Origin of the sequence: Bacillus sp. NMCC4, from assembly GCF_002998555.1 — a bacterium.
In the GTDB taxonomy this organism is placed as follows: Bacteria; Bacillota; Bacilli; order Bacillales; family Bacillaceae; genus Bacillus.
In genome coordinates this window covers 57,672-105,660 of sequence record NZ_PVRA01000010.1, presented here as the reverse complement: position 1 = coordinate 105,660, position 47,989 = coordinate 57,672, and the positions used below count along the sequence as shown (strand labels likewise).

At 39.7% G+C, this 47,989-nt stretch carries 47 protein-coding genes, 4 tRNA genes, 1 pseudogene and 1 other annotated feature (1 of these 53 running past the window's edge); of the genes and pseudogenes, 10 read left to right on the top strand and 42 right to left on the bottom strand.

Going from position 1 to position 47,989, the window contains the following annotated elements; genetic code table 11:
- Together C6Y02_RS16790 and C6Y02_RS16785 are read right to left on the bottom strand one after the other, a co-directional pair.
- Window positions 1–244: T7SS effector LXG polymorphic toxin (locus tag C6Y02_RS16790; protein WP_317615146.1), on the bottom strand; the 244-nt coding region annotated here is incomplete at its 3' end.
- Between the two features lie 151 nt (window positions 245–395).
- On the bottom strand, window positions 396–1,631 hold the full coding sequence (locus C6Y02_RS16785) for a TerD family protein (protein ID WP_106031749.1): 1,236 nt from the start codon (window positions 1,629–1,631) through the stop codon (window positions 396–398).
- 161 nt (window positions 1,632–1,792) lie between these two features.
- Between C6Y02_RS16785 and C6Y02_RS19555 the strand changes: the two genes are divergently transcribed.
- Window positions 1,793–1,954, top strand: a complete 162-nt coding sequence (locus C6Y02_RS19555; protein WP_223256601.1) for a hypothetical protein — start codon at window positions 1,793–1,795, stop codon at window positions 1,952–1,954.
- A gap of 51 nt (window positions 1,955–2,005) precedes the next feature.
- Here the strand turns inward: C6Y02_RS19555 and bglA are convergent, their stop codons facing one another.
- On the bottom strand, window positions 2,006–3,445 hold the full coding sequence (gene bglA / locus C6Y02_RS16780; protein WP_106031748.1) for a 6-phospho-beta-glucosidase BglA: 1,440 nt from the start codon (window positions 3,443–3,445) through the stop codon (window positions 2,006–2,008).
- Window positions 3,446–3,454: 9 nt separating this feature from the next.
- A complete protein-coding gene (locus C6Y02_RS16775; RefSeq protein WP_106031747.1) occupies window positions 3,455–5,353 on the bottom strand; it encodes a beta-glucoside-specific PTS transporter subunit IIABC in 1,899 nt (632 codons plus the stop codon).
- Between the two features lie 154 nt (window positions 5,354–5,507).
- Between C6Y02_RS16775 and C6Y02_RS16770 the strand changes: the two genes are divergently transcribed.
- Entirely contained in the window at window positions 5,508–6,218 is a 711-nt protein-coding gene (locus tag C6Y02_RS16770; protein WP_106031746.1) for a GntR family transcriptional regulator, read from the top strand.
- Window positions 6,219–6,308: 90 nt separating this feature from the next.
- On the opposite strand, the gene C6Y02_RS19550 is transcribed toward C6Y02_RS16770, so the two are convergent.
- From C6Y02_RS19550 to C6Y02_RS16710, 11 genes and pseudogenes are all read right to left on the bottom strand, one after another.
- Entirely contained in the window at window positions 6,309–6,392 is an 84-nt protein-coding gene (locus tag C6Y02_RS19550) for a hypothetical protein (protein WP_231135477.1), read from the bottom strand.
- A gap of 129 nt (window positions 6,393–6,521) precedes the next feature.
- Window positions 6,522–6,983, bottom strand: a complete 462-nt coding sequence (locus C6Y02_RS16760) for a hypothetical protein (protein WP_106031745.1) — start codon at window positions 6,981–6,983, stop codon at window positions 6,522–6,524.
- 93 nt (window positions 6,984–7,076) lie between these two features.
- Window positions 7,077–7,583: an LURP-one-related/scramblase family protein gene (locus C6Y02_RS16755; RefSeq protein WP_106031744.1), complete on the bottom strand. Its 507-nt coding sequence runs from the start codon at window positions 7,581–7,583 to the stop codon at window positions 7,077–7,079.
- Window positions 7,584–7,685: 102 nt separating this feature from the next.
- Window positions 7,686–8,423, bottom strand: a complete 738-nt coding sequence (locus tag C6Y02_RS16750; RefSeq protein ID WP_106031743.1) for an ABC transporter permease — start codon at window positions 8,421–8,423, stop codon at window positions 7,686–7,688.
- Entirely contained in the window at window positions 8,420–9,154 is a 735-nt protein-coding gene (locus C6Y02_RS16745) for an ABC transporter ATP-binding protein (RefSeq protein ID WP_060597665.1), read from the bottom strand. Before C6Y02_RS16745 ends, C6Y02_RS16750 begins: the two co-directional genes overlap by 4 nt.
- Window positions 9,151–9,591 carry a helix-turn-helix transcriptional regulator gene (locus C6Y02_RS16740; RefSeq protein WP_223256600.1) on the bottom strand — a complete coding sequence of 147 codons (441 nt, stop codon included), beginning with the start codon at window positions 9,589–9,591 and terminating at the stop codon, window positions 9,151–9,153. Before C6Y02_RS16740 ends, C6Y02_RS16745 begins: the two co-directional genes overlap by 4 nt.
- 465 nt (window positions 9,592–10,056) lie before the next feature.
- Entirely contained in the window at window positions 10,057–10,905 is an 849-nt protein-coding gene (locus C6Y02_RS16735) for an MBL fold metallo-hydrolase (protein WP_106031741.1), read from the bottom strand.
- A 90-nt stretch (window positions 10,906–10,995) separates the two neighbouring features.
- On the bottom strand, window positions 10,996–14,088 hold the full coding sequence (locus C6Y02_RS16730; protein WP_060597667.1) for an AAA domain-containing protein: 3,093 nt from the start codon (window positions 14,086–14,088) through the stop codon (window positions 10,996–10,998).
- A gap of 252 nt (window positions 14,089–14,340) precedes the next feature.
- Window positions 14,341–14,922: an Imm64 family immunity protein gene (locus C6Y02_RS16725; RefSeq protein WP_066031487.1), complete on the bottom strand. Its 582-nt coding sequence runs from the start codon at window positions 14,920–14,922 to the stop codon at window positions 14,341–14,343.
- A 6-nt stretch (window positions 14,923–14,928) separates the two neighbouring features.
- A pseudogene (locus C6Y02_RS19545) lies at window positions 14,929–15,787 on the bottom strand (SAR2788 family putative toxin).
- Between the two features lies 1 nt (window position 15,788).
- Window positions 15,789–16,712 (bottom strand): S8 family peptidase, encoded by a 924-nt coding sequence (locus C6Y02_RS16710; RefSeq protein WP_106031738.1) that lies wholly within the window; start codon window positions 16,710–16,712, stop codon window positions 15,789–15,791.
- Between the two features lie 243 nt (window positions 16,713–16,955).
- Between C6Y02_RS16710 and C6Y02_RS16705 the strand changes: the two genes are divergently transcribed.
- Window positions 16,956–17,564, top strand: a complete 609-nt coding sequence (locus tag C6Y02_RS16705; protein ID WP_066031485.1) for a restriction endonuclease — start codon at window positions 16,956–16,958, stop codon at window positions 17,562–17,564.
- A 271-nt stretch (window positions 17,565–17,835) separates the two neighbouring features.
- On the opposite strand, the gene C6Y02_RS16700 is transcribed toward C6Y02_RS16705, so the two are convergent.
- The 9 genes from C6Y02_RS16700 to C6Y02_RS16660 form a co-directional block, all read right to left on the bottom strand.
- Window positions 17,836–18,318: a TIR domain-containing protein gene (locus tag C6Y02_RS16700; protein WP_106031737.1), complete on the bottom strand. Its 483-nt coding sequence runs from the start codon at window positions 18,316–18,318 to the stop codon at window positions 17,836–17,838.
- Window positions 18,318–19,763 (bottom strand): SIR2 family protein, encoded by a 1,446-nt coding sequence (locus tag C6Y02_RS16695; protein WP_223256599.1) that lies wholly within the window; start codon window positions 19,761–19,763, stop codon window positions 18,318–18,320. The genes C6Y02_RS16700 and C6Y02_RS16695 overlap by 1 nt, the downstream gene beginning before the upstream one ends.
- A gap of 98 nt (window positions 19,764–19,861) precedes the next feature.
- Window positions 19,862–20,851 carry a toll/interleukin-1 receptor domain-containing protein gene (locus C6Y02_RS16690; protein ID WP_106031736.1) on the bottom strand — a complete coding sequence of 330 codons (990 nt, stop codon included), beginning with the start codon at window positions 20,849–20,851 and terminating at the stop codon, window positions 19,862–19,864.
- 68 nt (window positions 20,852–20,919) lie between these two features.
- Complete coding sequence (rlmH, locus tag C6Y02_RS16685; RefSeq protein ID WP_034660583.1) at window positions 20,920–21,399, bottom strand: 23S rRNA (pseudouridine(1915)-N(3))-methyltransferase RlmH; 480 nt, start codon at window positions 21,397–21,399, stop codon at window positions 20,920–20,922.
- An 80-nt stretch (window positions 21,400–21,479) separates the two neighbouring features.
- Window positions 21,480–21,650: a CxxH/CxxC protein gene (locus C6Y02_RS16680; RefSeq protein ID WP_066031484.1), complete on the bottom strand. Its 171-nt coding sequence runs from the start codon at window positions 21,648–21,650 to the stop codon at window positions 21,480–21,482.
- A 161-nt stretch (window positions 21,651–21,811) separates the two neighbouring features.
- Window positions 21,812–22,642: an energy-coupling factor transporter transmembrane component T family protein gene (locus C6Y02_RS16675; protein ID WP_034660585.1), complete on the bottom strand. Its 831-nt coding sequence runs from the start codon at window positions 22,640–22,642 to the stop codon at window positions 21,812–21,814.
- On the bottom strand, window positions 22,633–24,348 hold the full coding sequence (locus C6Y02_RS16670) for an ABC transporter ATP-binding protein (RefSeq protein ID WP_106031735.1): 1,716 nt from the start codon (window positions 24,346–24,348) through the stop codon (window positions 22,633–22,635). Before C6Y02_RS16670 ends, C6Y02_RS16675 begins: the two co-directional genes overlap by 10 nt.
- A 19-nt stretch (window positions 24,349–24,367) precedes the next feature.
- Complete coding sequence (locus C6Y02_RS16665) at window positions 24,368–24,925, bottom strand: ECF-type riboflavin transporter substrate-binding protein (protein ID WP_012011871.1); 558 nt, start codon at window positions 24,923–24,925, stop codon at window positions 24,368–24,370.
- A gap of 14 nt (window positions 24,926–24,939) precedes the next feature.
- Window positions 24,940–25,800, bottom strand: coding sequence for an SAM hydrolase/SAM-dependent halogenase family protein (locus C6Y02_RS16660; protein WP_034660590.1), 861 nt, complete (start codon window positions 25,798–25,800; stop codon window positions 24,940–24,942).
- A gap of 110 nt (window positions 25,801–25,910) precedes the next feature.
- Window positions 25,911–26,181, bottom strand: a binding site (T-box leader).
- A 192-nt stretch (window positions 26,182–26,373) separates the two neighbouring features.
- Here C6Y02_RS16660 and C6Y02_RS16655 point away from each other — a divergent pair.
- Together C6Y02_RS16655 and C6Y02_RS16650 are read left to right on the top strand one after the other, a co-directional pair.
- Window positions 26,374–27,063 (top strand): ABC transporter permease subunit, encoded by a 690-nt coding sequence (locus C6Y02_RS16655; RefSeq protein WP_060597675.1) that lies wholly within the window; start codon window positions 26,374–26,376, stop codon window positions 27,061–27,063.
- Window positions 27,064–27,945, top strand: a complete 882-nt coding sequence (locus C6Y02_RS16650) for an ABC transporter ATP-binding protein (RefSeq protein WP_066031483.1) — start codon at window positions 27,064–27,066, stop codon at window positions 27,943–27,945.
- Window positions 27,946–27,984: 39 nt separating this feature from the next.
- Here the strand turns inward: C6Y02_RS16650 and C6Y02_RS16645 are convergent, their stop codons facing one another.
- The 11 genes from C6Y02_RS16645 to C6Y02_RS16595 all read right to left on the bottom strand — a co-directional run bounded on the left by C6Y02_RS16645 (window position 27,985) and on the right by C6Y02_RS16595 (window position 36,120).
- On the bottom strand, window positions 27,985–28,449 hold the full coding sequence (locus tag C6Y02_RS16645; RefSeq protein WP_081311462.1) for a GNAT family N-acetyltransferase: 465 nt from the start codon (window positions 28,447–28,449) through the stop codon (window positions 27,985–27,987).
- A 69-nt stretch (window positions 28,450–28,518) separates the two neighbouring features.
- On the bottom strand, window positions 28,519–29,709 hold the full coding sequence (locus C6Y02_RS16640; RefSeq protein WP_375567742.1) for a S1C family serine protease: 1,191 nt from the start codon (window positions 29,707–29,709) through the stop codon (window positions 28,519–28,521).
- A gap of 78 nt (window positions 29,710–29,787) precedes the next feature.
- The gene (locus C6Y02_RS16635; RefSeq protein ID WP_034660602.1) at window positions 29,788–30,582 is read right to left on the bottom strand and encodes an MBL fold metallo-hydrolase; all 795 of its coding nucleotides are present in this window, start codon (window positions 30,580–30,582) and stop codon (window positions 29,788–29,790) included.
- Window positions 30,583–30,588: 6 nt separating this feature from the next.
- Entirely contained in the window at window positions 30,589–31,452 is an 864-nt protein-coding gene (locus C6Y02_RS16630; RefSeq protein WP_060597679.1) for a two-component system regulatory protein YycI, read from the bottom strand.
- A complete protein-coding gene (gene yycH / locus C6Y02_RS16625) occupies window positions 31,439–32,818 on the bottom strand; it encodes a two-component system activity regulator YycH (RefSeq protein ID WP_106031734.1) in 1,380 nt (459 codons plus the stop codon). The genes C6Y02_RS16630 and yycH overlap by 14 nt, the downstream gene beginning before the upstream one ends.
- On the bottom strand, window positions 32,808–34,646 hold the full coding sequence (walK, locus tag C6Y02_RS16620; RefSeq protein WP_034660608.1) for a cell wall metabolism sensor histidine kinase WalK: 1,839 nt from the start codon (window positions 34,644–34,646) through the stop codon (window positions 32,808–32,810). The genes yycH and walK overlap by 11 nt, the downstream gene beginning before the upstream one ends.
- A gap of 7 nt (window positions 34,647–34,653) precedes the next feature.
- On the bottom strand, window positions 34,654–35,361 hold the full coding sequence (gene yycF, locus C6Y02_RS16615) for a response regulator YycF (RefSeq protein WP_034660610.1): 708 nt from the start codon (window positions 35,359–35,361) through the stop codon (window positions 34,654–34,656).
- A gap of 348 nt (window positions 35,362–35,709) precedes the next feature.
- Window positions 35,710–35,782, bottom strand: a tRNA-Phe gene (locus tag C6Y02_RS16610).
- Between the two features lie 26 nt (window positions 35,783–35,808).
- Window positions 35,809–35,885: transfer RNA gene (locus C6Y02_RS16605), tRNA-Asp, on the bottom strand.
- Between the two features lie 81 nt (window positions 35,886–35,966).
- Window positions 35,967–36,038, bottom strand: a tRNA-Glu gene (locus tag C6Y02_RS16600).
- 6 nt (window positions 36,039–36,044) lie between these two features.
- Window positions 36,045–36,120: transfer RNA gene (locus C6Y02_RS16595), tRNA-Lys, on the bottom strand.
- A 343-nt stretch (window positions 36,121–36,463) separates the two neighbouring features.
- Between C6Y02_RS16595 and C6Y02_RS16590 the strand changes: the two genes are divergently transcribed.
- Window positions 36,464–36,988, top strand: coding sequence for a peroxiredoxin family protein (locus C6Y02_RS16590; RefSeq protein WP_106031733.1), 525 nt, complete (start codon window positions 36,464–36,466; stop codon window positions 36,986–36,988).
- A gap of 30 nt (window positions 36,989–37,018) precedes the next feature.
- On the opposite strand, the gene C6Y02_RS16585 is transcribed toward C6Y02_RS16590, so the two are convergent.
- From C6Y02_RS16585 to C6Y02_RS16570, 4 genes are all read right to left on the bottom strand, one after another.
- On the bottom strand, window positions 37,019–37,228 hold the full coding sequence (locus tag C6Y02_RS16585; RefSeq protein WP_034660614.1) for a hypothetical protein: 210 nt from the start codon (window positions 37,226–37,228) through the stop codon (window positions 37,019–37,021).
- Between the two features lie 15 nt (window positions 37,229–37,243).
- Window positions 37,244–38,377: a DUF418 domain-containing protein gene (locus C6Y02_RS16580; protein WP_106031732.1), complete on the bottom strand. Its 1,134-nt coding sequence runs from the start codon at window positions 38,375–38,377 to the stop codon at window positions 37,244–37,246.
- Window positions 38,378–38,513: 136 nt separating this feature from the next.
- Entirely contained in the window at window positions 38,514–39,803 is a 1,290-nt protein-coding gene (locus C6Y02_RS16575; protein WP_034660617.1) for an adenylosuccinate synthase, read from the bottom strand.
- Window positions 39,804–40,019: 216 nt separating this feature from the next.
- Complete coding sequence (locus C6Y02_RS16570) at window positions 40,020–40,601, bottom strand: TetR/AcrR family transcriptional regulator (protein ID WP_034660619.1); 582 nt, start codon at window positions 40,599–40,601, stop codon at window positions 40,020–40,022.
- 136 nt (window positions 40,602–40,737) lie between these two features.
- Here C6Y02_RS16570 and C6Y02_RS16565 point away from each other — a divergent pair, with 136 nt between their 5' ends.
- Entirely contained in the window at window positions 40,738–41,943 is a 1,206-nt protein-coding gene (locus C6Y02_RS16565) for a cytochrome P450 (RefSeq protein WP_106031731.1), read from the top strand.
- Between the two features lie 34 nt (window positions 41,944–41,977).
- On the opposite strand, the gene C6Y02_RS16560 is transcribed toward C6Y02_RS16565, so the two are convergent.
- The 3 genes from C6Y02_RS16560 to C6Y02_RS16550 form a co-directional block, all read right to left on the bottom strand.
- The gene (locus tag C6Y02_RS16560) at window positions 41,978–42,391 is read right to left on the bottom strand and encodes a VOC family protein (RefSeq protein ID WP_106031730.1); all 414 of its coding nucleotides are present in this window, start codon (window positions 42,389–42,391) and stop codon (window positions 41,978–41,980) included.
- 130 nt (window positions 42,392–42,521) lie between these two features.
- Window positions 42,522–43,886, bottom strand: a complete 1,365-nt coding sequence (gene dnaB, locus C6Y02_RS16555) for a replicative DNA helicase (RefSeq protein WP_003214779.1) — start codon at window positions 43,884–43,886, stop codon at window positions 42,522–42,524.
- A 251-nt stretch (window positions 43,887–44,137) separates the two neighbouring features.
- Window positions 44,138–45,094 carry a DUF4885 family protein gene (locus C6Y02_RS16550; protein WP_106031729.1) on the bottom strand — a complete coding sequence of 319 codons (957 nt, stop codon included), beginning with the start codon at window positions 45,092–45,094 and terminating at the stop codon, window positions 44,138–44,140.
- A 108-nt stretch (window positions 45,095–45,202) separates the two neighbouring features.
- Between C6Y02_RS16550 and C6Y02_RS16545 the strand changes: the two genes are divergently transcribed.
- The 3 genes from C6Y02_RS16545 to C6Y02_RS16535 all read left to right on the top strand — a co-directional run.
- Window positions 45,203–46,060, top strand: coding sequence for a hypothetical protein (locus C6Y02_RS16545; protein WP_106031728.1), 858 nt, complete (start codon window positions 45,203–45,205; stop codon window positions 46,058–46,060).
- Window positions 46,061–46,654: 594 nt separating this feature from the next.
- Window positions 46,655–47,536 carry an alpha/beta hydrolase gene (locus tag C6Y02_RS16540; RefSeq protein ID WP_106031727.1) on the top strand — a complete coding sequence of 294 codons (882 nt, stop codon included), beginning with the start codon at window positions 46,655–46,657 and terminating at the stop codon, window positions 47,534–47,536.
- A gap of 7 nt (window positions 47,537–47,543) precedes the next feature.
- A protein-coding gene (locus C6Y02_RS16535; RefSeq protein WP_106031726.1) for a 2,3-dihydro-2,3-dihydroxybenzoate dehydrogenase crosses the window boundary here: on the top strand, window positions 47,544–47,989 show its 5' portion. It continues 340 nt past the right edge of the window; 446 of the gene's 786 nt are visible here — the first part of the coding sequence; its start codon is at window positions 47,544–47,546; the stop codon falls past the right edge of the window.

The following is a 47,989-nucleotide window of genomic DNA, read 5'->3' as shown; positions in this document are numbered from 1 at the left end:
AAACACCTTCATGAAAGGCTTTTTGCTTATCAATGAAGCTGATAAACATGTCTACATTTCCAGCCAGCTCTTTATAAAAGCTTTTAATGTTGTCGGCGCCTTTTCCAGTGAAATCATCACCGAGATTTGCCACACCTTGTAGTGCCTTTTTTAAATCTACCATTTGTTCACGGAGTTCCTGATAGTGTTTTGCCCTTGTGTCCGTGGCACTTGTTAGTGCTTTTGTATCAAGTATCTTGCCCAGAAGAAGTCACTCCCTCCATTATTGATCATAAAGTCTATTTTACCGTGTCCACCAAAACGGAAAAATAGGCTAATTGACATAAAAAATGGAATAGACTCACTATTTAACGGGCTAAAAAATAAGCTAAACAATGTCTAGCCATACATTCGTTTTATTTATAATCATTGACAGGTCCTTTATCCATCAAAACCTCAATTTCATTAGAAGACTTCAATTTTAATTTAGGTCTGCGCTCAGAGTTTGGTTTGCTGTAAAGCTCAAGTGGGCGGATGATCACACCATCATTTGTATTTTGAAGTATACCTGGCACACAAGAATAAATACGATCATTGTCATTGGCATGTTTGGCATGAATCGTCACAGACGTTCCTTGGTGATTATCGATACTCATAGATACTCTATATCTATAAAAGGAACCTGTTCCGTTTGATTGGGCAGAATAAACAACCGGAACGACAGCAAGGATATCGTCATTTAACCGTAGTTTAATAACTTCTGTTTTCATTGATTCATGGTCTCTACCGACATCTCCCATATGCTCAACAGCTCCGCTGCCGTAACTTTTGAGAGCAGGAATTCCTTTCGCACCAAACATAGCCACATCTACTTGCTTTCCTGACTTTGTGTAGACCAATGCATAAATATCATAATCGGTGCCGGACTCCCAAGATACTGTAGCTGTGATCTCAGGCGTTTTCTCGATTATGATCGGTTTATGACCTTTGTCTAGACTAATTTTACCCTGAACTTTCTCTAAACTGATAGGTGCAGCGACTTTCTCTTTAGCAGTTGTCTTCGTTTGAGCAGGGTCTTTAATTGGTTGTTTTTCAAGAGCCATTTGATGTGTAGAAATATCCTGTTCATCAGGTTCAACCTCTACACCATAAAGCTTGCATAGACCTTCCAGTCCAGAATCGAAACCACGCCAAATTGAGCGTGCTTTCGTGTCACCATTTCTTATATATAGCTCTACTACGACAATGCCCTTTTCATTTGTAAAGTTTACTGGTGTTAGATAAAACACCTCGTCACCTGTTCGAATTTCTGCTTGCAAATTCTTCACTTGAGAAAAGCCCGTTTCTTGATCTTCTGTTAATGTAATAGCCATCTTTGTGATTCCAGCAGGCACTTTGCTCATATCAAAATTCAATTGATGCCTTTTCAACTGACCTGATACCTCTGCTGGTAAAAGTGACGCTGCACCCGAAGCACTCTCTGGTTGATTGTAAAAAATAATGCCATGATCTCCTTCAACCTGATCTGAATCTGTTAAAAGAAACGCCGTTAAAGAAATATCAATTGCAGATGACACTCCATAGCTGATGGATACATGCCCCTTTGGAGAACTTAGTACGGTATTGGCTCCCATTTGCAGTGTTTGATTCATTTCAACAACTCCTATACTTTATCTACCATTTATCGTTTTTATAGATCAATTATACCAAATCATGTAATAGAACCTATTAATATCTTTATCTCTTTTCAACCTCTGCAATGATATGAGACAATGCTAACTAAAAACAAACCACTCCCGAAAGGAAAATCAATGTGTATAAAAGAATCATTCCTGCAGTTATGGTGATATTCGGCCTTTGGATTCTTCTTCAAATATCCTTGAACATCAAGATCTTTCACAATCCAATGAACTATTTTGTCGCCATTACTCTCTTTTTTCTTTGTATTCAGGCCCTATTAAAACATAAACGATGAAAAACCCGAACAAGCACATACTTCGCTCATCCGGGCTTCTCTTTTCCTTTGTTACACTTCTTCACCGTTCGTGGCAATGACGTTTTGGTACCAAGTAAAAGAATCTTTTTTGAGTCTCTTCATCGAGCCGTTGCCTTCATTGTCGCGGTCAACGTAGATCATGCCGTAGCGTTTTTTCATTTCACCTGTTGTGAATGACACGATATCAATGATGCCCCAAGGTGTGTAGCCAATAAGGTCAACACCGTCGTATTCAATGGCTTTTTTCAGTGCTTCGATATGAGAAGCGAGATATTGAATACGTTCTGGATCGTGAATAGAACCGTCATCTTCCACTTGATCTATGGCACCAAATCCATTTTCTACAATGAATAGCGGGATTTGATAGCGATCATAAAAACGATTCAAAGTATATCTTAGGCCTGTCGGGTCAATGGACCAGCCCCAGTCGCTTGATTTGATATAAGGATTGTCTACACCATGCGGCAGGGCTCCGTTGACAATATCTCCGTTGTTATCAGACACTGCATCACTTTTAACCGTTGTCGACATGTAGTAGCTAAAGCCAAGATAATCTACTTTCCCTTTTCTTAAGCTTTCTTCATCGCCTTCTTCAAACGGAATATGATAGCCTTCGCGTTCGAATTCTTTAAGTGCATAGTTCGGATAGTAGCCCCGAACTTGTACATCTGGGAAGAAATAGCGTTGTCTCATATACTCTTCAGCAAGCATGACATCCTCTGGATTTGAGGAATATGGATAGATTGGTACGTGAGAAACCATTGCTCCAATTTGAAAAGCAGGATTGATTTCTTTGCCTTTTGCTACTGCCCACGCACTTGCAAGTAATTCATGATGTCCTGCTTGATACATGATTTCTTTGGCATTTTCGCCTTCTTTGACTGATACCCCTGAATTTGTCCAAAGGAACAGTGGGTTGTTGACATCCATTTTGTTATTGATTTCATTAAATGTCATCCAGTATGTGACTTTGTCCTTGTATCGATTGAAGCACACTTCTGCGAATTTCGCGAAATACTCAGCGACTTTTCGGCTTCGGAACCCGCCGTATTCTCTTGCCAAATGAAGCGGCATCTCAAAGTGAGACAGTGTAATCACAGGCTCGATGCCATGCTTGAGCAGTTCATCAAATACATCATCATAGAATTGTAAACCAGCTTCATTCGGTTCAGCTTCATCTCCCTTTGGGAAAATTCGGCTCCAGCCGATGGATGTACGCAGGCATTTCAAACCCATTTCGGCAAACATCGCGATATCTTCCTTGTAACGATGGTAGAAATCGATCGCTTCATGGTTCGGATAAAATTTGTTGTCTTCTATCGTCTCAGTAATTTGTCTCGGTACTCCGTGAGCACCAGCTGTCATTACATCCACAACACTTGGGCCTTTTCCTCCTTCATTCCATCCACCTTCGAATTGATGTGCAGCTAATGCTCCGCCCCATAGAAAATCTTTTGGTAATGTCATTATTTATTCCTCCTATTTTACAATTGTAATCATGACGTCCGTTGGCTGACATGTCGATTGTGCTTCTACCATCACATCTTCATACGCTTGTGTATTGGTGATGATAACCGGTGTGACTGTTTTTAATCCTTTGCTTTCAATGGCTTCTTGATCAAATGTCATCAACAAGTCACCCTTCTTCACCTTGTCACCTTCTTTGATGTTAAGTGTAAATGCTGAACCATCTAAGGAAACCGTATCAATTCCTACGTGAACAAGTAACTCCACACCAAATTCTGAACGAAGTCCAATGGCATGCTTTGTTGGTGCAAGCATGACAACACTGCCGTCAAACGGTGCATACAGCTTATTGTCTGTCGGTTCAATGGCAAAGCCTTTGCCCATCGCCCCGGAGCTAAATACGGCATCCGGTACTTCAGATAATGTGAGCACTTTTCCTGCAAGTGGTGCAGTGATTGTTTCTTCATTGTTCATCGAAGCATTCTTTTTTTCTTTATCTTGATCTTTGACAGTTGTTGTTCCGGCTGTCTGCTCCACTGTATCTTCCCCATAACCAAACATTTGAATGAGCACAACTGGTAAGATCAGCGCAATTGTGACACCAATTAAGATACCGATGATCGATGTTGGATAATCTGCACTAATTCCGTTCACAATTGTCAGCGGACCAGGCAAACCTGCATACGCAAAGTAATAAGGCGTGAAGAAGCTGGCAACGATGGCACCGGCTGCTCCAGAAATACATCCGAAAATAAACGGCTTTTTAAAACGTAAGGTAACACCGTAAATCGCAGGCTCCGTAATTCCGAAGAGTCCCGTGATTCCGGCTGAGACTCCGACTTTCCGAGTTTCGCGGTTTCTTGCTTTTAAAATAACTCCTAACACTGCGCCGACCTGAGCGATAACAGCGATGGTTTGATATGCCTGGAAGGAGTCACGTCCATATTGTTCAAAGTTGGCGAGCACCATTGGCGTAATGCCCCAGTGAACGCCGAATATGACAAGCACTTGCCAGAACCCACCGATAATAGCGCCTGCTAAAGCTGGTACATTTTCTGCTAAGATGTTGTATCCGTTTGCAATCCCATTTGCACCCGCTGTTGAAAGTGGACCAATTAATAGAATGGTTAACGGAACCATGACGACCATACAGAGAAATGGTACAAATAACGGTTTGACCACCTCGTGAATCCGTTTGTTTAAAAATCTCTCTACATATGAAAGAATCCACACGAGGAACAGCGGAGGCAAAACGGATGACGTATAAACAGTTTCAGATAACGCAATGCCTAAAAAGGTAACGCCTTCACCTGAAGCCACACGCCCAGCAATTTCTGTCCAAGCTGGACTGACAAGCGCTGCTGTACACGCTACTGCGATATACATATTCGTTTTAAAATGCTTAGCTGCTGTGATGGCAATAAAGATTGGCAAAAACGTAAACGGTGCCCATGAAATGAAACTAAAGACTTCATATGTTCCCGTTTTCGAAAAGCTTGGAAATAACAAATTAATGAGGATAAGTGCACCTTGTAAAATACCAGCTGCAGCCAAAATATACACAAAAGGCGCAAACACAGCGGACATGGTCGCAATGACACGGTTCAGTACCGTTCCCTTGTTTTCATTAGGCTGGTCATCATCCGACGATTGGAGCTGAACAAGGTTGGAAAAATGCTCGTATACTTCACCAACATGCTGGCCGATGACGACCTGAAATTGACCGCCGTTTTCCACCACGGTAATAACACCAGGCATGGCGTTGACTGCTTCCTTGGCCTTTGGATTCGAACGTTTCAGTACCAAACGCAGACGCGTGGCGCATCTTGCGGCACTCACCACATTTTCTTCTCCGCCAACTGCCTCTAAGATGTCTTCTGCAAGCTTTTGATAATCCCTCACTTTTGACATATAACCCCCCCTTTATCACTACTAGTATATGTATATTATAATTATACCGGTACAATATATCAATACATATATAATTTTGATTAGCATATCAAAGGAAAATCGGTATGTGCTATAATACAAAGACAATAAATCGTGAAAACAAAGAGGAATGGCTATGTTAAAGTATCAACAAATTGCGAGCGATATTGAAAAATATATTGTCACCCATGAGCTGCAGCAAGGGGACAAGCTTCCTGTACTCGAAACCCTCATGAGCCAATTTGCTGTGAGCAAAAGCACCATTATCAAATCATTAGACTTACTCGAAAGAAAAGGAATTATCTATCAAGTGAGGGGCAGCGGCATCTTTGTTCGAAGACACAGGCGCAAAGGCTACATCAGCCTTTTATCCAACCAAGGGTTTAAAAAAGATTTAGAGGAATTTCAACTGACTTCAGAGGTTTTAATGCTAGACACCATCAAACCGTCCGAAGAAGCTGCGCTTAATTTGAATATTGAAGAAGATGAGGATGTTTTTTACCTCAAACGCATCCGTTACATCAATGGACAAACCTTATGTCTAGAAGAATCCTATTACCGAAAAACCATCATTCCCTATCTCAACAAAGAAATTGCTGCCGATTCTGTTTTTAAATTTATCAGTGAAGGCCTTGGACTCAAGGTCGGCTTTTCCGATATGTACTTACAAGTAGGAAAACTGAATGAAACCGAAGCAAAGCACCTCGGCCTTAAACAAGATGATCCCGCTCTCCGCGTCGAGACCGTCTTTCATCTCACAAACGGCCAGCCTTTCGACTTCTCGAAAATCACTTATAACTACATGCAGTCCCAATTTTTTATTCAAGCGAATAATTATTATGGGTGATGGATGGAAAAATCTTCCTGAGACAATCAGGAAGCTTTTTTGTCGTATGAAGAAATGTCGCATGATGAATGTTTTGCCGAATATGAGGCATCACCCGCTCACCTCATCAATTAATGAAAGACCGTTTCGATTCCGCCGCAGCAATACAATCCCTAATTCGGATACGAGCTTCACAATGTTATGACTCACGCCAGACTGTGTCAGCCCAAGTTTCTCCTCGGCTTTTAAAACTGCCGGATTCGACGACTGTTAGAAATATTTTGTATTGGAATGTGATCAGTTTGCTTATCTCATATGTTAATCTCACATTAAATCTTGGCAAAACCTACTGCTCGATATATCTTTGATCTTTCGATTTAAATGGCTTTCTACCAACTGAAAACATTTTTCCTGAATCAATGACCGTTTATGCGTGTCTAGTTGTTCTTTTTCATCACCATGCACATCTTCATCTTCCTCTAACTGAAAATCAGTTAAGTCCATTTTGTCATGAACATGAGTTTTAATAAAAACATGAGCATTGTGAAAATCGTGCATATGCTCTACTAAAGAAGAGATCGTGGTGATAAAATCATCGAATGTTTCTTCTTCAAACGTTTTTTTGAGATCGAGATTACTATGGACATCAATTGAAATGTAATTATATCTTTCATCCAGTTCTTCTTGGGTAGCTAGAGGATTATCGTGAGTCGTTGCTTTTCGATTTAAATCTGTAATGGAGAAATAAATGGTGATTTCTTTTTTATCGAGAAATTCATCTCCCATATTTCTGCGTCTCTTAATCTTAATATGCGGGTTAGGTTGTCCAACTTTTTAAACCCTCCATTGTTATTCATCTATTTCTAAAAAATGATGATCTTAATTCGTCGGTGTCGACGAAGAAGACCTAGACGCTGCCTCATCAGCCTTCACACAATCAATCGCAACAACCAGTGCAATCATTACAGGCTCCATCTCTTCTTTCAAAATATCAACCTTATAGCTGTCACCCCAAGTAAACCATTCCTTCTTCACCTGACCAATCACTTCGCCGTTCTGCAGCACTTGGAAATTCATATCCCACCAGTTGCCTTGTACTTCTACACCAGCAGCATCAATTGAATATTTTGCTTTAAAGAACGTAAACTCTTTTTTGATCGTCAATACCTCTTGCCCACCAACTTCTACTAAAAACTTTGGTAAAAAGCTAAACATTTTCTTCGTAATCACGGCGATTTCTTCTCGTTCTGTATTCAGAATGGTGAACGTCTTCGGCATCTTCATAAAGCTGCCCTCGACCACATACACATCGTTCTCCTGCTGATCCTTTACCGTAAACCTGCCGCTCAGACTAAATACTTTCTGCTTCATGTAAAGCTGTTTCATATGTACCTCCCTCTACTAAATGACAACTTCATTAAAGTTTATCATACAGAAAAAGGCCCAGATAACCCAGCTGTAAATTTCTTCACCAAAAACTGTATCAAACTAAGCGTTTTCCCCATTCATTTTCTTTTTAAAAGCAAAAATGGCGATAGCTACAATAACACCTGTATATCCAATTACCCACCAAAGATGCAGTAAAATTGATGCATAGTCTCCAGAAAGTGCGGCTCTGCTAGCGTCTACTGCGTGAGCAAATGGAAGTGCGTACGCAATATCTTTGAACCAGCCTCCAACTAAATTCAAATCGAACCATGTACCACTTAACCATGCGCTCATATTCGTTAGTAGCGCTCCACAAATACCACCAACCTGCTTGTCGTTAAATATACTCCCCACTAAGAGCCCTATGCCGATAAATAGTAAAGATGTTGGCAAAAGGACAAGAATGGATAACAAAAAATTGGAATTAAAAGGTAATCTTAAGAAAAGTGCTGCGATAAAGCTAATGATAACTTGAACAATTGCTATCGGTATGAGTGGGACAATATATCCTACAATGTAGTCTGAGGCAGAAAGAGGTGTAGTAAACAATCGCATCAAAAATGATGTACTTCGATCTTTAGCTATTAACATTCCAGAGAATAGTGAGATAAAAGAAAGCCCGAAGACGGCTATGCCAGGAATTAGTTTATCAATGACAAATAAATCAGTTGGAACATTCGCTTGAATAGCATGAAGCAAAAATAAGATAACTAACGGGAAGCCTATACCAAATGCTAAGTTTAAAGGATCTCTCAAAATCTCTTTACGATTACGTGCAGCAAAGGCTAGTGACTTCATCTGGTGACCTCCTCATTGGTAGCTAACGAAATAAAGGCATCCTCAAGTGATTTGGTGTTGGTACTTTCCATCAATTCAGCTGCTGTTCCAACTGCCTTTAATTTTCCTTTCGCCATCGTCCCTATTCGATCCGAAAGGGCTGCTGCTTCCTCCATATAATGTGTCGTGAGAATGATGGTCATGCTCCCCTTTAATTTCTCAATAGTACTCCATAGCTCACGCCTTGCGATGACATCGAGACCGAGAGTAGGTTCATCAAGAAAAAGGATTTTGGGGTCTGTAATGAGTGCCATTGCAATACTAAGTCTTCTTTGCATTCCTCCAGATAAGGTTTTAGCCTTCATTTTAGATACCTCCGTCAGACTAAACGTACCAAGCATTTCCTCGACTTTTATATCAACCGTTTTCTTGTGGAATCCGTATATTTGAGCGATTAATTCAAGATTTTCTTTAACGGATAAATTAGGAGCTATTGCCGTTTCCTGTGGTGAAACATTAATCTGTTCTTTTACTGCATAGGGATTAGAAACAATACTGTTACCAAGGATCGTTGCATCACCGGTAGTAGGGATGCTAAGACAGGTCAACATCTTGATCGTTGTCGTTTTACCTGCACCATTCACTCCAAGTAAAGTAAAAAGCTCGCCTTGTTCAATTGAAAGATTAAGAGAATCGACTGCAATCTTTTCTTCGAATTTCTTAGTTAGATTCTTTGTTTGAATAGCAATCATTCCTCATCATCCTCCTGATCTTCCTGTGCCTTATATATATCGTCAGCAAACTGCAGGAAGGCCTCATTTTTTACAATGGCGATTCCTTGAGCTTCATCGCCCAAAATCAACAGGCTGTCTCCAGGACTGATGCTGAATATCTCCCTCGCTTTTTTAGGAATGACAATTTGCCCGCGTTCACCAACCTTTACAAGTCCAAATATGTGTTTTCCTTTTGGTTTCACCCCTACCTCTTCTGTACCATCCACATTATTCACGAGATCATCCAAAGCAACGCCATATATTTCAGCCAAAGCCTTACAATTGTTGATATCCGGCACAGTTTCTCCCGATTCCCATTTCGCAACAGCTTGCCTTGAAACACCAATTTTCTCAGCCACTTCTTCTTGTGTAAACCTGTGTATTTTTCGCATTTTTTTCAAATTCATATTGATCATGTTTTTCACACCCTTCAATATCATTATATAAGACTTATTCCGATCATCTACCAACTGAACATGACATCAGAAGTTATCTTCAATTTACATTTGGCTAAATGCCTAAGTTTAACCCAAAAAAGCCACCTCGAAATTAAGTGGAGGGGACTTTTTTGGTGTGTAATCGAATAAAGGAACTGAGATTCATATGTTTAATCACATATACTAATTTTTAATTCTGCTACAACACCTTTTGCTAAAGCTAATAAGGGAAGTAAGAATGGCTTGGAAAATCGGTATTCCCCCACGCAAAGCATCACTAGATAAGTATAGTAATGTTATCAGTGAATAAAAAGAGGAACTATGAAAAATGTCTGTCACAGTTTGTGATGCAGAATATGTTGTAGGTTTGCCATAGAAAATAAAAAAGTCTCGTTTGAGGGAAATCACTCAAATGAGACTTTTTTGTTTAGTTTCAGCAATTATTTAATAACCATTTACAAAGTAAGCAATGGTTTCTAATTCATCTTCTTTCAGTTCTCTGTTCACGTAATTTTGATATTCTATCGTGATTTTCTGCTTATCTCCACCACAAAGATCGGTATATTTCGCAATCATCCTAAGCTTGTTTGTTTCCTGACGAAACTCCTCTTTTGTCCACGGTCTTTGATGTGAAGGAATATACATATCAGCATCAAAACCATCTAATTCATTTAAAAGTCGCAATGTTTCCTTCATCGTATAATGTACTTTTTCGGCATACATTTTCGGATAAATGCAATCACCAAGAAAAAGGATTTTCTCTTCTTTCACATACACGATGACTGAATCTGCGGCATGATCGCCTCCAACAAGTTGCACGACACACGTGACCCCGCCAAGATCGATCTCCATCCGACGGTCAAATGTCACATCCGGTAAAACCACTTTAATATCTCGATGATCCTGATATTCTTCCTTGATGGCCTTCGCACAGAACTCAATCTCCGTTCCTTCCCTCACCCGCTCATCAATCGCCTCATCTGACCACGAAAACGGAAGCAGCTTCTCCATTTCACTTCTTGTCTTTGCAGAAGCAATCGAAAGCGAATCAGGCAGCGCTGGCAGACCAAAGATATGATCCCAATGCCAATGCGTGAGGACAACCATATCAGGAGTCAAGTTCTCATGTTTTAACGTTTCTTTGATAAAGTACTTGGCATGTTCTTTCGAGTTACCAGCATCAATCATTAATGTCTTGTTACTGCCCACAACCATACCTAGAATGGGGCGGTCGGTGAGTGATATTGGTGTGATGTAGGAGAAGGTTTGGCCTATTTTTTTGATTGTGTGCATGGTGTGCCTGCTTTCTTAGATTGTATATTGAAGTACTACTTACGCAGCTGGTTACAAGCCAGTTGTACGTATATGTTATAAGTTTGAAATTCACTTATTATTATAGTCATTAATAATTGAAATAGTCTTGTTTGCAACGTCACTTCCAAGAGATGCATACAATTTCTTATCACCAATAATATAAAATTCTTCTTTAGCTCGAGTGGCCGCAACATTCATTATATTGGGCTCTGAAACAGCCCATTTTGCTGCTCCACTGCTATTTGAATCTGTTCCTAGGACAAAATAGACAATTTTCGCTTCTTTTCCTTGAAAAGTATGAACAGTACCTACATTTGTTGGTTTACCGTCTTTTCGTTTAGTAAAGCAAATTTCATCTAAAACTCTTGTAATTTGATAAGCAACATTTCTAAAGGGAGATATTACATAGATATCATCAGCTAAATCTGTATTTGCTTGTAATTGCTTAGTAATTTGGTTTTTTAGTAACTCAGCTTGTTCTTTAACATATTTGTCATTCGCCTTTCCAACACAATGAAGCCACTCTGATGTCCCTTGCACCTCATCTTCATTTTTACCTTGTACCATTAAACCATCATAAGAAATTTCATTAGAAATCGTGAACATTGGATAGTTTGAACGTCTATGTACCCACAGTGGAATACCAATCCATTCGTCTTCGTTTTTTTGGAATCCATACTGACTAGTATCATCTACTATTGTTTGAGTGGATGCATTAGCAGATACAAATTTTTCGTCTACATTATAGTGTCTTCCAATCAAAGTTAAAACATTTGGATCTAAATTTAATACAGGCTTTATTTGTGAGGGGTCCCCTACAACCATTACTTTTTTACTTCTAAAAATTGCTCCTACACTAGCCTGCGGTAATGCTTGACCAGCCTCGTCAATGAATAAGTTGCCTATTGAATTTTCCTTGAGGTTTTTAAACATTCGACCAAAACTTGCAAAAGTAGTACTAATAACTGGCACAGCGAAATTGATCCATTGCCATGCTTCTGAAATTAACTCATGGCCATTCTCTTTCGCAATGTAATTTGATTGTTTATTCCAGATAATCCTTGCTGCCCTTAAATTTCTTACATTCTCAGAGAGGAATTGCTTTCTCACTTTTAATGCCGAAATAAATAATTCTGATTGTAAAATACGAAACTCCTTTGTAAACCAAGGATTAGACTTTTGGAGTTCTTCGTATGATAGAGAAAAGTCTATTTCCTTAATTTCACTTTGTGATTTGTTCTTTTCAAATGCATCAATTTCTTTTTTCATTTTTCCCAGATCATTATCCTTAGCATTCACCCATCGTTCAAAGGTAGATTTTCTTTCCATCATTTGTTTTTGAGTATGCTCTTTTTTAACAGCATTTTTCGCTAGATGATTTTCAAGCTGTCTATAATCATTTGTAAGTGTTGTTTTTTGTTGAGTTAGATCATTTAAGTGTTCATTCACGCTGCTTAGCTTTTTGAAATAATGTTCGACTTTAGATTTATTAAATATTTTCTGAAACCATAAAAAACTAGGCTTTTGTGAAGTAAGAACATGATAATTTCGTTCAGCTTGTACTTCTGCCCTTGATAAATTTTCAAGTTCAACAGAAACATTAGATAAAACTTTTTGAAATTTTAATTCCTCTTCTCTAAGTCTCTCTAATTCAACTTTTGCTTCTTTTTCATTACTAGTCAAAACTTTATGTTTTTCTTTTTTCTCATTTTCAAATTCTTTAACTTGATTTATATAATTGATATTTAGTTTTCGTATTTTATATAATTTTTGGCTATATTTTTCTACTTTATCTCTTTCAACTTTTAATTTATTATAAAGCCGTTTGAATTCCTGATATACTCCAGTATTCGATTGATCATCTTCCTCTAAATCTTTTTCAATTGCCTCTATATTGAGAAGCAATTTATTCATGTTGATTGAATTTCCACCTTCTAATGAAAAAACACCCCAATTTTTATCATTGAGCAGTTCACTTATAATGTATCGATCTTTCCCAAATCCTTCTCCTGTTAATTGAGAATTAGAAATATCTTTGAAATAATTTGCTTTCTCTAATTGATCTTGAAAACATTTTGGAATCTCTTCTTTCACCGGTAATTCATTAACGATATTTTGGACTGCTCCATTATTTGAACTTGCCACAATAATATTTTTATCAGAAATAGATCGTGGTAAAACGCCAAGTTTAGCATTTTGCCAATAGGTCAGACTGCCTTGAATCACTTTATTAGAAAGATTTGAAATAGCTAGTGCCTGTTGTACGACTAAATCAGCAAAAATATCCTTCAACAATGTTGTCTTGCCTGTTCCTGGTGGGCCGTTAATACTTCGGATATCGTTTTTGTCGTTTAAAGCTAAATTGACAGCTGCTTGTTGCATAAAATAGAGTGCATAATCAGGGTTTGATGGAAAACGTCCTAACGGATAATATTTTGGTTTTAAAGCAATTTCCTCAAAAATATAAGCGTTAAAATGTTCAGACTCTTTATGACTGTCTAGATTTCTTCTATTTCCAGTAAACCCGTTAAAATATCTGTTTATATTTTCAGTATCAATTAACTTTGCCATTTTTAAATCTTCAATAAAGAAGGAATGTAGATTAATATCCTCATTATCCAGATGTCGTATGAATTTATAACGGAAATTATCTATTGACACATGATACTTTTGTATAAGTTCAGAAAACACATTATGAAAACCCTCTTCAAATTTTCGATCTAATTCTTCTCTAAATAAAGTTTCAACTTTTAAGAAATCATCAGGTAAATGGCCATGTTCGCGGATATAACCGCTCATTGTTAAAAATAATTTATCAGCCACTAGGTTGAGTTGATGATCAAAATATAAAGCGAAAGTAAATTTTTCCGAATTACTTATTTCCTCATAAGTTTTCTCAATATTATATTTTTCTCTCAAAATATCAACAACTTCTTGGAAATTGAAAATACCAAAGTAAAATACGATTCCAGACTTTTTAAAGGCTTTATCTAACATATTATTTTGTTGTTTTTGATGAGATAAAAAATTCATAAAGAATTGTTGCCAATCTTTTTCAATACGATGAAATGTCTTTAATAATTTGCCACTTTTATTAATTGAACCTTCTGCTAACTGCTCTATTGTAATCCATGCATTTAGAATATCTTCCTTTTTATTCATGCTATATCTCCTGTTATCGAGCATATTTAAATATCGACAATTATACTTTTGAATAGTCTTTGAGTCTTTAATATTAAATAATAACATACTTTTCCAGTGTAACTCAATTCCATATTGTAGTTAATATGAAGCAGCAAAATATCAACTAAACATATTTCAAAATTTTTTTATAATAGCCTTTCTTAGATGGTTTTATTACGCCATTAAATAAATAAAGCGCCATTCAATAGAATTGAATGACGCTTGCTTGATCTATAAATTAACTAATTCTGTTCTCTTTTTTTGAGCAGATAAACCATCCATTCCAACAGAACCATAATAAATAGCTAATCTATGTCCTTTACCAATAATCCCAACTGGATAATCAGCTTCTCCAATGAAACCTTCAAAGTCATCTGGATGGACATCAACTTCAATTTCATGGCCAATGAACGCATGATGATAAGAGAGATCCTGATAAAGTTCGATTAAAAACTGTAGCATTTGATTTTGAAGAATAAATACTTCTTGAGAGGCTACTTCTTCCCAGTTAAAATCTAGTAAGAAACCAAAGTATCCATCTTCTATATGAATTGTTAATCTTACTGGTTTAGAGCTATTTAATAGATTTAATACTTCAAATTCTGTATAGTGACCAGACAAATATGAATCTTCGATGATATTTTTACTTATACTTTGTTCAATCCAATTTTCTCCATCTGTATCTATACTATACTTTACTTTTTTAAAGGACACGTCCCTTTTTTTTAAGGAATTTACGAAAGACTGAAACATTTGAATATGATCATTTTCACGAAAAACAACACCAACATTTACAGATCCACCTATACCCATTATTAATCACCTCTTAACTATTAACTCACCGATTCTAATATAGTTATTTTTTTGTTTCGTTGAGAGCTTATAACCAGTAATAAATTCACCGTTCTGCTTGAAAAATGCAGCTTTATTCCCCCTTAAATGCATCATAACGTAACCTGATTGTCCACTATGCTTTGTTCTATATACATGACTTGAACGACTTACGTGGTTTCTTAGAGCTGTTTCAAATTTTTTTGCATTTGCCTTGCTATAAGATCCTTTTACACCAAAATCAACAGCATGTTTAAATTTCTTTTGTAGCTGCACAGATTTAAACGTAACTGCAGTAACAGCTCTTAAAATTTGACTTCTTGTATACATCTTAAAAGCAATCTTAGCAGAAGTTCTGATAATCACACCTAATAATAGCTGGTAAAATAGAAGCCTCAATTTCTTCAGAATTAACAGTGTATTTTTCACCAGAGTCTTTATCTGTTAAGGTAGCTTTAAACGTTTCATTATCCGCCTCTTCAACGGCAATGTCATATTCTTTGTTAATAAGTTTACCATTTTCATCAATAATAGATGACGTAAAGTTCATTTCTTCCGTTTCTAAGCTCATTTCAAGGTCACCCTTAACTTCAAGATCTTCTGAGTTAAAGGTAGTTTCAATATGAAGTGATTCTTCTTCTAAGTCAATTAAATTAATATCCAATTCATCAGTATAATCAATATTTAATTCATCATAGACTTCCTGCTTAATCTCATCAAACTGATTTTCTAACAATTGATTATTTACTTCATTACTTTCACTAATTGCTTCGGCTTGATTTATTGGTAAATTTACAATTACCATCGCAGTCACTATTAATATAGTTATTATTTTTTTATAATTCATTTTAGGCTCCTTTATGATTATAGATTAATAATCCGTTCCCTTGCTCATCATCATTTAAAGATTGAACTTTTCGGGATTCTTGTTTCAACTTTTTCATAAGTTCATCAACATTTAACTTCTTAGATTTACTCAAGTAATCCTGAACATACAGTGAAGTTACACCAGTAACATGTGCGGCTGCAAAGGAGGTTCCAGTAAACAAACTATATTCCCCCCTATGATTAGTAGAGAGTATATCAACTCCTGGTGCAATATAATCTATCTTTCCTCTTGCCGCTGAGCTTGGCCTTTTAAGATTTTTTTTAATAGAATTAACTGATATCACATTTGTGTATTTCGCTGGATACTCTACACCAGTTCCATATGTATTTCCTGCTGCAGCTACTATAATTATTCCATGTGACACTGCTTTATCAATGGATGACTTTAATTTAGCTTTATTAGTAACTACACCTGAACTGATATTGATTATATGTACACCTTCTTTTATGCTCCATTCAATACCCTTTATTAAAGATTCAACATCTCCTTTACCTTGTTGATTTAAAACCTTAACATCATAAAGCTCCACACCTGAATGATTGTAACTTGTTATACCTTTATTAGATTGTCTTGCTCCAATGATTCCTGCCACGGCAGTGCCATGACCAAAATCATCGGTGACAGGTCTTTTTGGAGTAACAGCATTATATTCCTTTTTAACAATACCTTTTAAATCCTGATGTTGTTGATTAATACCACTGTCTAAGATAGCTATTTTAACTTTAGTTCTTCCTTCGCTTCTTCCACTGTTCATCATATATGGATCAAGCAACTTAATATTCCATTGGACTTTTATGTCTTCACTGAAGTTAGCTTTCTCACTCTCTTTATTCGTATTGTTTAAGTTATTAAATACAAAAAAAACAATTAAGAAAACTAACACTATTATACTAATTATAAACGTGTAAATTTTTATTCTTATATATAAAACCTCCTATTCATGACTTAAGAATCACTTAACTTCAAATATATGATAACTTATCGTAATGGAAAATTCAATATTTTTATCCATAATTAGTTATTTAATGAACGTAATTATTAACTTAATTACTTTTTCAGCTTAATATATTAAAGGGGTTAGTTAAACGGAGATTTACTTCTATTAACAGATTACGGTAGGGAATTAATGATTAATCCAGATTCAAACATCAATGATTTTTGGAATAATCAGCTTCCAAAGGAAACTTCAGGGAAGTTGCAATCACTAGAGGCCCCATTCGCAAGTACACATTACGAGGCACTCAATTCGTTAATTAAAGCTTATGATGAGTATTCAATTCATTTAAGAAAATATCTTAAGTCATTACTAATGAATATGAATCCCTATAATTTCGAGTCGTTAGTAATACAGGTATTAGTACAAGTAAATGAGGCACCCTACGGTGAAGTTACTAAAAAAAGTGGCGATGATGGTATTGATGGTCTACTATATAGAACCTTACTCAAACAAGGAGAAATACTCGTTCAAATTAAAAGATATTTAGAAAATAATCTAGTAGGTGAACAAGATATTCGGGATTTTATTGGAGCATGGAGCCAAAAACATAACACTGGTGCTTACTTCGTCACTACCTCTAGTTATACGAATAAGGCAAAATTAAAAAGTGAAGAACGCTGGATCATACTTATTGATGGGAATCAATTAGTTGATTTAATGATTAATCATCAAATTGGGTTAAAAGAAACTAATGATTTAAAGTTCTGTTTAACCCCATCATTAGAATTATTTGATTAATTTTAAAAAGGGATGAACCATGTTCACCCTTTTTAGATTGGGTTTAATTAGTTTTTTTAAAATTAAATGGTAACTAATATTTATGCGCAAAAACCCCATTCACTTATGATAAGGCTCACCGTGATGTATCTAAATGAGGTTTCTTGATATTAAACATAGCCAAATACATCTCCAACATTATTGAAAAGCCTTTTACTAAAAAGAAAAACACCATCAGGTTGATGGTGTAAACTTAAGTTTCAGTTTTTACATACCTAAATTAATAATTAGGTTATCTACCTGCAATATCTGCAGCTTCTTCAATCCAATCAGAAAAATTTTCGTAACCCTTGTCCAAATCCCAATAGTAAGTATTAAATACAGTTGAAGCTTTCTTTTGTTTCCCATCAACAGTTATATAATAATTATCTAGAGGATTATCTCCTTTAGTATCCTTTTCTCCATCTTGATTTTTTAAGCGGTGAATGTAAATTCCTAACAAACCATTACCCTTTTCAATACTCTTTTCAATTTCATAATTTACCCATTTTCTATTTGATGTCTCTTTTCCAATAAGTACTACAGTAACAGAAGTACCTTTTAACTGTTCGTCTATCCAGCCACTAATTGCTTTATCACCTTTTCTTTTTACTTCTTCCCATTCTGCTGCATCCAAATAGCCCTTAATTGCTTGGGTTATGTTAGAGTTTCTAACCTGCCCAGCTCTCCATGCATCTCTTTCGTAATGAAGACTAAAAAACACCTTTCTCGCCATTATACCCGCTTCCTGATTCTTTCAATTATTGCAATTACCTCGTCAATAACATTTTTCGGATTGGTCTCTTTCTCCAATACATCTAACGAATCCTGTAAGTACCAATACCTTTTTAGGTCGCTTTTTACTTCTTTATAAATCGCTTCTGTTACATAACCTGTTGAACTGATAGGTATAATGTATTTTCCAGTATCTCTTGCAATGTGGAATTCTTCTAACATTCCATTTGCATGAACTACTTCACCATCCACTAACTTATTACCAAATAAGAAAATCATCACACCCGCATCGTCTATCATTTCTTTTCTATACTCCGTCCAAAGCTCTTTTAGCGACTTTTCTCCCGAAGCTGATTTAGGAAATGGACGTAATGTTAGATATTCATTAATTTTCTTTCCCTTATTCTCAAATATTTCTTCAAGTGCACCATTTATTACATAACTGCCTACTCCCAAGCCGAACCCCGATATAATATGGTGGTTATTAGCAACAAGAGACTTAGAAAGATTATGTAATAAGCCTTTAGCTTCCTCGACAGAGTAATTCCCATAATTTTCGGCGCTACCAGAAATAAATACTTTATTTACTTTAAACTTTTTTTCAATATTGATTAATATATTTGTAATATCTGTGTACTCTTCAATAAGAACTGAATTAATACCATATCTTTTAAGGTCTCTGATTTTCAAATCTTGCTTAACCCTGTCGTAATTAAATTCTTCCTCATTAATGGAACCATCGGGATTTTTGTATCGACTATCCGACCTATTAACTCTTCTAAAGAAGCAGTAATGATTTTTAGGACTGTTTCCTAGTAAGTCTACACGAATTTTACTTAAAATTTGTTCTAGATTTGGGTCTTCAAAGCTAAAACCTATAAATATAAAAGTTTTAGATATAAGTTCACCTTTAAGTTGTGTGGTAAATAAAGTTCTTTCACTGTCATATTTTTCATAATCATCTCTCGTTATAACAGCATCATCTGGAAATTCCTTATCACCATGCATTTTATAAACAACAACATCCCGGTTAGGCTTATAATTTTTCATCTGACTTTGGCTAATTTTTTTATCTACTGTTTTTCCTTTATCACCCAAAGTATCTTCAATAATCGAATCATAGTTTGTAGTCCAATAAGTATGAATAGGTAGTCGAGATAAAATATCCATATTTACATTTCTTTCTGCCGTTCTTTGAAACTCTTCTACAATCGCCTCATTGATAGTTTGTCTACCATTTGCATTAAAATGATATTGAGCTACTGAAACTAAATCAAATTCTTTATTAATATCCAAGTCTAATTCAGAAGCAACATCACTAAGCAATCCTCGCCAATCAACAAAACCTGATCCCCTCGAAAGTCCTGCTCCGGCAAAAATAGCTAAGTTATTATTACGAAGTTCTTTTAATACTGCTTTTTCAAACATTGCTATAGATATACTCATAATAAACTATCTCCTAATTTATTTACTAATAATAAGGAAGCTAAAAAATATAAAACTCAACTTTACAGTAACAAATTTCAATAAACCAAATTTATCGCTTAAATTGAATTGTCCGATATTTTCTTTATAATCAAATTAACAACTTCACTTGTAGTTGTGTTTCTAAAATCAATATATCCCGTTGTAGGTAAAAGACCTGGAACCTCTGTATCATCAAGCCTTAAAGGTAAAATATACTCTTGATTTTCCTTCAATGCTTTTGCCTGAGCTGCTTGTCGTTCGAAGTTTGGCCAGTGCTCTTTTGCATAACTTTTTGAAACTATCATTAAACAATATTTTGCCCTTTCTCCGTAAATCTCACTTAAATAAGCATACAAATCTTTTCCCCATAAATTAGATTTTTCGAAATTATCATAGAATACTCTCTTACCTGAATTAGTTAAAAATTCTGCTATATCCTCAGCTATTTTCCTATCCTCTCCTGCAAATGATAAAGCAATATCATAATTTCTTTTATTGGAATTTGATAATTCCCATCTAATATCATCAAATTTTACCCACAAATTTTCACTGTTTTCTATAATTATATGTGATAATGTAATAAATGGTGTATGGAACTTAATATCCTCAATTGTTCCATTAGTTAATACGGGAAACTCCTCTTCATGAAGATCCAGAACTGATAAAATAATTTCAGCCTCGCTTATTTCGGAACGATTATTGTTATTAGCATTTTTTATACATTTGTCTATTATTAGGTATCGGTAATTACTATTTTCTTTTACAGAGTAATTATCAACAAAATAAGGATCACGCACTTTAAAATTACTATCATTATCTAATGTTCTCTTAATATCTTTAATTGCTAATATAGAGTTACCACCATACTTATCAATTATTTCTGCAAAATCGGCGTACATTGTGATTAATGGTAATAACAAATCTGAAGGAAAAAAAGCCATATTTCTTTTATAGCAAATTTCTTCAGCATTCATTAAAATATTTAGGGCATTTCCACTTATAGAGAAACCCCTTTTTTTCACAAAATAAATTAAATCTGCTTTTAATTCTGCTTTAACTTTTTCCAAATAACATTCCCTCTTTTTAATTATTTAAGTACTAATAAATATAGTTAATATAGGAATTTAATTCCTACTTACTTATGATAAGGCTCCCCCCGCACAATCCGAAACGCTCGATAAATCTGCTCCACCAGCACCAATCTCATCAACTGATGCGGGAACGTCATTTTCGAAAACGACAGTTTCTCATTCGCACGCTGCATGACGGCGTCGCTTAATCCGAGGGATCCGCCTATGACGAAACATACCTTGCTTTTTCCGTATGTTGCCAGCTTATCTATTGTATCGGCTAATTCTTCGGAACTTTTCATTTTTCCTTCGATGGCGAGGGCGATGACGTGGGCGTCTGGGTTGATTTTGCTTAGGATGCGTTCGCCTTCTTTGTCTTTGATGATTTTCATGTCTTGATCGCTGAGGTGTTCGGGTGCTTTTTCGTCTGCGAGCTCAATGATGTCGATTTTCGCATAGGCTTGTAATCGCTTTGTGTATTCCGCTATGCCTTGTTTTAAATATTTCTCTTTTAATTTTCCTACTGTGATAATTGATATATTCACAGGTCATCCCCACCTTAAGAACAAGTTATTCATATAAGTTATCAACAATTGTGGATAAAATTTGTGTATTTTGTGTCCGATCATTCGTTCCCCACTATATATATTGCAGGTTCATCGCACAATTCACAGGTTGTGGATAAACTGTGTGTATGTTCGATTTTTCTGAATTCTGGTGGCTGTTCGTGATCATCTATGTACATGTCTAATACGGTTTCTATGTGTTCTGCACAAGCATATAATGTTTTGTTCATAAGTTTCTTATTCCTCCAATATGTTGTCTGGTTATTCACAAGTGTTTCGCTCATTGTTCAATATAACCGATTTATTCACATGTTAATAGTCTTTTGCCATTTCCCACACCTTTTATCCACAAACCAAACAAAGAAGCCTCCACTTCTGTGAAGGCTTCTTTCTATAAAAATGGATTATAAAATCTTGTTCCTCTAACAAATGTAATCACTAGCGACACGATGAGTACCACACCAACAAACAATAACGCAGCATAATCTGCTTTTTGAAAGTCTTTCGCCGTGAACCATGTGCGCTTTTTATGCTTTCCAAATCCGCGCAGCTCCATCGCATTGCTGATCGTTTCAATCCGCTCCAAGCTGGAGAAAATGAGCGGCATCACAATCGACAGCGCATTTTTAATCCGTTTCCCCAGTTTTTCATTCTTCGATAAATCAATTCCTCTTGCTTGCTGAGAAATCGCTATCGTTCGAAAATCCCGCTGAATATCTGGAATATAGCGTAAGGCAATCGCGACAGCATAGGAAATCCGGTAGCTGACCCCGATTCGGCTGAGCGATGAGGCAAATTCACTTGGATTCGTTGTGACGATAAACAAAAGCGCTGCTGGCATGACGGTCACATATTTCAGCGTAATATTCAATTGATAGAAAAGCTGTTCCAGTGTGACGTTGTACCAGCCTGCAATATGAAACAGCTCATGCTTTGCTCCGTAGATGGCGACTCCTTGCTGGGGCGCAAAAATGTAAATGGCGATGTTGTTGATGACTAGGAAAATCGCCAGGACAATCACCACGAAGGAAATATCACGAAATCGCACGTTCGATAGCTGAAAGAATACGATACTGGCGGCTAGCATAAAGACTAAAATGCCTGTATCATACGTGAGCATCGCTGCGGATGACCAGAGGATAAAGCAAATGAGTTTGGTTGCCCCTGTCAGCCGATGAATCGGCGACGGGCGATCGATATAGGACAGCATGTCTACAGCCATGTCATTCGTTCCTTTCTGTCAACCTCAATGAAGCGATCCACGAGTTCATTTGGATTCGGCCAGTCTGCTTTCAGCGCCAGTTCATACAGCGACGTTTCCTTTAAGCTCGCCTTTTGGACAAGCAGCTGATCTGTCAGCACTTTGGCTGGGGTATCATCTGCGATTTTTTCTCCATCTGAAATGACAATGGTTCTTGTCGTGTATTCGAGCATCAAATGCATATCATGGGTGATCATGAAGATCGTGACACCCTGCTGATTTAATTGCTCTAAAAACGTCATCATCTCTGTGTAATGTCTAAAATCCTGTCCGGCGGTTGGCTCATCTAAAATGATGATTTCTGGCTCTAATACAAGAATTGATGCGATGGTGACGCGTTTTTTCTGTCCGAAGCTGAGGGCTGAAATCGGCCAGTTCCGAAATGGATATAAGCCGCATACTTTTAGAACCCGCTCCACCCGTTCTTTGATGTCGTCTTCCTTTACGCCTCTTAAAACGAGACCGAGTGCGACTTCATCAAAGATCATTTGTTTTGAAATCATTTGATTTGGGTTTTGCATGACAACGCCGATTCGTTCAGAACGCTGTTTGATTGTGTCTCCTGTGATGTCATCGCCATTCAGATGAATTGTCCCTTTCGTTGGCTTTTCAAACGCGCAGAGCACCTTGGATAGTGTCGTCTTGCCTGCGCCATTGGCTCCTGCGATGCTGATCATTTCTCCTTTTTTGACGGTAAAGGAGATGTTGCTCAGCGTGTTTGGTCTTGTCGGATAGTCAAAGCTCAGCTCACGCACCTCTAGTAAATCCTGCGCTGTAATCTGCTCTACTGACGGCTCAGACGCTTCCATCCACTGCTCGATTTTCTCTTTTTCCTCGTCATTTAAGGTGAGATGCTGTAAATTAGCTATCTGATCTCCCGGTGTAACTGGAATGCCTGCATATTTCATGGCCTTTACATATAAAGGCTCGCGCAAATATGCCGCTTCTAATACATTTGAGGCGAGCAATTCATCTGGTGTCATATCCGCTGCAATCGTGCCGTCATTGACGACGATGATGCGGTCGACATGACGGAAGAGGACGTCCTCTAACCGGTGCTCGACCATCACGACCGTTTTTTTCGTTTCTTTTTGCAGTCGATCAATAAGATCGATCACTTCTTTGCCTGTAGACGGATCAAGGCTTGCAAGTGGTTCATCAAACAGCAAAATGTCGACATCGTTGACAAGTACGCCCGCAATGGCGACACGTTGTTTTTGACCGCCTGACAGCTCATGCACGGACGATGCCAGCTTGCCGTCTACCTCTGTTAATCTTGCCGCTTCTTCGACACGTGTTTTCATTTCTTCGCGTGTGACTTGATCATTTTCAAGAGCAAACGCGATGTCTTCTCCAACGGTCAGCCCGATAAATTGTCCATCAGGGTCCTGCAGCACCGTTCCGACGAGCTGTGAAAGGGAGAAAATGTTCTCTTTCTCTGCATTTTTCCCGCCGATGTGAAGACTTCCTTCCATAGAACCTTTATAAGACGCAGGAACTAGCCCATTGATACAATGGGCTAGCGTGCTTTTTCCCGATCCAGACGGGCCTGCGATGAGGACTTTTTCCCCTTCATAGATGGTCAGGTTGATATCTTTCAATGTCGGTTCTGCCTGACTGCGATACTTGAATCCGAAATGTTCGAATTGAATCATCGGTTTCTTCATTTATGTGTTCCACCTTGCTTCATGATGTTTCTTTCGATAGACTGCCGCTTTTGCTTCTCGTTTTCGCATAAGCCGCAATGATGATGGTTCCTAGTACACCGACTGTGATGATGTTCGAGATCCCTGCCACGATGCCTTGAACAAATACTTTGTTCGCAGGTTCTGCATAGATCACAATGTCGAGTACAGGAGCAATGACAAACCAGCCTAATGCCTGCGCACCTGCTTGTACGGCGTTGAAAAGCGTGATCTTCTTCCAGCCAAAGTCGCCCTCTTCTACTTTTAAACGGTTAGAAATGAAGCCAATCAATAACCCAACAACACCTGAAACGATAATCCAGCTCCACCAAGGGCCGAATGTGGTGGCATCTTTAATGAGATGACCAATAAACCCAATCAGTGCGCCTGCAACAGGACCAAAAAGCACAGCCATTAATGCAAGGAATGCGTACGATGTCTCAATTTGTGTATTCGGAATCCCAGTTGGAATGGAGACGAAGCGTCCTAAAATGACAAAGACGGCTGCGCCAATTCCGATGGCAACGACAGTTTTCGTTGAAAGTTGTTTACCTGCCATGATGTTTCCTCCTCTTATTCGTATATAATGCGCGGAGCTTTGCGAATCGAAAGACGCCAGCCTGTGCCTGTACCGATGTTATAAGCCTTTGCAAATGACCCTTGATTGATCGCCACGCCTAAATGATCGAGTGAATTGACATATACGAGTGGTTCGCCTACCTTTAAATCGGCAAAAGATCGTCCATAGGTCATGATATTTTTATACACATTTTTCGGCCCGTTGGCAATGGTAACTTCTATTGCATCGCCGTAATTAATTGAAAGCTGTTCAAATAACGTGTGATGAATGTTTGTCCAAAGGTTTCCGAACCTCACATCTAAAATATCAATCGTTCCTGTGATGACTTCTTCTTTCGCATAAGCCTGTACGACTGGAAGGTGAATAATATCATCAATATTCGCCTTTGGCCCAACCTCTTCAAAAGAAATCACACCTGAAGCGATTCTCGCCCCTGTATACGCGTAAATGTCTCTCCCATGGAATGTATGTGATTTTCCCGACTTCGGCAGCCGGTTAATGGTTTCATCTAAATAACGGGCTTCCACAATGCCAATATCCTGCGCGACGTGCGTGAGTGTCCCGTTATCTGGGGTAATGATATAGTGCGAGCTGGTGGTTTTGACGACAAGACTCTTTCTTTCTGACCCAACGCCTGGGTCAACAACGGAAACGAATACCGTCTCTTCCGGCCAGTATGTGACGGTTTGGAGCAGGCGGTAAGATGCCTCCCAAATGTCATACTGCGGTATATTGTGTGTTAAATCAAAAAGGCGGATCCTGCTGCTCACCGTATTTGCCACTCCGTACATTGCGCTGACTGCTCCATCATCAATGCCGAAATCTGATTGTAAAACCAATGCATGTTCACTCATGTCAATCTCCCTTTCATTTGAAAAAATGGATGTGGTGTTTCACGTGGAACATTTGAACATTTGTATGAAAAAAGTGGACAATAAAAAATACCCCATCCTTATCTTTGAATCATAAGGACGAGGTATTTGTCTCGTGGTACCACCTTTATTTACTGTTTGCTCGCGCTAAACAGCCTCTACAAGTACAAAGCTCCAATCTGGCTCATATACTGTGGTTTTGATAACGAGTACCAACTCTCGTCGTGTCCTACTAATATCATAGATATGTTCAGCACGAGGCTCAGAGACCATTTTTCGAATCATTATTTTTGCTTCTTTTCAGCTGCCGAAGCTCTCTGTGGAAAAATTGATGATTGTACTTTCTCTCGTCATTGCCTGTTTAACTATCTTGAATTAAAGCTATCATACATGATGTTTTTTGATAAATCAAGATATTTTTCTGAACATTTTCAAAAGTGAGTCAACTGATGCTGGAAGAGTCTTCTTTTTATAAAATTTAAACAAATGTTAAAGAGCGAGATATGGTGTCTTTTCTTTCTAGCGGTATAATAAAGATGAAGGGAGGTACAGCGTGTGTGGACCATCTGTATGAATGAGTTTAAGCAGCTCTTCAAAAGCACAAAATCCATTTTAACAATTGTTATTATTTTCATTTTATCTACTTTTGTTTCAACTCTTCCGTTTATTGCTGCTCATCAGGACAAATGGGAGCAGGCAAAGGATCCTTATTCTATTGGGAATGAACTGGTGATGTCGTTATTTGGTTTCTTCCTTATTTTTTTATTGTCTCACGATATTTTGAGCCGAGAAATTCATTTGAAAACCATCCGTTTTCTCGTCAGTAAAACAACCCGTTTGAACATTATTATCGGAAAATATCTTGGGCTGATGCTGTTTTGGCTTAGCTGCATTATGACGACTTACGTACTGAATATGGTGATTTCACATCGTTTTCTGTTCTCTGATGCGTTAAAAATCTTAACCTTTATCAGTGTCGGTATCTCATGTACTTTATTTTTGTCCATGCTCTTTCCAACACCGCAGAAATCAATGTTTGTTGGGATGTTGTTTTCCTTTCTTTTCCCGATCGTCAGTATGATATCTGTTCTTTCTTCAGAACGATTGATTCATTGGTTCCAATATATGACGCCTTATTATTATGCACGCTTGAGTGAACCGCTGACCTATGTACTCATGAATACAGCATTAACCGTTGTATTACTCATTGGAACAGCACTCCTATTTCAAAGGAGGGATGTCTAAATGCTGCATACAAAAGAGCTCACAAAAAAATATCGGACAAAAGTCGCGATAGATCACATTACCCTTGATGTCAATCAAGGCGATATCTTCGGACTCATTGGACCTAAGGGTTCTGGTAAGACGACGTTTTTCAATATCATTACGGGAATTTCCCGGCCAACCTCTGGTACGTTTACGATGATGGATATGCCTTCATTAAAAAAGGTGAGGCAGCATATCGGTGTTCTGCCTGAATATACGGATTTATATGAAGGGCTCACGGCACTTGAACATATTGCCTACTTATCCAAAATCACCGGGACACGCCAGAAAACGAGTGATTATGAAGAACTGCTCGAATTTGTCGGTTTACATCACTATCATCAGGAAAAGGTCGGTACCTTCACACCTGGTATGAAGAAGCGGCTCGGAATGGCGCAGGCCATCGCCCATCGGCCCGAATTTATTTTACTAGACGAGCCTTTTGCCGATATTGATGCTGATTCGATCTTGCACATCCAGCAGGTCATTGAAACGTTAAAACATGAAGGGAAAACCGTCTTTTTAACGGCTGACCGCCCAAGGTTCACAAATAGTATTTGTACCAAAACGGCATTCATTTCTGAAGGAAAATTAGTGTCCCCCCATACTCATCCTCAAGAAAAAACCATCACATCCTCAAACATACGTGCAACCTTCAAGCATGCGTGGATTGATGATGAGGTGAAACCTGTTCTCACGCAGTACTTACAAACTGTCGGAACAGATCTTGTGATCAGTGATGACGAGACCTCATTGTTGATTCGTTCAGAAGCCCAAGTCCCATCGATCATCCGCGCTTTCGTGAAATGCAAAGTCGATTTATACAGAGTCACGGCTCAGGATGCCATGAGCACTTCATAAAAAAGTACCGTACGCGATCCGCACGGTACTTCTTCTTTTTTATAAAGGTTTACTCATATAGATTCCGGTTTCTGCAAATCCGGTCTTCTCGTACAGTGAACGGGCGATTTGATTGTGAGCAAAGACATGGAGCGAGAGTTTTTGCACTCCTAATGACTTTGCCTGCTCCTCTAATGCAGCAATGGCCTGCTTTGCAAAGCCTTTACCTCGATAAGCTTCGAATAAAATAAAGTTATAAATGAATCCTTCCTGCTGAGGGTGATTCGGGTTATAACAAAGCCAAACCCAGCCAATCGCTTCTTCCCCGTTCAAGAAATTCCATAGCTCATGATGCTCTGTCTGCAGACCTTCGGGAAGCAGCCGATCAAATTGTTCTTCGGCGTTTGCAAGTGATTCTTCCTTTTCCCATGTCCCTGCGAGTACCTTTTCTTCTGCGTACCGCTGAATGGCCTTCTCCATCAATACATCGTAATCCGTTTGTGACATTGGTTGTAGTGTAACCAATTCGTACCGCCCCCTTTCCTCAATCATATGATGAGCATGCGAAAAAAACCAGTCCCATCAAGGAACTGGTCATCCGCCGAATCGGTCGGTTTGAGAAAGTTTGACCTCTACTGATTTTTTCTTTCCGCTTCGGTAAAACTCCATCTTTACCTTGTCGCCGACTTTCTTTTGATATAAATACTTACGAAGATCTACGATATTCTGTACACTCTTGCCATCAAAGGAGGTGACGACATCCAGCTCTTTTAGTCCCGCTTTTCCCGCTGGAGACAAAGACTCGACACTCATCACGACAACCCCTGATGTGACTTTAGATGGCAGCTTCAACGTTTCCTGCCAGTGATAGCTCGCAATATCTGCTAATGATTTCATGCCAACGCCTAGATACGGACGCTTCACCTCTCCGTAGTGCTCTAAATCTTCTATGACAGGGATGACTAGATTCGCCGGGATAGACAGCCCGATGCCTTCTACCTCTGATTCAGCAATCTTCATTGAGTTGATGCCGATCACTTTTCCGTCCATATTGATCAAGGCACCACCGCTGTTGCCTGGATTGATGGCGGCATCTGTTTGCAGTACCTCCGCATTCCAATCCGCCTGTCCGTCCCCATTCGAGTCTACAGGAATCGCACGTTCCGTTCCCGAAATGACACCTTGTGTGACAGAGCCCGCGAATTCAAGCCCTAACGGATTTCCAATGGCGATGACTGGCTCACCTGGCTTCACATGATCTGAATTGCCAAAGGCGGCGGTCTTCTTGATCTTATCACTTTTGACGGTGAGAACCGCTAAATCCATCAGCTGATCGCTTCCAACAAGATTGGCACCAATTCTTGTCCCATCCTGAAGGCTCACTTCAAGCTGGTTGGCGCCTTTGATGACGTGGTGGTTGGTCACGATATAAAAGGTATCACCCTTTTTCTTATAAATCACACCTGACCCGCTGCCTGCCTCCCCGCCTTCTTCCCAAAAGCTCGACTTTTGGATATTAATGACGCCGACAACCGTATCCGACATATTAGATACGACTTTCGTGACCGCATCATTGACGTTCACATTGACGGTCTTTAAAGGGCCCTGTGCTGATTGCTCATCTCCGTTCTGCTGCCACCCAAAGGGACTGCCGCTCTGTCCTGACACATAGGGGAAAAAGAATCCCATTAAAAAAGCTCCTACCAATACACCGATCAGACCAGATAGGAAATATCCTTTTCTGCTTCGTCTCGGCTTCCACTCTACATCGCGATAATCCACTATGTTTCCTTCCTTTCAGTGAATAGATGATGTATATAGTGTTGGTAAGAAGCTCTTATCTTAATCATACGATTGTAAAAATCATACGGCGCAAAGCGGGGTTGCTTTTTTCGGGTCCGTATCATATAAATCAAAGCCATCCCCGACAACAAAGCCCTTCATCTCAAGCGTCTGCTGGACCGCCATACGGGCTAAATCCTTCATGTTGTTGTCTTGACTCAAGTGAGCCAAATAAATGCGTGAGGTCGCATCTCCAATCACATCTGTCATCGCAAGAGCGGCATCTTCATTTGATACATGTCCGACATCGCTCAGAATTCTGCGCTTAATGCTCCACGGGTATCGGCCCATTTGCAGCATACCGACATCATGATTGCTCTCAAATACAAACGTATTGGCTGACTGAATGATGCCTTTCATACGATCACTCACATAGCCTGTATCCGTCATCAGGGCAAGTTTGCGCCCGCCATAATGGAACACGTAAAACATGGGCTCAGCCGCATCATGTGAGACGCCAAAGGACTCAACATCGAGACCACCAAAGGATTGGACGGTTTCCATATCAAAGTGGAATTTTTGCTCTGTGTCAATCTTCCCGATATGAGACTCCATCGCCTTCCATGTTTTCGCATTTGCATAGACAGGGAGCTTGTACTTTCTTGCCATGACACCGAGCCCTTTAATATGATCTGAGTGCTCGTGTGTCACAAAAATGCCGTCCAAGTCTTCAGGCTTGCGGTCGATTTGACCAAGCAGCTCGACCATCTGTTTGCCGCTTAATCCAGCATCCACTAAAAAGGCATGCTCGTCTGTTTCTAAATAAAAAGCGTTCCCCGTACTTCCGCTCGCTAGTACACTGAACTGCAAGCTCATGTTCTCTCACTCCATTGAAGATTTGTCATCTTTCTCTATATGATCAAGTGTTGAGCCATCAATGGCATTGATCAAATATTCTTCTTCTGTCTTTTTCTTTGAACTAACTGATACGCCTTCAAGCTCGACTCGCCATACAGGCACCATGACCTGCGTGCTTGCACCCGGGTATTGCGTATAGTAGCCAAGTTCTACCTTTTTCACGGTCGTGTTTTGGCTCAGCATGTTTTGTGTATATAAGTCCTTCACGGTTTCAAGGGCTGGGACAAGGGTTTCTTTTCTCACTTCATTAATCGACGTCACCATCGACTGCTGATACGACACGACCTCGTTTTGATCGTTTACATCTAAGGTGATTTTCCCGATGGTTTCGGTGTCATCAAGGCCTTCTTGGAAGATGTATTTCCCTTTATACGTTTGGAAAAAGACGATCTTCCCTGTCTCTTCATCAATACTCCACAGCTTATAATTCTTCCCATCCAGCAAACGCTGGTTTACGAGGTTTGTCGCCGCTGTTTTTATATCCTTTTTTGGCAATGCAACGGGTTTATTGAAGGTCATCTCAAGCAGTGTGACAGGATCATCTTTGTCCGTTTTCGGGAATGTGCTTTTCGCCTTTTGATCAGCTAATCCGTCGACATCCTTTTTCGTATATTGCTTCTTTTCAGCTGTAATGCGGTATCCAATCTTCGCTTCATCTGATAGATTGCCATATTTGATCCCATCTGCCTTCATTTCTTCCAGCGTATCCGTTTTTTCGATAATCGCAAAATGATCGGTTGATCGTTTTTCAAAGTATTGAAAACCTAGAAAGATATCGAGAACGAGAAAGGCTAGGATAAAGATCGTTTTGGTCTTATTCCACTCCATTATTCTCGCTCCCCTCTGTCAACAAATCATGCGATAGTATCACGGTTTTGCCATTATATTTCATGCACCATACTGGCTCCAGCCAGACAAACATCGCTTGATCTTGATCTGATGGGGTTGAAGCAGCTTGATAGGCCGGGAAAATTTGTTCAATTTTCTCCAGGTCATCATATTTCGTCTGCTTGACGATTAAGTCCTTCAGCTCTGTCCCGTTCATCAGCTTGACCTGTTCACTCTGACTCGCTTTGTTGCCTAGAATATAGTTTGGACGCTTGTAATTCAAGATGTCATCATTCGCCCACTGTACTTCAAGAGAGGTCATCCCAAATGGATGCTTTGTACTGTTGACGATCGGCAGACCATCCATAAACATATTAAAGGAAAGCTGCTGGTTGCTGTTGATGCCAAAGTATTGATAGTCATCGGTAAAGCTCCCCGTATCATTGAAATACTTCACACTTCGCTTGATCAAATCCCCCGTTTGGAAAACGGTGCTGGAATTGATATTGCGGTGCTGATATTGGATGCGGTGGTCTTTTTGATTGGCTTCAAGACGGCTTGTGCCATCTGTGTACACTGTCCGATTTAAATTAGACTCCTCGCCCACAAGACTCGGGTCCGTAAACAGAGCGTCCTTGAATTTGCTTGTCTTAATCGTTTCGATAAAGAACATTTTCGCTTCAAGCTGCTTTTGCTTTCTCGGAAGGAGGAAATCTCGTTTAGAATTCGCTGAGAATGTATAGAGATCGTAGCGCGGCATCTCGTTTTGAGCGGCTGAGATACTGTCCATTAGATTCCGATAGTTAGCGGATTCTATTGTCAGCTCAAGCACCGTTTCCTTGCTGTATGAAACCAAATAGACTTTCTTATTGGCCTTGTCCTGCTGGGAGAACGGCACAATCATCCGATCAAACGAGTTGTATTCAATGGACTTATTCGGCCATTTAAACAGCGCTTGGAAAATATCAATCGGAATCGAGTCATTGAACACAAGATCCAATGTCTTCCCCTGTCCTCCGCTTCCATAGAAGAAATTCTTAAATCTCTGCTCAGAATATTGATCCGACACATCCGAAATCTCTTTGACATCCCAAAGGCTCACATCATTCCAGAAGTTTTGAAAGAGTTCCTTTTGATCGACTTTAAAATGCTCCCCATTTGAATGGATGAACATCTCGCGCGGCTTCACGACATCAATGAGACTTCTAGGCTCGTCGCTTGAAATCTTCTTCGTTTCCACGACCTTTGTGCCGGCATCTGCCTGGTCCTGCATGACGGGCTGGAACATCCAAATATTCCACGTAAACACAAGACTGATCGCAATTAGGATTGTCAATATTATGGTTTTAAAGGTCTCACGCTTCATCCCAATCATCCTCTTGTTCTTCATTGTACGGAAGGGTAAAGGTCACCGTTGTTCCTTTTCCTTCAATGCTGTCAGCCCAAATATCTCCGCCATGAGCCTGAACCATTTCTTTTGCAATCGCAAGTCCTAGGCCGGTTCCGCCAAGCTTTCTTGTTCTCGCCTTATCCACTCGATAAAAACGTTCAAAGATTTTATCCATATCCTTCTTCGGAATACCGATCCCTTCATCTTTGACGCTGAATAACACAAGGCCATTCTCCTCATCCAGATCAACGGTAAACGTGATATGTCCACCCTCTGGGGAGTATTTCATGGCATTTGAAATGATATTATCGAGCACCTGTGTGATTTTATCTTGATCAATTTCCACGTATATTTCACGCTGCGGCAGATTGCGGATAAACTCGACATGCTGCTCTTTCGTCATTTCAAAACGATCAATGACCAATGAGATAAACCTGATAAAATTCGTCCACTCACGGTTGAATTGATAATCCTTGCTGTCGAACTTAGACAGCTGCAGCAGGTCATTAACAAGCCGGATCATGCGCTCTGTTTCATTTTGCGTGACACTGAGGAACCTTGGCGCAAGCTCTTTATCACCAATTGCCCCTTCAGCCAGTGCCTCAAGATAGCTTCGCATCGTCGTCAGCGGTGTGCGTAGCTCATGTGATACGTTTGCGACGAATTCACGGCGTTCTGCATCAATTTTCTCCTGCTCTGTGACGTCATAAATGACCGCAATTAAACCATCAATCTTCCCATGCTCTTTCTGAATGACTGAGAAATTCACACGCAAAACAGACAGCTGATCTTCGCGTTCAATTTCTATCAGCATGGAATCTTGATTTTCGACTAAATCTTCAAATGTATGCGTGTCCTCGAGGCCCAGTAAGGACGTAATCGGCATCTCTAGAGCTGTTTCACGTGAAACATTTAACAGCTCTAATGCGGGGCTGTTTAATAGAATAATCGCACCGTTTTGATTCGTGGCGATGACGCCATCCGTCATATAGGCAATGACAGAAGAAAGCTTTTTCCGCTCACCCTCCGTCATCAGCTGCGCTTCCTCCAGTTCTCTCGTCAGATGGTTAAAGGTTGTCGCAAGCTGGCCGATCTCGTCATGTCCATATTTTCGGACTTTCCTGGAAAAATTCCCTTTGGCAAGCTCGATCGCTTGCTTTCTCATATCCGAAATAGGATGAGTGATTGTTCTAAAGATGAAGATACCAAGCAGTGCGGTCGTCCCAAGTGCGATCAGTGTGCCAGTAGCCAAAATGGTGTTAATGGTTCGCATTTGGTTAAACACGCTCTCCATCGAAGACACAACATAAATTACACCGACGGTTTCTTGGTTTTCATTTTTCACGGCTGTCGCAGAAATACGCACCCGTTTATTGGATTCTGGGTCATAGAATTTCTTTTCATAGTCTTTGCCGACCGCAAAAATACGGCTAATGATTTGATCAGTGATTTTCTTCCCGGCAATCTCCTGACTGCCATTATTCACAGAGGCAATGACCTCTCTGCTTTCGTCAATATAGCTGACTTCAGAAATTTCATTAGACTCATCTTTGTTGTTAAAGTCGTTTAATATCTTTTGAGCATCCTCTTTTAATTCTGCCTTGCTTTTCGATGAATCTTGTTCTAGGTAATACGATAACGAGTAGATTCGCTGATTCAAGGAATTATCATAGGAATTAATTAAGGACTGCTCTAGCTGCTTCACAAAGTACACGCCAATGATCTGCATGGCGACAATGATCAGCAGCACGTAAATTAAGGTCAATTTGAAGTGAATCGAGCGAAAAAAACCTACTTTACTCATAAGAATCTTAGTCCTGCTCTGGGTTTCTTAAATAGTAGCCAACGCCTCGTCGTGTCACGATCCAGCTCGGGTGGCTAGGATTGTCTTCAATTTTCTCACGAAGACGGCGGACTGTGACGTCCACTGTACGCACATCCCCGAAATAATCGTAGCCCCATACGGTTTGCAGCAAGTGCTCACGTGTCATAACTTGTCCGATATGTTTCGCTAAGTAATGAAGCAATTCGAACTCACGGTGCGTCAATTCAATTGTTTCCTCACGCTTAGACACCACATACGCATCTGGATAAATGACAAGTGATCCAATTTCAATATCATTTGATTCAGATTCTTCCTCTGTCTGCGGCGCAGCAATTTGTCTTCTCAAATTCGCTTTCACACGGGCAAGCAGCTCGCGCGTGCTAAATGGCTTCGTCACGTAATCATCTGCGCCAAGCTCAAGACCGATGACTTTATCAATTTCAGAGTCTTTTGCTGTCAGCATGATAATCGGCATGTCATATTTCTTTCTCACTTCACGGCATACCTCAACGCCATCTTTGTTCGGCAGCATAATGTCGAGCAGAATGATGTCCGGTTTGATTTCTTCTACCATTTCAAGGGCTTCATTTCCGTCATATGCACAATGAACCTCATAGCCCTCTTTTCTTAAGTTAAACTCCAATATATCAGCAATCGGTTTTTCATCATCTACGACAAGAATCTTTTTTTCCATTGTGATTTCCTCCTGCATTTTTAGCATCTATGTCATTCCATTTTGCATCTCTCATCAGACCTTTTTCATTTGAGCAAAAAAGGCTCACTGTCTATTATAACGTTTTACGTGGCAAAGATAAAAATAATAACGGCTTTCTTTTCTAGTAAACGTTGAATAGGAAGTCACCTCTCAAAAAAATTGATGGCTTTTTTCCTTTTTTATTGAAACTTTTCCAGTCACCAATCGTCTATATAGATGTAACGTCTTCTTCTTATGGAGCCGGGCCCTACCTAGGTCCGGCTTCTCCCTTTTTATGCCTTCTTTTCATAAGAAAAACGCACCTGCGATTGCAGATGCGTTTGGAAGTGGCTCGGGACGGAATCGAACCGCCGACACACGGATTTTCAGTCCGTTGCTCTACCAACTGAGCTACCGAGCCATCATCAAAAGATGAATATGTATAAATGGCGGTCCGGACGGGACTCGAACCCGCGACCTCCTGCGTGACAGGCAGGCATTCTAACCAACTGAACTACCGGACCTCAGTAACTTGCCCGAAAAAGCAATCGTGGTGCTCCTTCAAGCAAGTGAGGAAAAATTAGCTTAACGCTAAAGTAAATCAATGACCCGTACGGGATTCGAACCCGTGTTACCGCCGTGAAAGGGCGGTGTCTTAACCGCTTGACCAACGGGCCAATACATGGTGAGCCATGAAGGACTCGAACCTTCGACCCTCTGATTAAAAGTCAGATGCTCTACCAACTGAGCTAATGGCTCTCGGTTTGTGAAAAGTGAATCTGAAGAAGCCGTATTGCGTCAAACCAATCGCTTTAAAAAAGCTGGAACATCGCATCCTAACAAGTTTCAGAGACCTTTGCAACAACGAGATTTATAATATCATAGAGTAATTACATATGGCAATACGTTTTTCGACATTTTTTTTAAAAAAAGTGTCGGATTTGAAATCTCCTGCCAAAGCCCTTCTATTTGCAACCGCCTTCATTTCTGATTCACCTTTTCATGACCACTGCCTATTCAAACACATAGAAACGTTTTAGACCGCTCAAAAATGGTTATACATGAAACAAGTGACATTGTGATTGAAAAAGGAGGAAGCAGTATGAGTTCATTTAAATTAGGAGATAAAATGCCCAACTTTTCACTTCCAACAGTACAGGGTGAACATATTGATTTTCACAAACATTTAGAGGAGCATCAAAGCTGGCACCTCATCGTCTTCTTTAGAGGCTCATGGTGCCCAGTATGTGTAGAAGAATTAAAAGAGCTCGAACAGCAGCAATCATACTTTCAAGACAAGGATATCCACTTAATGGCGATTTCAACGGATCATCCTGATGACTTGAAGGAATTTGCGGATAAAGAAGGACTATCTTTCCCGATCATGTCTGACCAGGACCTTACTTCATTAAAAGCATATGAAGTCCACTATCACGGAGAAGATTCTCCTTATGAAGATCACGGAGTGCACGGGGAACCTGCCTATTTCTTATTAAATGAAAAGGGCCAAGTCCTCTATCAGCAAAGACAAACAAGTCCGTTTGGCAGACCGCATGCCAACGAACTGCGCAAAATCATTCAGTACATCCGCAAAAACTTAAAAGGCCAATATAAAAGCGTGAAATAAGAAAGAACCCTCGTAATGAGGGCTCTTTTTTTATGATTGTCTTTTGTTAAATAGCCAGTCTGCGGCGAAAAACACAAGAAGACCCGCCATGAGAATGACAAAAGTGACGGGTGGTCTGTCACCTTCAACATACGAGTACAGCGCATGTCCTCCTAATGCGAGAAGATAAAAGACAAACGCTGGTACAGCTGCTTTATGTGAATTCGCTTGTTCTCTTTTCGTCATTTTTTTAAAAAACATTGTAGCTATTCCCCTTTATGCTGCCTTCTTCATCGTCACCCGGCGAAGTGCCCGCGAACGAATATATTCCATTGGACCCATTCTCCAAACCTTTAGACAACATGCTGATATGGCAATTTGCAGAAGTGAAATGAGCAGCCATGCCAATACGATAAGAGGGGCGTTGATTTGTCCGCCAAGACCCAATCCCCAGCTATAAAAAAGAACCGAGCAGATGATATTTTGCAGGATGTAACAGCTGAGTGCCATTTTCCCTACATATTCAAACCAATTCCACATGAACCATGATTCCGTGTGAACCAGGAGCTTCGCAATGACAGCGATATAGAAAAGAGAAAGGAATGGCGAAAACGCATAGCGCACAACGAATTCCACTAGTTCGTTCGGAACGAAGACAAGTGCATTCAGCGGCAGACCCACCCACAGACCGACTCGAAATAATATTTTCCGTAGAGATTGCCCGCGTTCGTTTGCATAAAAAACACCGGCTCTCATCATCCGCACACCTAATAAAAACAGAAATGTGTTCATTGGAATGATAAAGATCGCTTCTTCACGGTACATGAAAAAGTGTTGTAATCGTTCTTGAACCTGCGAGATCCATGTCTCTGGCAGCTGCTCTTCCAGCGCCGGTTCACTGCTTTGATCATACGATTCTGTCTCCATTTCAGAGAGGGAGAACACCATCAGACAGGACAGAACAAGTAAATGAATGACTCCAGAGAACATCATGCCTCTTTTGATGCGCTTGCTCCCTCCTCGTACAATAAATGCCACAAGCAAACCGGTCACAGCGTAACTCATGAGCACATCATATTCCATCACAAGTGCAAAATGGACAAAGCCTTCGATAAATAAAAATAAAAGAATCCATAAATATGTACCTGGCCAAGGCATGTTTTTTCTTTTGGCCTGCTGATATTTCAGCTCTAGCCCTACACCGAACATGATTGTGAGCAGTGAGAGCATTTTCCCATAGACGAACATGGAAACAAGGCTTTCTAGAAAACTGCCATGTTCATATTCATCTGCAATCTGATCTGTCGCAAAGGTATCCCCTGCATACGCAAAAAACCAGACGTTCGTTCCCAATGTGCCTAATATGGCAAAACCTCGTAAAATATCTAATAATCTTATTCTTTCTTTCACTAGAACGCTCCTTCCCCCTATACAGTTATCATATTTTGGTAATGATCGGAAGCCTGTTCTACTGAAATTAAGAAATATTTAAACAAAAAGACACCAGTAAAATGTGCAATTTTACTGGTGTCTGATCAGTCTATTATTATGGACGGTACACGCTGCGGACAACGTTCGTTTGGGAACGATCTGGTCCGACTGAGAAAATGGAAAGTGGAATACCTGTTAATTGTGAAATGCGCTCTAAATAATGACGGGCATTTTCAGGCAGTTCGCTTAAATTCTTCACGCCTGTAATATCCTCTGTCCATCCTGGCATTTCCTCGTAGACAGGCTCACATTTCGCTAGTTCATTTAGACTTGCTGGAAATTCTTCTGTGATTTCTCCGTTCAATTTATAAGCGACACAGATTTTCAATGTTTCAATCCCTGTCAGTACATCAATTGAGTTAAGAGATAGATCTGTAATCCCGCTCACACGGCGAGCATGACGGACAACGACACTGTCAAACCAGCCAACACGGCGCGGACGTCCAGTTGTTGTACCGTATTCACGGCCAACCTCACGGATTTGATCGCCAATTTCATCATGGAGTTCTGTCGGGAATGGGCCATCTCCAACACGTGTTGTGTACGCTTTTGACACGCCGACCACATGTTGAATTTTCGTTGGTCCTACACCAGAACCAATCGTCACTCCTCCAGCCACTGGGTTAGATGACGTGACAAATGGATATGTCCCTTGATCGATATCAAGCATAACGCCTTGTGCTCCTTCAAATAGCACACGGCGGCCTTCATCTAGTGCGTCATTCAAGACAACAGATGTGTCCACGACATATTTTTTCACTTGCTGGCCATATTCATAATACTCGTCTAAAATATCTTCAATCTTGAAGCCTTCTGTGTCGTACATTTTCTCTAAAAGACGATTTTTCTCTTCTAGATTACGTGCAAGCTTCTCTTCAAATACTTCACGATCTAATAGATCTGCGACACGGATACCGATACGAGCTGCTTTGTCCATATAAGCTGGTCCGATTCCTTTTTTCGTCGTACCGATCTTGTTAGCCCCTTTCCGCTCTTCTTCCACCTCGTCCAATTTTAAATGGTAAGGCAGAATCACATGGGCTCTATTGCTGATTCTGAGGTTATCTGTACTCACATTCCGTTCGTGAAGATACGCAAGCTCAGTGACCAACGCTTTAGGATCAACCACCATTCCATTACCGATGACACAAGTTTTCTCTTGATAAAAAATACCGGACGGAATGAGGTGTAGCTTGTAAGTCACTCCATCAAATTTGATCGTGTGACCTGCATTGTTCCCCCCTTGATAACGGGCAATCACCTCTGCATTTTCTGAAAGGAAATCGGTAATTTTCCCTTTCCCTTCGTCACCCCACTGCGTACCTACTACGACTACTGAAGACATATCGTGCACCTCCGTTAACCTTTCAAAACGTTATCTCTTTCAAACACATTTATTTTATCAATGCAAAACGAAAAAGTCAACGTGAAATCCGAACATTAATATCTCGAAATCAAATTTTGTTCGTTTTAATTATGAGAAAAAGCGCTTTAATCACTTCTTCAGCGCTTAAAAAGGGAGATTTTGAGTAAAAACAACTATTTTGATGGTTCCTAATTTCTATTGATTTTCAATTAAATGAATCATCGAGCTTGCCATAAAATCAGGTGAGTACGGTCTCCCTGTCCTCAACCACCATTCTGCTGTTCCAACATAAGCAGAAATGACGAATTGCTGCTGCATGTCGATTGGAACGAGATGTGGATGAGGCTTTGAGCCTGCGATTTCCTCTAACCCCATAGAAAAGCTTTCTTCAAAAAAAGCACGAACCGTTTCATGAATATTGAGCTCTCGTCCTCGTTTCAAAAGAATTTGATACTCCTCTTCATGTTCCTGCAAATGCTGATAAAATCGAAAAATATACACATAAGCCGCATGCTCTTTTTTCACATCATCTTCTTGTACAGGAGCAAAAATGGCACATTTCATCACATCAAACATCTCATCCATCACCTGCTGGGCAAGATCAAATTTATCCTCATAATGCTGATAAAAGGTGGTGCGGTGGATGCCCGCCACTTTCGTCAAATCCTGTACAGAAATCTTCTCCCACTCTTTTTCTCTTAATAACTGAAATAACGCTTTTCTTAATTGCTGCTTCGATTCCGTTGCACGCTTATCCCCTCTGTAGCAGTCCGCCACAAGCCATTCTCCCCTTCCTATGAACTTCAACAGATTCCGCTTTTCTGTTGGTTGAATCCTCAAGGCTGATGAATTAACTTTAATCTAACACAATGAAAAAAAGGAAGCATCTGACAACCTATAAGGAGTGATGATCATGGAAACAACTACACCAACTGCCGTGCAAAAAGCGTTATTAAGGGGGAAAAACAAGCAAGATCCGTATAACCCATTTGATTGGTATGCCAACATGCGTCAGACATCACCTGTTCATTTTGACGAAGCCAGCCGAACATGGAGTGTATTCACCTATGAGGAAGCAAAACGTGTAACAATCGATAAAAATACCTTTTCTAGTCAGCCTCCTAAAGACCAGCGGAAGCATTCACTGATGAAAACAATGGTGATGATGGACCCTCCCAAACACACTCGAATCCGCTCCATTGTGAGCAAAGCCTTTACACCTCGAGTCATGAAATTGTGGGAGCCGCGTATTCAAGAATTGATGGAGGAACTCATGGCACAAATAGAAGGGAAAAACGAGATTGACCTAGTGCAAGCCATCTCTTATCCGCTTCCTGTCATTGTCATTGCAGAGCTTTTAGGTGTACCGTCAGAGCATAAACAATCCTTTAAAGAATGGTCTGATATTCTCGTCAGTATGCCTAAAAGTGAAGATGAGGAGGATGTCGCTGAATGGCAGAAAATTCGGGACCAAGGAGAGGCTGACATGATGGCGTTTTTTGCAGACATCATTGAAAGGAAACGTCACAACCTCGGTGAAGATTTGATTTCTCTCATTATTCAAGCGGAGGAGAATGGAGACAAACTGTCAGCGGATGAATTAATTCCATTCTGTAATCTTCTTCTTTTAGCTGGCAACGAAACAACCACCAACCTGATCTCCAATATGATCTTCAGCTTGTTAGAACAGCCGGGTGCGTATGAAGCGCTCGTTCAATCACCTGAGCTCATCCCGCGTGCTGTGGAGGAGGCCGTCCGTTTTCGTGCACCCGCTCCTACGATCGTCCGCTATGTCACAGAAGACACAGAGCTTGGGGGAAAAGTGCTGAAAAAGGGAGACAATGTGATTGTGTTTCTTGCTTCTGCCAACCGGGATGAGCGTCAATTTTTAAACGCACATGAATTTGATATACACCGTCACCCTAACCCTCATATTGGTTTCGGGCACGGCATCCATTTCTGTCTTGGCGCACCACTTGCCCGCTTGGAAGCATGTACTGCCATCAAGGCCTTATTGGACCGATATGAGTCACTAGAGCTCCTCTCCTATATGCCGATGACAAACAGCGGCATGTATGGGCTGAAAGAGCTGAAGCTGCGCGTCACACTTCGTTCATAACAGAAAAGACTCCCACCAAGCATGGGAGTCTTTTTTAAACGGGGGTAATTCCTTCTGTGTTCATGAGCACAACTCGATATCCATCTGGATCTTCAATGGTTGCTCCTCCCCGTTCCCAATATGGATTTGTAGAGGTGACTTGCCGTCCGCCAAATGAGATCAGTCTCTCTTTCATCTGCTGAAACTCCTGTTCATCAGGAATATAAAAAACAAGCAGCTGTTCTGGATGCGGAACGGGCAGGCTCTCTTCTTCTTCATGTTTGGTGATTTCTAAATGAACATGCTGTTGAGGAAGCCCCAGCATCACACCATCGTATCCTTCATGCTGATCAAATGAACCTATTCGTTTGAGCCCTAAGCCTTTTTCATAAAAAGAAACAACCTCTTCCATGTTGACGGTTGGACGTGCGATGCGTAATTGAGCGGCTTCGAACTGTTGAAATTTCATCAGTCATCACTCCTTTTCTCCTTTTAGTATACGATTTCTCTCTCTCCCTCTCCTCCTCATTTCGACCGTTTTTCAATCATTCTTTCGATGTAGATCCATCAAAAAAAAGCCCAGCTTCTTGAGCTGGGCTTTAAGCACCGGGCGGAACACCCGCATCGTCAAACCTTCTTTCCAGATTGACGAATTTGTTATATTCTTTGACGAACGCCAGTGATACTGTACCAACTGGACCGTTACGCTGTTTGGCAATGATGATTTCAATAATGTTCTTATTCTCTGATTCTTTGTCATAGTAATCATCACGATAAAGGAATGCCACGATATCGGCATCCTGCTCGATACTTCCTGATTCACGAATATCAGACATCATTGGACGTTTGTCCTGACGCTGCTCTACTCCGCGTGAAAGCTGAGACAAAGCAATAACCGGAACTTCAAGTTCCCTTGCTAGCGATTTTAACGCCCTAGAGATTTCAGAAACCTCTTGCTGACGGTTATCGCTTGATCGTCCGCTCCCTTGAATGAGCTGTAAGTAGTCAATCAGGATCATGCCAAGACCGTTTTCTTGCTTCAAACGGCGGCATTTCGAGCGAATTTCACTTACCCTGATTCCTGGTGTATCATCAATGAAAATCCCACTATTTGATAGCGAGCCCATCGCCATTGTCAGCTTGCCCCAGTCCTCTTCTGTCAGATTACCGGTTCTTAGGTTCTGTGCATTGATATTCCCTTCTGCACAAAGCATACGCATAACTAGCTGCTCAGCTCCCATTTCTAAACTAAAGATGGCGACACTTTCGTCCGTTTTGGTCGCAACATTCTGTGCGATGTTCAATGCGAAAGCCGTTTTCCCTACTGATGGACGAGCCGCGACAATAATCAAGTCATTTCGCTGGAATCCAGCAGTCATCCGGTCAAGCTCAGAGAATCCCGTTGGAATCCCTGTGATATCGCCTTTTCGGTTATGAAGCTGTTCAATATTATCATATGTCTGAACAAGAACGTCCTTAATGTTTTGGAAGGCTCCTGAGTTTTTACGCTGCGCCACTTCCATAATGGTCTTTTCAGCATCACTCAACAGATCCTCTACTTCATCCTCACGCGTGTACCCATCCTGTGCAATGGTTGTCGCCGTACGGATCAGACGTCTTAAAATTGATTTCTCTTCTACAATTTTTGCATAGTATTCAATGTTTGCGGCAGTTGGGACAGAGTTCGCAATATCGGTTAAATACGAAATCCCGCCTACCTCTTCTAGTAAATCTGTATTGGCAAGTTCAGAAGTCACCGTGACAAGATCGACCGGTTCCCCTCTATCACCAAGTACAAGCATCGCATTGTAAATCTTTTGATGCGACATTCTATAGAAATCCTCTGGAATTAATACCTCAGAAGCGAGCGTGAGCGCAGATGGTTCTAAAAAAACAGCACCTAATACGGCCTGCTCGGCTTCTATATTTTGCGGCGGCAGCCGGTCATCGAGAAGTTCCGTCATGCCAAGCACCGTCCTTTCATATAAAAATACGCTACTCATCATTTTAACATTTTCATCAATAAAAAAGTGAAAAACATCGACTATAGTCAAAATTACCATGAGGATGTTTCGTTGAACAGCCAACCAACGCATTTCAATAGAAAAGACTCTGTAACATAAATTGTTATAGAGTCCTTCTGTATCGGATTTTTATCTGTTGTAGTTCACACATGTGATCGACGCTCCAACATGGCATGTTCGAATGCGTTTTTTTAATCTATCGTTTTCTTAACTCCATAATTTTCTTTTTGCCCAATGTCTTGTAAAGACCCGTTTTGATAACCAATAGATAACACCAAATCGGGAATTGAATCAATCCCGTTTTTGGCTAGATCAAATAGCTGTGCACCATAATGTGAAGCGGCAATGCGTGCATTTTCTGCTGTGTATGGATTTTTCAGGAGTTCTTCTTTGTATATATCAAAAATATTCTTCCCGTTATCCGTTACAAATTGACCGTTTACAATGCTTAAATCTTTTAAATTGTAGCCTGTGACCGTTTTGATTTGATTAACAAGGTGGAATTTGGCAAGAGAATCAGGCGTGAATTGAGTAGAATCGTCAGATCTGCTTTTCATGATGTGGAAAAATAATTCTCTTGTATTGTTGGTTGTATTTAATAGGTCTTCTATTTGTTTGGTCAGCGATTCGTCTGTTGAACCACTCACCAATAATTTGAAATGATTTGGGTCAATGGTAAAAGTTAAATTTGTGTTTTTAGGAATGGTTATACCGTTTTTAGAGAATAAATCTTGCAATTGTTCGTTGACCTTTTGCCGATTGAATATTTTTTTCTCTACGCTTTCTTGGGTAGGATCGTACCGTTTTTCATTACGGAAGATGGCGTCATTAAAGTCATATTGACCTCCTTTATTATTCCTTGCCCAACTCATTTCCATAATGTAAGCAGCTTCTCTTTCCGGTTTTGTTAGATCACTTCTGAAATAAGAAGAATAAGGGTTTCTATACTTATTATATATATGGTCTTGAGGATCTTTGAATCGTTTATTTTGTTCATTTATTTTTTCGTATTCTTCATCTAGTATTTTCATCCGTCTATCAGCTTCGGTCATCACCTCATTTGTACTTTTAATAGCTGATTGACCTTTATAGTCGATTCGGTTCTGATTGTTTGAAGCACCTGCCGTGTATGACGTATTAATATTCATTTTGATTCTCCTTTTTAAAAAAATAGTGATTATTAAATATATCGGCAATTCAGTTAAAATTTGTTAGTTTTGATCCGATATAGTAATTATTACAAGGAGGGTTAAAATATGACAAATACTATCTTCAAACGTTTTTTATTACCTGCATTGGTATTAGTGCTTGTTACTAGTTTTTTTGCACCTAATTCTGCGGAAGCAGCTATTACAGGGAATAACAGTCCTAACACAGCAAGTTCAATGGGATATTGGAAAAATAGTCGTCCAGATACAACAATCTTACCTGAAGGTGAAAATGAAGCGTATTATCAGTTTACGATCAATAAAGGTGAAAGAGTTTATGTCAGAAGTTCTTATAATAAGCAATATACAGGAATGAATATCGAGGTGTATAATTCTAAATATTCTAGGACAGGGTCCGAAGTTATTAATCCTGATTCAGTAACGCCTTTTATTTTTGCTAATACTGGTGAAGTTACATCAACTTCAGAGACTTATTTTGTGAAAGTGACCCGTGGTACATATACAGGGAATATGTACTTTACTGTTTCCATTCAAGATCGTATTAAATCTGGGAATGGGACATTCAATTTTACGGGGACTTCTACCAACTTGGGGAATTCTTCTTTAAATTTTTTAGGAGTTGATTCTTCAGTCATTACAATGGATTTAACTAATAATTCCACAGTTCCTAAACGTGCTGTAGTTAAATCGATTACGACAACTAGTACCCAAACACCCAACCAAGGGAATGTCACACACAAACTGATGGCTAGTGAAAGTAATATTTGGTACACATCACTTTTTTCTTCTGCAACAAGCGGTTCTTACCGTATTTCTCTTGAAGATGAATTAAAAGTCGCTCAAAAATGGAACTTTAAGTACAACGCAAAAGCTACAGCGAGATCTACTATGAGCAATGTCAAAGCCGATATCCGTTACGAATATGATGTCACAGATGGATTCTAATTTAATGGTGTTTACAGACATGTACACCAATTGATCAAAAAGTAAGGGTACACACCTTACTTTTTTAATTGTTGAATTTTGGATGCTATACTTCGCCACTTTTAAAACAGCTACGCATGATATTGAATAAGTTGTGAGATATGATCACCAGCTTTTTGCAAAATCCTCCTCTTTTTGCCTAAAAATATAAGAGGGTCTATAGACTCATTTTTCCTCAAAATTATTTCGAGAAGAAAAACCTATATTTATTCCTGAATCAAACAGAAGAAAATGGTAAATATTCCGAGGCAGTCAAGGTCTTTTGACATTTCTCCTCTTTTTAAATGACAAGGTCCGGTATTCCCTATTTCAAATCATTTGTTAGTGAGTTAGTCCGTTATTTTCTGAATATTAAGATTAAAATGTCAAATACACAACTTAATGAACATTTGACTTCATAATTGATAACCATTATCATTTGATTTGCTTGCGTGATAGTTGAGAATCATTTTCATTTGGAGGAACCATTCTTCAATTACTACACTCATCCAATATCCGCAAGCCTGCTTTTATCATCGTATGAGGGTCGAATTTGAGGAAGGAGATTTTTTACATATGTCCAAACGCCCTGAAGGAATGAGTACTGAGGATTCACTTTTCGGAGAAAGCCGTCCTTTTTTTATACCTGGGACGGAGCAACTGGATATCACAGCGCACCCATACAGACTTTTTATATTTAAACCGAATACTACTCCTCCAGCGGCTGGTTTTCCAGTCATGTACGTGCTTGATGGGAATTCACTTTTTGGCACAATGGTCGAAGCCATTCGTTTACAGTCAAGAAGACCTGAAAAAACAGGTGTCGTACCTGCCATCATTGTTGGAATTGGCTATCAGACAGAAGCGCCCTATCATCCGCTCAGGCATTATGATCTCACTCTTACCAGCCCTGATGCTTCCATTGGGGGCAAAAGAAAGGACTTCTCCATCCATACATATGGCGGGGCCTCTGCTTTCTTTTCTTTTTTAGAAAAGACTGTAAAGCCTTATATCGAGCAACGCTTTCCGATCAACCTGAGTCGTCAAACACTGTTTGGGCATTCTCTTGGCGGTCTTTTTGTATTACACACACTATTTGAGCACCCTGATGCTTATCAGACATATATTGCGGGCAGTCCTTCTATCCACTGGAATAAAAAATTATTTCTAGAAAAAGAATACCAATTCACCAACCGTATACGTCAGGTGCCTATGGATGTAAGGCTGTTTGTAGGTGTAGGTGAGCTAGAAAAACATCATCCATGTCAAATGAATGATCATGCAAAGTCACTAGCAAATCGTATGTTGCCTTTATCCTCATATGGCTTACATACGGCCTATCATGAGTTCCCTGAAGAAGGACATACGTCCGTTTTACCGGTGCTGATGAATTACGCTTTCCGTTTTGCACTCTATCATGATGATCCTTTAACAACCACAGACATGAAAGAAAGGTAGTGAACACATGAAACATAGTGGTCTATCTCAAAAGATTGCCCTTATCACAGGCGCAGGACAAGGTATTGGGCAAGCAGTCGCAAAAAGACTATCCGAAGAAGGTGCGATCATTGCAGCAGTTGACGCAAATGAAGATCAGCTGCAAAGCACCATCCAACAAATGAATGATGAAGGCATACGCGCCTTTGCCTATCCAGGTGACATTACCGATCAAGCTTCTGTTCAGCACATTGTCGATCAAATTGAAAAGCAGCTCGGACCCATTTATTTACTAGTCAATGTAGCAGGCATTCTTCGAATCGGTTCTATTGACCAGCTTTGTGCAGATGACTGGCAACAAACCTTCGCAGTCAACACACATGGTGTCTTTTACGTATCTCAAGCTGTCTCCAAATACATGATGAAAAGATCAGAAGGGGTCATTGTGACCGTCAGCTCTAACGCAGGTGCCAT

Coding starts and splice junctions, on each gene's coding strand:
- C6Y02_RS16785 (WP_106031749.1), bottom strand. CDS start 1,631: ATGAATCAAACACTGCAAATGGGAGCCAATACCGTACTAAGTTCTCCA.
- C6Y02_RS16775 (WP_106031747.1), bottom strand. CDS start 5,353: ATGTCAAAAGTGAGGGATTATCAAAAGCTTGCAGAAGACATCTTAGAG.
- C6Y02_RS16770 (WP_106031746.1), top strand. CDS start 5,508: ATGTTAAAGTATCAACAAATTGCGAGCGATATTGAAAAATATATTGTC.
- C6Y02_RS16760 (WP_106031745.1), bottom strand. CDS start 6,983: ATGGGAGATGAATTTCTCGATAAAAAAGAAATCACCATTTATTTCTCC.
- C6Y02_RS16755 (WP_106031744.1), bottom strand. CDS start 7,583: ATGAAACAGCTTTACATGAAGCAGAAAGTATTTAGTCTGAGCGGCAGG.
- C6Y02_RS16750 (WP_106031743.1), bottom strand. CDS start 8,423: ATGAAGTCACTAGCCTTTGCTGCACGTAATCGTAAAGAGATTTTGAGA.
- C6Y02_RS16745 (WP_060597665.1), bottom strand. CDS start 9,154: ATGATTGCTATTCAAACAAAGAATCTAACTAAGAAATTCGAAGAAAAG.
- C6Y02_RS16740 (WP_223256600.1), bottom strand. CDS start 9,591: ATGATCAATATGAATTTGAAAAAAATGCGAAAAATACACAGGTTTACA.
- C6Y02_RS16735 (WP_106031741.1), bottom strand. CDS start 10,905: ATGCACACAATCAAAAAAATAGGCCAAACCTTCTCCTACATCACACCA.
- C6Y02_RS16730 (WP_060597667.1), bottom strand. CDS start 14,088: ATGAATAAAAAGGAAGATATTCTAAATGCATGGATTACAATAGAGCAG.
- C6Y02_RS16725 (WP_066031487.1), bottom strand. CDS start 14,922: ATGGGTATAGGTGGATCTGTAAATGTTGGTGTTGTTTTTCGTGAAAAT.
- C6Y02_RS16705 (WP_066031485.1), top strand. CDS start 16,956: ATGATTAATCCAGATTCAAACATCAATGATTTTTGGAATAATCAGCTT.
- C6Y02_RS16700 (WP_106031737.1), bottom strand. CDS start 18,318: ATGGCGAGAAAGGTGTTTTTTAGTCTTCATTACGAAAGAGATGCATGG.
- C6Y02_RS16695 (WP_223256599.1), bottom strand. CDS start 19,763: ATGAGTATATCTATAGCAATGTTTGAAAAAGCAGTATTAAAAGAACTT.
- C6Y02_RS16680 (WP_066031484.1), bottom strand. CDS start 21,650: ATGAACAAAACATTATATGCTTGTGCAGAACACATAGAAACCGTATTA.
- C6Y02_RS16675 (WP_034660585.1), bottom strand. CDS start 22,642: ATGGCTGTAGACATGCTGTCCTATATCGATCGCCCGTCGCCGATTCAT.
- C6Y02_RS16670 (WP_106031735.1), bottom strand. CDS start 24,348: ATGAAGAAACCGATGATTCAATTCGAACATTTCGGATTCAAGTATCGC.
- C6Y02_RS16665 (WP_012011871.1), bottom strand. CDS start 24,925: ATGGCAGGTAAACAACTTTCAACGAAAACTGTCGTTGCCATCGGAATT.
- C6Y02_RS16660 (WP_034660590.1), bottom strand. CDS start 25,800: ATGAGTGAACATGCATTGGTTTTACAATCAGATTTCGGCATTGATGAT.
- C6Y02_RS16650 (WP_066031483.1), top strand. CDS start 27,064: ATGCTGCATACAAAAGAGCTCACAAAAAAATATCGGACAAAAGTCGCG.
- C6Y02_RS16635 (WP_034660602.1), bottom strand. CDS start 30,582: ATGAGCTTGCAGTTCAGTGTACTAGCGAGCGGAAGTACGGGGAACGCT.
- C6Y02_RS16630 (WP_060597679.1), bottom strand. CDS start 31,452: ATGGAGTGGAATAAGACCAAAACGATCTTTATCCTAGCCTTTCTCGTT.
- yycH (WP_106031734.1), bottom strand. CDS start 32,818: ATGAAGCGTGAGACCTTTAAAACCATAATATTGACAATCCTAATTGCG.
- walK (WP_034660608.1), bottom strand. CDS start 34,646: ATGAGTAAAGTAGGTTTTTTTCGCTCGATTCACTTCAAATTGACCTTA.
- yycF (WP_034660610.1), bottom strand. CDS start 35,361: ATGGAAAAAAAGATTCTTGTCGTAGATGATGAAAAACCGATTGCTGAT.
- C6Y02_RS16590 (WP_106031733.1), top strand. CDS start 36,464: ATGAGTTCATTTAAATTAGGAGATAAAATGCCCAACTTTTCACTTCCA.
- C6Y02_RS16585 (WP_034660614.1), bottom strand. CDS start 37,228: ATGTTTTTTAAAAAAATGACGAAAAGAGAACAAGCGAATTCACATAAA.
- C6Y02_RS16575 (WP_034660617.1), bottom strand. CDS start 39,803: ATGTCTTCAGTAGTCGTAGTAGGTACGCAGTGGGGTGACGAAGGGAAA.
- C6Y02_RS16565 (WP_106031731.1), top strand. CDS start 40,738: ATGGAAACAACTACACCAACTGCCGTGCAAAAAGCGTTATTAAGGGGG.
- C6Y02_RS16560 (WP_106031730.1), bottom strand. CDS start 42,391: ATGAAATTTCAACAGTTCGAAGCCGCTCAATTACGCATCGCACGTCCA.
- dnaB (WP_003214779.1), bottom strand. CDS start 43,886: ATGACGGAACTTCTCGATGACCGGCTGCCGCCGCAAAATATAGAAGCC.
- C6Y02_RS16550 (WP_106031729.1), bottom strand. CDS start 45,094: ATGAATATTAATACGTCATACACGGCAGGTGCTTCAAACAATCAGAAC.
- C6Y02_RS16545 (WP_106031728.1), top strand. CDS start 45,203: ATGACAAATACTATCTTCAAACGTTTTTTATTACCTGCATTGGTATTA.
- C6Y02_RS16540 (WP_106031727.1), top strand. CDS start 46,655: ATGTCCAAACGCCCTGAAGGAATGAGTACTGAGGATTCACTTTTCGGA.